Annotated in this window: 52 protein-coding genes (2 of these 52 cut by a window edge); 22 read left to right on the top strand and 30 right to left on the bottom strand. The window is 44.4% G+C overall.

What is annotated here, in order from left to right; genetic code table 11:
• On the top strand, window positions 1-145 hold the final stretch of the coding sequence (locus tag VKA52_RS17770; RefSeq protein ID WP_326316661.1) for a ParM/StbA family protein. The gene continues 1,046 nt to the left of window position 1, outside the view; only the last 145 of its 1,191 coding nucleotides appear in the window; its start codon lies beyond the left edge, outside the window; its stop codon occupies window positions 143-145.
• Window positions 146-156: 11 nt separating this feature from the next.
• Window positions 157-525, top strand: coding sequence for a hypothetical protein (locus VKA52_RS17765; protein ID WP_326316660.1), 369 nt, complete (start codon window positions 157-159; stop codon window positions 523-525).
• Window positions 526-618: 93 nt separating this feature from the next.
• Here the strand turns inward: VKA52_RS17765 and VKA52_RS17760 are convergent, their stop codons facing one another.
• Window positions 619-1,176, bottom strand: a complete 558-nt coding sequence (locus VKA52_RS17760) for a CotY/CotZ family spore coat protein (RefSeq protein ID WP_160915880.1) — start codon at window positions 1,174-1,176, stop codon at window positions 619-621.
• Window positions 1,177-1,420: 244 nt separating this feature from the next.
• On the opposite strand from VKA52_RS17760, the gene VKA52_RS17755 reads away from it, so the two are divergent.
• Both VKA52_RS17755 and VKA52_RS17750 read left to right on the top strand, forming a co-directional pair.
• Window positions 1,421-1,846 carry a hypothetical protein gene (locus VKA52_RS17755; protein WP_160915881.1) on the top strand — a complete coding sequence of 142 codons (426 nt, stop codon included), beginning with the start codon at window positions 1,421-1,423 and terminating at the stop codon, window positions 1,844-1,846.
• A gap of 118 nt (window positions 1,847-1,964) precedes the next feature.
• Window positions 1,965-2,465 (top strand): hypothetical protein, encoded by a 501-nt coding sequence (locus VKA52_RS17750; protein WP_160915883.1) that lies wholly within the window; start codon window positions 1,965-1,967, stop codon window positions 2,463-2,465.
• Window positions 2,466-2,625: 160 nt separating this feature from the next.
• Here the strand turns inward: VKA52_RS17750 and VKA52_RS17745 are convergent, their stop codons facing one another.
• The 4 genes from VKA52_RS17745 to VKA52_RS17730 form a co-directional block, all read right to left on the bottom strand.
• Window positions 2,626-3,174, bottom strand: a complete 549-nt coding sequence (locus VKA52_RS17745; RefSeq protein ID WP_326316659.1) for a CBO0543 family protein — start codon at window positions 3,172-3,174, stop codon at window positions 2,626-2,628.
• Between the two features lie 179 nt (window positions 3,175-3,353).
• The gene (locus tag VKA52_RS17740) at window positions 3,354-4,535 is read right to left on the bottom strand and encodes an NAD(P)/FAD-dependent oxidoreductase (RefSeq protein WP_160915887.1); all 1,182 of its coding nucleotides are present in this window, start codon (window positions 4,533-4,535) and stop codon (window positions 3,354-3,356) included.
• A gap of 17 nt (window positions 4,536-4,552) precedes the next feature.
• Window positions 4,553-4,984 carry a DUF1641 domain-containing protein gene (locus VKA52_RS17735; RefSeq protein ID WP_160915889.1) on the bottom strand — a complete coding sequence of 144 codons (432 nt, stop codon included), beginning with the start codon at window positions 4,982-4,984 and terminating at the stop codon, window positions 4,553-4,555.
• A 362-nt stretch (window positions 4,985-5,346) separates the two neighbouring features.
• Window positions 5,347-6,264: an aldo/keto reductase gene (locus VKA52_RS17730; RefSeq protein ID WP_326316658.1), complete on the bottom strand. Its 918-nt coding sequence runs from the start codon at window positions 6,262-6,264 to the stop codon at window positions 5,347-5,349.
• 196 nt (window positions 6,265-6,460) lie between these two features.
• On the opposite strand from VKA52_RS17730, the gene VKA52_RS17725 reads away from it, so the two are divergent.
• Window positions 6,461-7,657, top strand: a complete 1,197-nt coding sequence (locus VKA52_RS17725) for a cytochrome P450 family protein (protein ID WP_326316657.1) — start codon at window positions 6,461-6,463, stop codon at window positions 7,655-7,657.
• 23 nt (window positions 7,658-7,680) lie between these two features.
• Here the strand turns inward: VKA52_RS17725 and VKA52_RS17720 are convergent, their stop codons facing one another.
• Complete coding sequence (locus VKA52_RS17720) at window positions 7,681-8,412, bottom strand: TspO/MBR family protein (protein ID WP_326316656.1); 732 nt, start codon at window positions 8,410-8,412, stop codon at window positions 7,681-7,683.
• 175 nt (window positions 8,413-8,587) lie between these two features.
• On the opposite strand from VKA52_RS17720, the gene VKA52_RS17715 reads away from it, so the two are divergent.
• Entirely contained in the window at window positions 8,588-9,478 is an 891-nt protein-coding gene (locus VKA52_RS17715; protein WP_326316655.1) for a fructose bisphosphate aldolase, read from the top strand.
• Window positions 9,479-9,519: 41 nt separating this feature from the next.
• Here VKA52_RS17715 and VKA52_RS17710 read toward each other — a convergent pair whose 3' ends face one another.
• The 4 genes from VKA52_RS17710 to VKA52_RS17695 form a co-directional block, all read right to left on the bottom strand.
• The gene (locus VKA52_RS17710) at window positions 9,520-12,102 is read right to left on the bottom strand and encodes a heavy metal translocating P-type ATPase (RefSeq protein WP_326316654.1); all 2,583 of its coding nucleotides are present in this window, start codon (window positions 12,100-12,102) and stop codon (window positions 9,520-9,522) included.
• A gap of 20 nt (window positions 12,103-12,122) precedes the next feature.
• Window positions 12,123-12,494, bottom strand: a complete 372-nt coding sequence (locus tag VKA52_RS17705; RefSeq protein ID WP_160915900.1) for an ArsR/SmtB family transcription factor — start codon at window positions 12,492-12,494, stop codon at window positions 12,123-12,125.
• 680 nt (window positions 12,495-13,174) lie between these two features.
• Entirely contained in the window at window positions 13,175-14,983 is a 1,809-nt protein-coding gene (locus VKA52_RS17700; protein ID WP_326316653.1) for a YhgE/Pip domain-containing protein, read from the bottom strand.
• 2 nt (window positions 14,984-14,985) lie between these two features.
• On the bottom strand, window positions 14,986-16,986 hold the full coding sequence (locus tag VKA52_RS17695; protein WP_326316652.1) for an efflux RND transporter permease subunit: 2,001 nt from the start codon (window positions 16,984-16,986) through the stop codon (window positions 14,986-14,988).
• A 214-nt stretch (window positions 16,987-17,200) separates the two neighbouring features.
• Here VKA52_RS17695 and VKA52_RS17690 point away from each other — a divergent pair, with 214 nt between their 5' ends.
• The 6 genes from VKA52_RS17690 (at window position 17,201) to VKA52_RS17665 (ending at window position 22,011) form a co-directional block, all read left to right on the top strand.
• Entirely contained in the window at window positions 17,201-17,767 is a 567-nt protein-coding gene (locus VKA52_RS17690; protein WP_326316651.1) for a TetR/AcrR family transcriptional regulator, read from the top strand.
• Between the two features lie 382 nt (window positions 17,768-18,149).
• Window positions 18,150-18,890, top strand: coding sequence for a metal ABC transporter ATP-binding protein (locus VKA52_RS17685; RefSeq protein ID WP_326316650.1), 741 nt, complete (start codon window positions 18,150-18,152; stop codon window positions 18,888-18,890).
• A 3-nt stretch (window positions 18,891-18,893) separates the two neighbouring features.
• Window positions 18,894-19,751, top strand: a complete 858-nt coding sequence (locus VKA52_RS17680) for a metal ABC transporter permease (RefSeq protein ID WP_326316649.1) — start codon at window positions 18,894-18,896, stop codon at window positions 19,749-19,751.
• Between the two features lie 42 nt (window positions 19,752-19,793).
• Complete coding sequence (locus tag VKA52_RS17675; protein WP_442788860.1) at window positions 19,794-20,735, top strand: metal ABC transporter solute-binding protein, Zn/Mn family; 942 nt, start codon at window positions 19,794-19,796, stop codon at window positions 20,733-20,735.
• A 180-nt stretch (window positions 20,736-20,915) separates the two neighbouring features.
• On the top strand, window positions 20,916-21,266 hold the full coding sequence (locus VKA52_RS17670) for a PadR family transcriptional regulator (protein WP_326316647.1): 351 nt from the start codon (window positions 20,916-20,918) through the stop codon (window positions 21,264-21,266).
• Window positions 21,244-22,011, top strand: coding sequence for a DUF1129 family protein (locus VKA52_RS17665; RefSeq protein WP_326316646.1), 768 nt, complete (start codon window positions 21,244-21,246; stop codon window positions 22,009-22,011). Before VKA52_RS17670 ends, VKA52_RS17665 begins: the two co-directional genes overlap by 23 nt.
• A gap of 61 nt (window positions 22,012-22,072) precedes the next feature.
• Here VKA52_RS17665 and VKA52_RS17660 read toward each other — a convergent pair whose 3' ends face one another.
• The 3 genes from VKA52_RS17660 to VKA52_RS17650 form a co-directional block, all read right to left on the bottom strand.
• Window positions 22,073-23,059, bottom strand: coding sequence for a class F sortase (locus VKA52_RS17660; protein WP_326316645.1), 987 nt, complete (start codon window positions 23,057-23,059; stop codon window positions 22,073-22,075).
• A gap of 59 nt (window positions 23,060-23,118) precedes the next feature.
• Entirely contained in the window at window positions 23,119-24,450 is a 1,332-nt protein-coding gene (locus tag VKA52_RS17655; RefSeq protein WP_326316644.1) for a copper amine oxidase, read from the bottom strand.
• A gap of 159 nt (window positions 24,451-24,609) precedes the next feature.
• The gene (locus tag VKA52_RS17650; RefSeq protein ID WP_326316643.1) at window positions 24,610-24,954 is read right to left on the bottom strand and encodes a hypothetical protein; all 345 of its coding nucleotides are present in this window, start codon (window positions 24,952-24,954) and stop codon (window positions 24,610-24,612) included.
• Between the two features lie 136 nt (window positions 24,955-25,090).
• On the opposite strand from VKA52_RS17650, the gene VKA52_RS17645 reads away from it, so the two are divergent.
• Entirely contained in the window at window positions 25,091-25,591 is a 501-nt protein-coding gene (locus VKA52_RS17645) for a GNAT family N-acetyltransferase (RefSeq protein ID WP_326316642.1), read from the top strand.
• Between the two features lie 15 nt (window positions 25,592-25,606).
• Here VKA52_RS17645 and VKA52_RS17640 read toward each other — a convergent pair whose 3' ends face one another.
• The 4 genes from VKA52_RS17640 to VKA52_RS17625 form a co-directional block, all read right to left on the bottom strand.
• A complete protein-coding gene (locus VKA52_RS17640) occupies window positions 25,607-26,002 on the bottom strand; it encodes a VOC family protein (RefSeq protein ID WP_326316641.1) in 396 nt (131 codons plus the stop codon).
• Between the two features lie 624 nt (window positions 26,003-26,626).
• Complete coding sequence (locus VKA52_RS17635) at window positions 26,627-28,540, bottom strand: LTA synthase family protein (protein ID WP_326316640.1); 1,914 nt, start codon at window positions 28,538-28,540, stop codon at window positions 26,627-26,629.
• Window positions 28,541-28,827: 287 nt separating this feature from the next.
• Window positions 28,828-30,447, bottom strand: coding sequence for an FAD-dependent monooxygenase (locus VKA52_RS17630; RefSeq protein ID WP_326316639.1), 1,620 nt, complete (start codon window positions 30,445-30,447; stop codon window positions 28,828-28,830).
• 244 nt (window positions 30,448-30,691) lie between these two features.
• Window positions 30,692-31,342, bottom strand: coding sequence for an SDR family oxidoreductase (locus tag VKA52_RS17625; protein WP_326316665.1), 651 nt, complete (start codon window positions 31,340-31,342; stop codon window positions 30,692-30,694).
• Window positions 31,343-31,571: 229 nt separating this feature from the next.
• On the opposite strand from VKA52_RS17625, the gene VKA52_RS17620 reads away from it, so the two are divergent.
• Together VKA52_RS17620 and VKA52_RS17615 are read left to right on the top strand one after the other, a co-directional pair.
• Window positions 31,572-32,372: a low temperature-induced protein gene (locus tag VKA52_RS17620; RefSeq protein WP_326316638.1), complete on the top strand. Its 801-nt coding sequence runs from the start codon at window positions 31,572-31,574 to the stop codon at window positions 32,370-32,372.
• A gap of 84 nt (window positions 32,373-32,456) precedes the next feature.
• On the top strand, window positions 32,457-33,218 hold the full coding sequence (locus tag VKA52_RS17615) for a sporulation protein (protein WP_206946891.1): 762 nt from the start codon (window positions 32,457-32,459) through the stop codon (window positions 33,216-33,218).
• Window positions 33,219-33,292: 74 nt separating this feature from the next.
• On the opposite strand, the gene VKA52_RS17610 is transcribed toward VKA52_RS17615, so the two are convergent.
• Window positions 33,293-33,682 carry a YbaN family protein gene (locus VKA52_RS17610; protein ID WP_206946889.1) on the bottom strand — a complete coding sequence of 130 codons (390 nt, stop codon included), beginning with the start codon at window positions 33,680-33,682 and terminating at the stop codon, window positions 33,293-33,295.
• 233 nt (window positions 33,683-33,915) lie between these two features.
• On the opposite strand from VKA52_RS17610, the gene VKA52_RS17605 reads away from it, so the two are divergent.
• Complete coding sequence (locus tag VKA52_RS17605; protein ID WP_160915936.1) at window positions 33,916-34,113, top strand: hypothetical protein; 198 nt, start codon at window positions 33,916-33,918, stop codon at window positions 34,111-34,113.
• A 54-nt stretch (window positions 34,114-34,167) separates the two neighbouring features.
• Here the strand turns inward: VKA52_RS17605 and VKA52_RS17600 are convergent, their stop codons facing one another.
• From VKA52_RS17600 to VKA52_RS17590, 3 genes are all read right to left on the bottom strand, one after another.
• Window positions 34,168-34,686: a DUF1456 family protein gene (locus VKA52_RS17600; RefSeq protein ID WP_326316637.1), complete on the bottom strand. Its 519-nt coding sequence runs from the start codon at window positions 34,684-34,686 to the stop codon at window positions 34,168-34,170.
• Between the two features lie 266 nt (window positions 34,687-34,952).
• Window positions 34,953-36,134, bottom strand: a complete 1,182-nt coding sequence (locus VKA52_RS17595; RefSeq protein WP_326316636.1) for an alanyl-tRNA editing protein — start codon at window positions 36,132-36,134, stop codon at window positions 34,953-34,955.
• Between the two features lie 123 nt (window positions 36,135-36,257).
• A complete protein-coding gene (locus VKA52_RS17590) occupies window positions 36,258-37,220 on the bottom strand; it encodes an ATP-dependent 6-phosphofructokinase (RefSeq protein WP_326316664.1) in 963 nt (320 codons plus the stop codon).
• A gap of 193 nt (window positions 37,221-37,413) precedes the next feature.
• Here VKA52_RS17590 and VKA52_RS17585 point away from each other — a divergent pair, with 193 nt between their 5' ends.
• Complete coding sequence (locus VKA52_RS17585; protein WP_160915927.1) at window positions 37,414-37,536, top strand: YfhE family protein; 123 nt, start codon at window positions 37,414-37,416, stop codon at window positions 37,534-37,536.
• A gap of 102 nt (window positions 37,537-37,638) precedes the next feature.
• Here the strand turns inward: VKA52_RS17585 and VKA52_RS17580 are convergent, their stop codons facing one another.
• The 5 genes from VKA52_RS17580 to VKA52_RS17560 all read right to left on the bottom strand — a co-directional run bounded on the left by VKA52_RS17580 (window position 37,639) and on the right by VKA52_RS17560 (window position 44,099).
• Window positions 37,639-38,220, bottom strand: coding sequence for a 2OG-Fe(II) oxygenase (locus VKA52_RS17580; protein WP_326316663.1), 582 nt, complete (start codon window positions 38,218-38,220; stop codon window positions 37,639-37,641).
• A gap of 332 nt (window positions 38,221-38,552) precedes the next feature.
• Window positions 38,553-39,335, bottom strand: coding sequence for a cupin domain-containing protein (locus tag VKA52_RS17575; protein ID WP_326316635.1), 783 nt, complete (start codon window positions 39,333-39,335; stop codon window positions 38,553-38,555).
• Window positions 39,336-39,547: 212 nt separating this feature from the next.
• Window positions 39,548-41,695 carry a type IA DNA topoisomerase gene (locus VKA52_RS17570; protein WP_326316634.1) on the bottom strand — a complete coding sequence of 716 codons (2,148 nt, stop codon included), beginning with the start codon at window positions 41,693-41,695 and terminating at the stop codon, window positions 39,548-39,550.
• A gap of 190 nt (window positions 41,696-41,885) precedes the next feature.
• On the bottom strand, window positions 41,886-42,833 hold the full coding sequence (locus tag VKA52_RS17565; protein WP_326316633.1) for a nuclease-related domain-containing protein: 948 nt from the start codon (window positions 42,831-42,833) through the stop codon (window positions 41,886-41,888).
• Window positions 42,834-42,932: 99 nt separating this feature from the next.
• A complete protein-coding gene (locus tag VKA52_RS17560) occupies window positions 42,933-44,099 on the bottom strand; it encodes an iron-containing alcohol dehydrogenase (RefSeq protein ID WP_326316632.1) in 1,167 nt (388 codons plus the stop codon).
• A 272-nt stretch (window positions 44,100-44,371) separates the two neighbouring features.
• Between VKA52_RS17560 and VKA52_RS17555 the strand changes: the two genes are divergently transcribed.
• The 3 genes from VKA52_RS17555 (at window position 44,372) to VKA52_RS17545 (ending at window position 47,278) form a co-directional block, all read left to right on the top strand.
• Window positions 44,372-45,787: a hypothetical protein gene (locus tag VKA52_RS17555; protein WP_326316631.1), complete on the top strand. Its 1,416-nt coding sequence runs from the start codon at window positions 44,372-44,374 to the stop codon at window positions 45,785-45,787.
• A 162-nt stretch (window positions 45,788-45,949) separates the two neighbouring features.
• Complete coding sequence (locus VKA52_RS17550; protein WP_326316630.1) at window positions 45,950-46,774, top strand: alpha/beta fold hydrolase; 825 nt, start codon at window positions 45,950-45,952, stop codon at window positions 46,772-46,774.
• Window positions 46,775-46,831: 57 nt separating this feature from the next.
• Complete coding sequence (locus VKA52_RS17545; RefSeq protein WP_326316629.1) at window positions 46,832-47,278, top strand: staygreen family protein; 447 nt, start codon at window positions 46,832-46,834, stop codon at window positions 47,276-47,278.
• Between the two features lie 114 nt (window positions 47,279-47,392).
• On the opposite strand, the gene rlmD is transcribed toward VKA52_RS17545, so the two are convergent.
• Both rlmD and VKA52_RS17535 read right to left on the bottom strand, forming a co-directional pair.
• Entirely contained in the window at window positions 47,393-48,853 is a 1,461-nt protein-coding gene (gene rlmD, locus VKA52_RS17540) for a 23S rRNA (uracil(1939)-C(5))-methyltransferase RlmD (protein ID WP_326316628.1), read from the bottom strand.
• A 111-nt stretch (window positions 48,854-48,964) separates the two neighbouring features.
• Window positions 48,965-50,149: an MFS transporter gene (locus tag VKA52_RS17535; RefSeq protein ID WP_326316627.1), complete on the bottom strand. Its 1,185-nt coding sequence runs from the start codon at window positions 50,147-50,149 to the stop codon at window positions 48,965-48,967.
• Between the two features lie 550 nt (window positions 50,150-50,699).
• On the opposite strand from VKA52_RS17535, the gene VKA52_RS17530 reads away from it, so the two are divergent.
• Together VKA52_RS17530 and ppdK are read left to right on the top strand one after the other, a co-directional pair.
• Window positions 50,700-51,518, top strand: a complete 819-nt coding sequence (locus VKA52_RS17530; RefSeq protein WP_160915960.1) for a pyruvate, water dikinase regulatory protein — start codon at window positions 50,700-50,702, stop codon at window positions 51,516-51,518.
• Window positions 51,518-54,193 (top strand): pyruvate, phosphate dikinase, encoded by a 2,676-nt coding sequence (gene ppdK, locus VKA52_RS17525; RefSeq protein WP_326316626.1) that lies wholly within the window; start codon window positions 51,518-51,520, stop codon window positions 54,191-54,193. The genes VKA52_RS17530 and ppdK overlap by 1 nt, the downstream gene beginning before the upstream one ends.
• Window positions 54,194-54,401: 208 nt before the next feature.
• On the opposite strand, the gene betA is transcribed toward ppdK, so the two are convergent.
• Window positions 54,402-56,105, bottom strand: coding sequence for a choline dehydrogenase (betA, locus tag VKA52_RS17520; RefSeq protein ID WP_326316662.1), 1,704 nt, complete (start codon window positions 56,103-56,105; stop codon window positions 54,402-54,404).
• 108 nt (window positions 56,106-56,213) lie between these two features.
• Window positions 56,214-57,671, bottom strand: partial view of a betaine-aldehyde dehydrogenase gene (betB, locus tag VKA52_RS17515; RefSeq protein ID WP_326316625.1) — the 3' portion only. It continues 21 nt past the right edge of the window; the window shows 1,458 of its 1,479 coding nt (coding positions 22-1,479); its start codon lies beyond the right edge, outside the window — the gene reads right to left on this strand; the stop codon is at window positions 56,214-56,216.

Genomic DNA, 57,671 nt, shown 5'->3' with positions numbered 1-57,671 from the left:
GAGTGAGCGCGGCCGTCCAATTGAATTACTGTTCCCTGAAAACATGTCAAAATTAAATGTCCAAGGATTGATGATTCTGGCCAAGATGCAATGGATAAGTAAAAACAAAGAATATGCAGATGGTTACGCTTATACCAAAAGTTAGAGGGTGAAGGCATGTCAAACGTATATCACGATTACTTCAAACAAACCGTGCTGACAATCCCTGATACCTTTATTGATATAAAAACCGGGGATCAGCACACGGTCCTCCCTGAATTAAAAGAGGAAATCGCTTATCACTCAGAAAATAACACACTGAACCATTTACTGTTTTCGGCCCTGCATCACTACTTCCTTAAAGCTCAAACTTCTCAACAAGAGGTAACCAACATTCTGTTGACTGAATTGCAGGAAATAAAGAGAATGCTTGCGGCAGGGTCTTTTCAGGAGAGACGTGTCACAACATCCATCGAGAAACCACCTGTTTCACAGGAGATGGACATTTTGGAAATCGAGGATTTGTTAGAAGCTTTCGGTGGGTAAACCGTATGTACCAGAAGGTAGACATTTTTCAGTCTGCCTTCTTTTCTTTTACATGTTTCCGTATAGAAGGGTGAATTCAGATTGGAGGTTCTTTTATAAGTGAACGGCTGGCAGGCAGGTAATGGCACAAAAACAAGATAAATCCACCGTGATACAGATGCCAGTACCTACGAGGTCATCCAGACTCTTATGATCCAGCTGGTGACAGGCGGATCCGTGTTTGCTGGGACAATGCTTTGGATGACGATCTTTCAAGTCTGTCTTAAAGTCAAGAAGCTCAAGTACCGCGCAGCCTTTATTCAGCTCTTTAATTTTGAAAACGTGAGTGTGGATACACTTAATCTTCTCTTTCTTCGAGTGACAGGCATAAGTGGTTACCCCTGTCCCTTTGAAAGGTTCGCATCCGCAATATAAAAGAAAGGGTATCGTGTTTTTCTTCACACGTTTCTTTCCCAGCAGCTCATGAATGGATTGCTGACAGGATGTATGACATTCATCTTTATTCACTTTATTTTGCGCATACAAAATCGCCTCTAATACATCTTCTACACAATTTTTATAATGCTTCATTTTATCGTGTTTATCTTTTTTCCCACAACAACCATCCTTATGATGGCGATCGTAGTCATAATCATATGCTCGAAAACTCATTATTACACTCCTTAATATTTCAGTTACCGTATTATACGTGCGGAGATGATTTTCGATTGATTTGTGTGCCTACAGCAGAGGAATTTTCTCTCAACTATAGAAAATGAGAGAACCCCTCTATACTTCCGACCCCTACCATATTCCCAGTCCAGGACTTTTTCATTATGAGCGTATCGTACCTTGGTCCACCTCCTTCCTTCACTTATACTGAGAATAATAGAAAGGAAAGGTCAGTGATTCCCCAATGCTTTACATACGGCAGGTTGAAGAAATTATAAAGGATACGCTGCTTGAACATCAGCTGGAAATCAATTATGAAATCAACAATAAACTCCCAGCTCCTATGAGTTATAACGTATCCACAAATACAGTGAATTTTAACTATCTACAAATCAATGGATATATGAGTAAAATAAAAGTAAATGAGCCTGAAGAAAACGTCGTGAAAATCATCCTCTATCATGAAATCGGCTACTATCTCACTTTCAAGAAACATAAACACGATCTGCGGACACTCATGTATGGAGGAGATGAAGAAATTGAAGAACTGAAATCCGTCATAGAAGCCAATGCCTGGAATTATGGACGGGCATTAGTCCCCGAACATTTAGTTGAAACTTACGACCTCGTTCGGGAAAAAGACGAGAATCTTCTGCAAGGATTGAAATAAAAATCCCTACATTCTACAAATTATCCTTAAAATTGGAAGGTCATTGTATGGAACTTGTAGAAATAGTTATACACAGTCACTCCATGATTAGGCTTAATAAAAAAGGAAGGTGAATGGCATGTTCAAGAATCGTTTATTCAAGAATGTTCTATTCCGATGGATGCCACATAAAGAGCAAAGCATTTGTGAAAAAAGATTGATCAAAGTCGTCAAACGCCTGAAGGTTGAGAATTTCAATTTTAATTGGGACCGTAACAGTTGTTTTGTGGAATTTACATATCAAGGGGAGAGCTATCGCCTGGAGCATTCCGTTGATAAAGCCAAGGAAAAAGGCATTATTTTAAGGAATGGTTTGGATTGCTTGAATGAATTGACACAGTCACTTGAAGATTTGGGCTTGATTATCGACCGTGGCATGTATGACTTTGACACTTGGATTGCCGGCATGAGACAGTCACCTTCCGTTGAGGAAACGCCTGAAGTGCAGGACGAATTACAGTTCAAGTATAAAACTCTGGGAAAACAAGCGGGAGAAGAAACCATTGCGCTTAAACCAGAAACTTCGTTTAAGAAGTTCGACGAAAACCATACATCATCGAAACGGACGCAAATAAAATAAAAAAATGACCTGCCTCTTTATTCAAAAGAGCAGGTCATTTTTTATGAATTTTTTTCTTTCCGATGTAGACCCACATAACTACGTAAGTGGTAAAAAGCAATAGCAAAAACATAGGGGCAGATAGCACATCACGTATAATCACCGTCGCATCACATCCTTTCTATTTTAAACTGTCCAAGGGAAATGGAAAGAATGCATAGAAAAGGACAATGATCGGAACAGATACGAGAAGAGCCCGGACTGGGTTTCTATAATGAAGATAAAGGACGCCGAATAGTACGGCATTTAAAGGAATATTGAGCCAGTTGTTCCACCCATGATCGTAGACATACATCCCTTTCAGTGAAAACAGCCATTCCAAAACCGTATAAAACGCAACCCAGACCGTAATATAAATAAACTGGCTGCTCCTCGTTTGGGGAAAACGCTGCAAATAGATAATTAAGCCGACAGGGCAGATGAAAAAAGTGAACGCCATATTGATGATGGAATGATTCAGCCACTCCATCGTTATCCCTCGGAATGCCCACAGCGTGTGGTTGTAATAAAGGAAATTATAGGTCATGTTGACAGCAATGAAGAATAGAATCGTCGGATATTGCTTCCCTACCTGCTTCCAGTCAACAAATCGATAAGCAAAAAGGACCCACACCACAATAACTAATAATAAATACATCTCCCACCACTCCAAAGAATCAATTATTCCCATTCTTCACCCACCCCATCCCCTTTATACATGCGCTTTTAATTACCAAAAATACCCACACCAGGTCATCCAAAGGTGTGGGAAATAATGTAATAAGCGCAAAAAAAAAACGCCTGCTTCGTTTCGCTTGGGAGCGATGGAAGCAGGCGTTTTTTAAGGTGGTTTACCTTAGAGTATATGGTTTAATAGGCAAGTGCGAATAGTCCCTTGATATGGGAAAGGTAGCGCACGTTACTCGCTTCTTTCATGACAGAAGCCGGAAGACCTTTCAATGGTGTCTGGTTGGCACCGATGAAAGCAACCGCATCTTTACGGCCAAGGCTTGCAAGTGTACCTGAATTGACAGGTTCAAACTCTTCAAAGCTCTTGTCTTCAAGGAAGGCATATAGGTTATAACCGACGGTGTCACCCATCTGCCAAGCGATTTGTGCTGTCGGTGGCTGTGGACGTTCCTCACCTGGTTTGAAGTAAACCGCACTGTCACCAACAACAAATACGTCTTTGTGAGATACGGACTGAAGGTAATTGTTCACAGACGCACGCCCGCGATTCACTTCAATACCGGATTCACCGACAAGTGGATTTCCTGCAACTCCGCCTGTCCAAACAAACGTGTTCGCTGTCAGCTTACGGCCGTCTTTCAACTCGATGACGTTTCCTTCTACATTCGTGACAGGAAGTTCTGTCAGGAATTCTACGCCGCGCTTTTCAAGACTCTTCGTTGCTCTTTCAATCAAGTGATCAGGAAGCATTGGCAAAATTTTCGGCATCGCTTCTACAAGGGTAAGCTTGATTTCATCAGGGTTAACGCCATATTTTTTAGCCATTGCTGGTGTTTCATCAGCCAACTCACCGACAAGCTCGACACCAGTCAAGCCACCGCCTCCAATGACGATGTGTGCATCAGCTTCGTTATTGGACGCTGCATAATCACGGATACGAGCTTCCACATGTTCACGGATTTTGTTTGCATCTTCCGCAGATTTAAGAACCATGCTGTGTTCCTGTAATCCTGGGATGCCGAAGTAGTTGGTTACACTACCCAGTGCCACGACCAAAGCATCATAGAACAATTCAGAACCATCTTCCAGTGAAATCTTTTTGTCGTTGACAGAAAAGGACTCGACCGTTGCAACCTTAAGGTTGATGTCTTTTCCTTTCAACAACTTTTCAAGAGGAAGTGCTGCCGCCTGCTCAGAAATGTTTCCTGCTGCTAAACGGTGCAATTCTGTAATGATTTGGTGTGTCGGAGTTTTGTTAATGATTGTGACGTTCGCTTCGGAAGCGTCCATGTATTGGCGCACAGACAACGCAGCAAGAAGCCCGCCGTAACCGCCGCCTAAAATGACGATTTCTTTTGACATGTTGATTCCTCCATTTCCTACTCTTTGTGATTGCGTTCAGCAGATACTTTTAAGTATGCGTTGACGAAACGGAACATTTTCTGAGCCTGAGGGTCTTTCAACATCTTCATCAAGCCGAATAGTCCGATGACTTCTGAGCTGCTTTCCGCATGATCTTTCGCTTCGATTGCGTTCTGCGCTACTTCTTTCACGGTATGTTTGAGAGGCTCAGCCACTTCTGACATGAACTCAACCGTGTCTTTTTTCAGAACTTCATCCGTCGCAATCGATTGAACGGTGTCGTAGGAGCTTGAAAGAATCTTCACCAATTCGGTAAGCTTCGGAAGCTCTTTCACAAGAACAGTCAAAGATTCCTGTACTTCAGGTTCCAGTAGTTGGTCGAGCAGTTCACGCTCGTCACGAGCAACGTTTGTCTGCCCGTCTTTTTCTGTTGTGAATGAATCTGCCATATCCACTTCTCCTTTTTTGAGCCCGGGGCTCATTTTTTTATAAGTAAATAACTAGTACAAGCAACGAAAGCTCTACCTGTTATAAAACAGTAAGAGTGCCATTTTATAGCTAACGTTACTAGAGTAAAATATAATCTTGTGAAGCACAACACATTCTGACAAAATAAACGGTTACATCTATAATTTTTTTCAAAATCGCTGTTTTTTTACAGCATTTTCAATCAAAAAGACGGATTTATCACTCTTATTATCATTCGCTAAAGATATTTTCTCATACTGTCATATACCTTTTTTAAATGAGGAAAGGTTCTCCATACAAGAAAGAGGCTAACCATGGACCCGATTAGCCTCCTCCAACAATGTTACGGTAGATCGTTACCGGCAGCGCGGTAAAGCTCGTACCATTCTTCTCTGGACAATACAATATGAGAAGCTTTGGCAATGTCCTGCATTCGCTGGGTGTTCATGGACCCCACGACAGGTTGAATGTTAGCAGGGTGACGCAGAATCCAGGCAATGGCGATGGCAGAATCCGTCACGTCATACTTCCCAGCAAGTTCCTGCAGCTTGGCATTCACTTCCGGAAAAGCGTCATTCCCTACAAAAGGACCTTCAATCATTCCGTGCTGGAATGGCGACCAGGCTTGAACCGTTATATCATTCAGGCGGCAGTATTCCAAAACATTGCTGTCCCTGACGATGGCCGGGTCGTTCTGCATGTTCACATTGAATCCAGCATCAATCATCGGTGTATGGACGATGCTGAGTTGCAGCTGGTTGACGATCAAGCTGTCGCCCACATATTTCTTCAGCAGTTCCATCTGCATCGGGTTTTGGTTACTGACGCCAAAGTAACGTACCTTCCCACTTTCTTTCAGTGTGGCAAACGCTTCAGCTACTTCTTCCGGCTCCATCAAAGCGTCCGGACGGTGGAGTAGAAAACTATCCAGGTAATCTGTATTCAACCGCTTCAGACTCCCGTCTACAGACTCCAGAATGTGTTCTTTAGAAAAATCGAAGAAACCATTGCGAATGCCACACTTCGATTGAAGCATGATGTCCTCACGTGACACATCCGTCGTTTTGAGGGCGTCAGCAAATACGAATTCCGATTCGCCTTTTCCATAGATGTCCGCGTGATCAAATAAGTCGACCCCATTTTCGACCGCATTTGTAATCACTTCCGACGCATCCTTCGTGCTCAGTTCACTCATTCTCATACAGCCGAGCGCAATCTCCCCGACTTGTAAATCACTTTTTCCTAATTGAATTTTCTTCACAATGCTTCCACCTTTCATTCCAAACCTATCTTTATCTTATCACTTTCCCTCAAAACCTTAAGAAATAACGCTTACCAGTAAAAGGAGTACCAGGTCATCCAGATTCTGGATGACCTGGTACTCCTTTTATTTCCAATAATCCTCATTCCCTTATATACTTTAAATAAGATCGATCATTTCAGAGGAGGAACTTTGTATGGGGAACATGGAAACACTGAACCAATCGAACTTCAAAAAAGGCGCCTATTCGTTTTACGAAGAGCTTCGAGAGAGTCAACCGATTTTTCCAATGAACAATGATGGCACGAATCACTCCTGGATGATTACAAAGTACGATCACGTGAAAGAGCTGTTGAAATCACCTAGTTTCATTAAAGACCAAAGCAAGTTATTCTCATCTTCCACCCAAGACACGGGCGAAAATGACTTCAACATCTTCCAAAACATGATGCTCGACGTGGATCCGCCCGACCATACACGCCTTCGTAAACTTGTCCAACCTTACTTCAACCCTAAGACCATTAAACAATTGGAACCAAGGATCCGTGAAATTGCAGATGATCTGTTGAACCAGATGAAACAAAAAGATACCACGGTGGATTTAATTGATGATTATGCTTTTCCTCTGCCCATTATCGTCATCAGTGAGATGCTCGGTGTTCCCGCAGAGGACAGGGATAAATTCAGACAGTGGTCCAACACGATTGTCTCTGCCTCCAACGAAATGGACCCTGACTTCATGGTGGATGTAGAAGCGTTCACTACATACCTGACCGAGCTTTTTGAACAACGTAAAGCAGAGCCTCAGGATGATCTCGTTTCCCACCTCATCCAAACGGAAGAAGACGGGGAGCAGCTGACAAGAAATGAACTCTACTCTATGATTGTCCTTTTAATCATCGCCGGTCATGAAACAACCGTCAATTTGATCGGGAACACGATGTTTGCCCTATTTGAGCATTCTGACCAGCTTGAAAAAGTAAAAGCTGACCCATCTCTCATACCTGGGGCCATTGAAGAAGGGCTTCGTTATTACAGCCCTGTCGATTTCTCAACGGCCAGATGGGCAGATGATGACATTGATTTCCACGGACAGCCTATCAGACGTGGGGATTTCGTTATCGCATCGATCAGTTCGGCTAACCGTGATGAAGAAAAATTTGAACATGCTTCTCACTTTGATGTGACGAGAGAAAGAAATGCGCATGTGGCATTCGGATTCGGCATCCACTTTTGTCTCGGTGCCCCTCTCGCCCGACTCGAAGGGAAAATTGCGCTGGAAAAATTACTAACCACTTTCCCTGATATTGATCTGAAACGCAATGGAACTCAGCCTGAATGGCGGTCTGTTTTCCTATTAAGAGGACTAGACTCCCTCCCCGTTTCTATATAAAAAAAAGCCACTTGATGAACGCATCAAGTGGTTTTTCTTCTAAATGCATAGATAAGGGTGATCACAAAGAGAAGGCCTGCAAGAATAAAAGCAGAGTTCACAACAAGAGGAACGTCATTCCCCTGATTTTTAACCCCGATGCCGATAAACGCCCAGACAAAAACGAGCGGGTACACCCAGTCATCCTGGCTTTTCATAAAGAAAACCGCAAGCAGTGTGCCTACAATCATCAGCAGGACCGTCCATACAGAAGCCGAAATGCCGAATCCATCCCAGCCGACATAGGTTAAGTAATAGCTGATATTCGCGATGGTCGCGACACTGATCCAGCCAAGGTAAACGGAGAACGGAAGCCGGTCGAAAAAAGAAGCATCATTTTTCTGTAAGGTTTGATACAAGCGGATCAATGTTAACAGCAAGGCAATCATGACCACTACCGAGATTCCGAAAAACTCATAATGCCACATAAAGATCCAGAGAGCATTCAGCAAGCTGCTTAAGACGAAAAGGCCGCTTGTCTCTTGATAGATAGGCAGGTCGCGTCTACTCTTCGGAAACTGTCGAATCACCCAGATTCCTAGTAAAATGTAAATAAGTCCCCATATACTGAAAACATAACCAGCAGGAGTGAATAACACGTTCAGACGATTGGATATTTCACCTGTCGTCTGGCCGTTCAGAGGTAAAGCATTGGCAAGCACGTTCACAGTGACTACAAGAATGAATGCCAGTACGTTCATGATCCATTTCCCCATAAAAACTCCTCCTCTATACTCCGATTGATACATAGTATTCCTTTTCATGCCCTATTAAAACACGATCATCCACATCGATGAAAAAAACTCTTCTCCCATTTCGGGTTATGCATGTCCCAATTAAGGGAACAGTATAAAGGGAATTTTTTCACACTACGAAAAAGGAGTGGAAAACATGAATAACAAGCAATTTGAAAAAATGAAAAACGGTAATGGATTCATCGCGGCACTGGACCAGAGCGGTGGTAGTACACCAAAAGCACTGGCCGCTTATGGCGTCCCTGAAGATTCCTATTCCGGTGAAGATGAGATGTTCGACCTTGTCCACCAGATGCGGACAAGAATCATCACCTCTCCTTCTTTTGATGCCGACCACATTCTTGGTGCCATTCTCTTTGAGCAAACGATGGATCGTGAAATTGAAGGACAGTTCACGGCGGATTACTTGGCGAGCAAAGGCGTTGTTCCTTTCCTTAAAGTTGACAAAGGACTGGCAGAAAAAGAAAACGGTGTCCAACTCATGAAACCGATCGATGACCTGGACGAAACACTCCGTCGTGCTAATGAACGCAACATTTTCGGCACAAAGATGCGTTCTGTCATCCATGAGCCGAACCCTAGCGGAATCAAAGAAGTGGTTCAGCAGCAGTTCGACATCGGAAAAAGAATCATCGCTTCCGATCTTGTACCCATCATCGAACCAGAAGTCGATATTCACAGCAGTGACAAGGAAAAATGCGAAGAACTCCTCCGAGATGAGATCTTGAAACACTTGAATGAGTTATCTGAAGAGGAGAACGTAATGCTGAAGCTGACGATCCCTACGCAGCCGAACGCATATAAAGAACTCGTCGATCATCCTCGAGTCGTCCGTGTCGTTGCTCTTTCCGGTGGTTATTCCCGTGAAGAAGCGAACGAGAAGCTCAAGGAAAACGATGGCGTCATTGCAAGTTTCTCCCGCGCACTTGCCGCAGACTTGAATGCCAATCAGTCTGAGGACGAATTCGATGCAGAGCTTAAGAAAGCCGTAGATTCCATCTATGATGCTTCAGTCAATAAAAAATAACCAGCGCAAAAAGGTGCGATCCTAGGATCGCACCTTTTTTATTATTCATTTCTTAATAGTCTCATACTGTTGAGAATGACAAGTAAAGCTGCTCCCGTATCACTTAATACAGCCATCCATAAGGTAAGAACACCAGGGAAAATGAGTAGCAGCGCCGCAAGCTTCGTAACTAAGGAAAACCACACATTCTGTTTAATAATTTTCAAAGCTTTTCTGCTCAAACGAATGGTGTGAGGAAGCTTCTCGAGATTATCAGCCATCAAAACAATATCTGCGGTTTCCATAGCGGTATCCGTTCCCGCTCCCCCCATAGCAATCCCAAGATCAGAGGTAGCTAAAGCCGGGGCATCATTAATTCCATCTCCCACCATGGCTACACTCTTGCCTTCCGCTTGGAGCTTCTTCACAGCTGAAACCTTATCTTCTGGTAAAAGCTCAGCAAAATAACGAGTCACACCAGTTTCCCTGGCTATCTTATCAGCGGTTCCTTTATTATCCCCTGTGAGCATCACCATTTCCTGCATCCCTACCTGTTTCAGCTTTTGAATCGACTGAACGGTGATGTCACGGATGGTATCAGCCACAGCGATGACGCCTAGAACCGTGGCTGAAGTCCCTACAACCACGATGGTGTGACCCTCTTTTTGGTACTCAGCAATTTGATCTTTCCTATCAGTAAGAGGTACATTCATATCTTCAAACAACTTTGGACTTCCAGCATAATATTCTGTGCCATCCAACTCCGCCTTAGCCCCTTTTCCGGCGATGGTTTGATAGTTTTCCCCATCCAGGGCCGCGATGTTTCGTTCGTTAGCATACGTCGTAATCGCCTGAGCTATCGGGTGGGTAGAATATTCCTCAATAGTACGCGTTATACGGATCAACTCATCTTCGCTTACGCCAATGGCCTGCACTTCAGAAACCTTTGGACGACCTTCTGTGAGCGTCCCTGTCTTATCGAAAGCGATGGCTTTAATCATTCCGGCCTTCTCCAGAAAAGTACCGCCCTTGATGAGGACACCATTCTTAGCGGCATTCCCGATAGCTGAAACAATCGCAACTGGTGTGGAAATGACAAGCGCACAAGGACAGGCGACCACGAGTAAAGCGAGTCCTTTATACAGCCATTCTCCCCACGTACCAAAACCGAAGAGAGGCGGAAGGACCATGACCAACAGAGCGAGGGTGAAGACAATCGGCGTATAGACTCGCGCAAAACGGTCGACGAAAGCCTGGGTGGGCGCTCTTTTTTCTTGAGCCTCTTCCACGAGGTGGATGATTTTTGCGATCGTTGTATCTTCCACGAGCTTTGTGACTTCGATTTCCAACGATCCACTTTCATTCACTGTCCCTGCATAAACGATATCTCCCGTTTGTTTGTCTACAGGCAAGGATTCTCCCGTGATTGGAGCCTGATTGACACTGGATGTACCTGTCACCACTTCACCATCCAAAGGAATTTTCTCTCCTGGTTTAACGATGATCACTTCCCCAACCCCAACCTCTTCTACTGCTTTACGGATGAGTTCGCTGCCTGACTTGACTGTAGCCTCTTTAGGGGTGAGATTGATTAAACTTCTGATCGATTCTCGTGTCCGTTCAATCGACCGGTTTTGAAGTGTATTGCCTAATGCGAACAACCAGACGACCATGGCCCCCTCAAACCATTCCCCGATTAGAGAAGCACCGATCGCTGCCGATGCCATGAGGACGTTCATATCCAAAGAACCGCTCTTGATGGCATAAAAAGCACTTCTTGCAGGCTTGAACCCGCCAATCAAAATGGCCGCCGCATAAAAAGCCGTTATGAATTCTGCGGGGATGCTTGTAAACGAACCTATAAATCCAAGACCAAGGAACACTCCGGAGAAAGTCGTTGTTGAGAGGCTTTTAGATTTGTCAGCTTTCTGATTATAGTTGTCTTCTTTTCCTTCCAAGAAAGCTTGAAAACCGGCCCTGCCTACTTCTTTCATAATTTCTTTCGGAGAGGTTGTATGCTGAATCTGCATCTTCCCTGTTGAAAATTGGACTTGCACATCCTGGACCGCAGGATTTTTGCTCAAATGCTTTTCAATCGTCATGGCACAAGAACCACAATCCATCCCCTCAATTTTATAGGTTTGTTGATTCTTTTGACCATCCACCCGTTCCACTTCAAAACCTAACCGGCGAATATGCTTCGGTATTTGTTCATATAGGGATTCATTTTCAGCACCTACTGTCATCTTCCCTGTCCCGTATTGAACGTTAACCGATTGAATTCCGTTGATTTTCTGAAGACCTTTTTCAATCGTGGCGGCACAAGAAGGACAATCCATGCCTTTGACATCGAATTTCACTACGTTTGAACCTTCTTCTGTTTTTTCAACATCTGCGTCTGTGGTACAGCATGAAACCTCTGTCTGCTCATTTCCACAGCAAGAGTTCTGATGCGCTTCTTCGCTCTTTGTGTCACTAGAACAACATGCGAAATTCGCCTCTGGTTCCTCCGTAGCACTCGAACAACAAGTCGTTTGCGTCTCCACTTCTTCCATTGCGGTGGACCTGGAACAACAAGACACCGCTTCATCTATTAAAACCTCTTCTGAACTTGAACAGCAGCTTGCTTTTTTCTCATTACTCATTCTCTCACCTCTGTTTCTCTCTAAAATTCTTTAGAGTGTTGAATCGCAATAGAAACCAACTGATGCACATGATCGTCAGCCAAAGAATAGAAAACGAGCTTCCCTTCTTTACGGTATTTAGCTAATTTCATATTTCGCAGTAATCGGAGGTGATGCGAAGCGGTCGCTGTCGTTGAACCAATAATATTCGCAACATCACACACGCAAAGCTCATTTTCAAGTGTCAGGGCATAGGCGATTTTCAAGCGTGTCGCATCAGATAAAGCTTTGAAAATCAGCTCTACCCCAAGGACTTCATCCACCTTAGGCTGGACTCTTTGAACAAGCTCTTCATCATAACAAAAAGTATCGCACGTATCTTTTGGAGTTTTCTTTACAACTTTTTCACTCAATCTATTCACCTACATTCAAATAATTGTTTTAATGTTTAATTACAGTGTATGCCCTTTCTTTCAACCTCGTCAATGGTAATAATCAAATATTCATTTGAATATATAAATGATCTGAAGAACATGAAACCTAATAGACATCAGGCCGTTTGACCAAAATCTCCCCTATAAGCAGAGGCACGATCGCTTGGCGATTCGCTACCCCTTTGGCGCGACCCGCTAACCCTTTGGCGCGACTCGCATCACCTTTGGCGCGATTCGCTACCCCTTTGGAGCGACCCGCTAACCCTTTGGCGCGATTCGCTACCCCTTTGGCGCGACCCGCTAACCCTTTGGCGCGACTCGCATCACCTTTGGCGCGACCCGCTACCCCTTTGGCGCGATTCGCTACCCCTTTGGCGCGACTCGCTACCCCTTTGGCGCGACTCGCTACCCCTTTGGCGCGACTCGCTACCCCTTTGGCGCGACTCGCATCACCTTTGGCGCGACCCGCTAACTCTTTGGCGCGATTCGCTACCCCTTTGGCGCGACTCGCATCACCTTTGGCGCGACTCGCTACCCCTTTGGCGCGACCCGCTACCCCTTTGGCGCGACCAGCTAACTCTTTGGCGCGATCCGCTACCTCTTTGGCGCGGCCAACAAAAAAAGCCTTCCCTCAATCGAAATTGAGAGAAGACTCCTTCTTACCTGAACAAATCCAACAAGCGATCCCAGAAGCTCTTTTCTTCTTCTTTCTCTGGTGCCTCTTCTTGTTCTTCGTCCTTTTTAATGCTTTCCGTCTTAATGACAAACTGCACCGATCCAACCTTTTCATTCTTCGCGGAAACGAAGGAAGCTGGTTCGAAATCGGATTTATCGTATTCTTCGACCATTTGTTCAATCTCTGAATCCATCTGACCAGGTAAATCACTGGTGCTGGACGCTAATTCAGATGTACCTTCCTGAAGTTCTGCAGCTCCATTTTCAAGTTCAGAAGTTCCGTTCGTCAAGCTTCCAATGCCGCTGTGGATGTCTCCATAAGAACCTGCCAACTGGTCAACACCACCTGTGTACTCCTTTAGTCCAGCGTGAAATTCACCATACTTCGAGGAAAGTGACTGTAAACCTTCCTGCAGTTGTTTCACAGACTCCCCGATATTCATATTTTCCATACTGGTACCAATTTGGTCGGCCATCGTGTTCAGGTTTGTACTCATTTCATTCAATGAACCGGCACTCTGTTCCAAGGCTGGAACTACGGCCTGATACGCTTCTTTTACATTACCGTACGTTCCTTTTGCGGTTTGAGCGGCCTGGTATGTTTCCACAAGCTTATTGACGACTTCCGGATCAGCCCCGCTTTCACGTAGAGCCTGGATTTCCTGTTCTGAAATCTGATACCCGGGAATGGCTTCGATCGACTGACTCAACGCCTGATGGGCTTGGCTGTACTGATCCTTCAAGTTCGTCAATCCTTTTTCAACCTCATTCAAACCTGAAGAAAGCTGACCCAAGCCCTCTTCCATTTTGGCAAAATCACTCACGTTCACTTCTCCAGATCCAGAAGCGACAGCATCGTTCATCTGCTGCAGTGCGTTTTTGATGGAAGCGGAACCTTCCACAAGCTCTGATGAACCATTGCTTACCCCTTGAATGCCGTTGTTAAATTGTTCTGACCCGTCATACAGGCTTGCTGCGCCATCATTCAGTTCAGAGATTCCATTTTTGAGTTCACCGACACCTTTGTTGATTTCAGCGGTGGCATTCGACAATGAGCCCATGTCGTTCTTCATTCCGCCAATATCAGGTGCGTCAATGGACATGGAGGATGGAATCGCTGCAAATTCAATGCTTTCCATCTCCAAATCAGTGACGTCCGCCATCAGAGTGAAACTTCCTTCTTTTTCTGGCATGACAGTGAATGTCACTTGCCGGTCTTTCCCGGCGTTTGCGACCGTTCCTTCAGGAGCCTGAATGTTTTCATAAATCATCGAATCCAACTTCATCGTGATTTGCATCAAGTAGTTGTTGAAAAAGCTCTCATCCGCCTTTTCATTTTTCGTTGTATCAATACTCACTTTGAGCTTCCCGTCTTTTCCGACCAGCTCTTCAGGATTCATGGCTTCTCCATCTAATTGATAGGAAACATCGATATTCCATGGCAGAGGTTTGCCTTCCAAATTGCCTTGATAGTAATACTCTTCTTCTTCAGCGTTCAATTCGACTTTTTCATTCTGCTGCTCAATTTCTGTAACATCCGTCAGATTTTGGACACTTGTGTAAGGGCCGTAATCGACGATTTTTCCAGGCTCTTCAATTGTAAAATTGTTGACGACGTACATTTCTTCTTGATCTCCGGTAGCATCGAGCGTGGTGTACACGACTTCATGCTTTTCCGAGTAGGAGCCTTTCGCTTCAGGCTCTGTTTTTCCGTTGTCTTCTGCCGATACAGGAACAGTCGGCAGGACGAGAAGAAATGCTGTGAACAGCGCTGTCGCACGTTTGAATCTCATCCTCACTTCTCCTCCTTATAAAAATTAGCTTTCCAAGTCGTTCTTTTAATCACACGGTCAAAGATCACTAGCAGGGCCGGAAGCACGAACACAACCATAAGGAAGGCAAGCAGAGCTCCCCGTCCTAACAACAATCCGATGGAAGATACAATCGGATTAGTGGATGTGATCCATAAAATGAATCCGACACTCGACAGGATGGACGCTGATACGAAAATCGCAAAAATTTTATCATCGATCGTCTTCTTAATTGCCTCAAGAGCTGGCATTTCTTTTCTCAAATGATTATAGTTTTCCGTAAACAAGATCGCATAGTCCACCGTCGCCGCAAGCTGGATGGTACTGATTAAGAGATATCCGACATAAACAAGCGACGTATCCATAAAGTACGGGAACGATAAGTTGATCCATACGGAAGCCTGAATCGTCACAAGCAGAACGACAGGGATCGAAATTGACCGGAACGTGAGCAGAAGTACCAGCGCTACTGTCACGACCGTCAAAATATTGACGAGCCGGTTATCGTCTTGGACGATGTTTTTCATATCATACAAAGTGACACTCTCACCGAGCATATGCGTTTCATCATAATATTCCCCGGTCGTTTCCTTGATTTTCTCTATGAGAGAAAAGGCTTTTTCCCCTTCGGCATCCGTTTCGGTGTATAGCGTAATCCGTGCATAGTTCTCCGAATAAAACGACTCCGTGACCGACTCCTCCAAATAAGCGGGCGGGATGGCAGGGCTGACCATGTTGACGTAGGAGATGACACTGGAAACAAGCGGAAGGTTCTCCAACTCCCGTACAAGCTCTTCCTCTTTGGCACGATCGCCTTCAGGGACGAGCAGAACCATCGGCATGTTCTTCCCGAACTCCTCCTGAATCGCTCTCGCATCCTGGCCTGCCCTTGTGTTTTCAGGATGTTCGCCTGTTCCATAAATGAATGAAGTTTCGCTTTGGGCCAAGAAGGCAGGAACGATGATCAGAATGACAAAGATCAAACTCGGAATACGGAATTTCATGACTCGTCTGCCGATTCCTTTGAAATTCGGAACGAACGGGCGATGCTGGGTACGGTCAATCCAGTGATAGAACATCAACGTAAGCGCTGGAAGGAAGATCATGACGCTGAGGAAACTCAACAGGATACCTTTCAGCAAGTTGAGACCTAAGTCTGCCCCGATGCCGAAGTCCATAAATGTAAGAGCCGTAAATCCGAAGAAGGTCGTCGACGCACTGGCGATGATCGCCGGGAAGGACCGTTTCATCGCAAGGTGCATCGCTTCTTTCGGATCGGACACTTCTTTTCGATAATCCGAAAAGCTATGCAGCAGGAAGATCGCATAGTCAAGCGACACCGCGAGCTGTAAAATCGGTGCGACAGACTGCGTAACAAACGACACTTCTCCAATGAAAATATTCGTCCCCAGGTTGATCAGGACAGAAACGCCAATCGCCGTTAAAAAGAAGACCGGTTCCATCCAAGATGTCGTAGACAAAATCAGAATGAGGATAATGATCGGAACAAGTAGTGCAGCCGCATACATCGACTCACTGCCCGCCATCTTCTGGGAGACCGCCGTGTTGACCGCTTCCCCTGCCACAGCATTTTCTTCGCCAATCAAATCGTAAATGGCATCGGTCGCTTCCACTTCGAACCCTTCTTCAATGGTCACAGAAAAAAGGGCCGAATCACCTTGGTAATACGTTTCCACGGTATCCGGGTCTGCCATTTCGAGCGGTACTTTCATATCGATGACATCATCGAGCCACATCACATTGGTGACTCCTTCAATCAAGTCGAGTTCTTCTTTATAACTTAGTGCCTCGGTAACGGAGATGTCCCGGACCAGGACCCGGGTATTCTCTACCGGCTCATCAAACTCTTCCTCCATCAACTCCATCGCTTCCATAGATGGAGAATTCTTCGGCAGATAATCGACCATGTTGTAATTGACCGATACCCCGAACTGCGCCACTGTACTGAGGATGGTTAAAATCATAAAAATAATGACAATGCTTTTCTTATGTTTAATTATTCTTGATGCCCAGCCAATAAGGCCTCACCTCTCTTGCAAATGACATTCATACATTCTATCATTTTATTAACACCGTGTTGGATATTCAACAAACAGTTTTTTAACTATCGTCAGTTTCCCAACATAACCTTATTTTGTGTTGGATTGTCACAGAAATGTAACAAAAGGGGCCATAACCATGAACGAAAAACTCGACCGCAGAAAAAAATATACACGAAGAGTACTAAAGGAAAGTTTAATCAGTCTGCTTGCCACAAAGCCGATTTCGGATATCACGGTAAAAGAATTATGCGCGCTTGCTGATATCAACCGATCGACCTTCTACACCCATTACTCAGACCATTACGACCTGCTCAGCAAAATCGAAGAGGAAATCACAGAAGACATGAACCGCTACCTGCACAGCTATAACTACGAACATGAAGAAGAATCTATTCAGATGACTGAAAAGATATTGGAATACATCATTGAAAACAAGCTGATGTTCCGTACCTTGCTCAATAAAGAAGCAGCTCCGACTTTTGAAAAACGGATGATGGATCTGACGCGGGGATTCATGAGGAACAATTGGATGGACGAGCATGTGACGAAGAAACATGAATCGGAGTACTTAAGCTCCTTTGTCATCAGTGGAGCCATTCATGTCATCAAAGATTGGATTGAAAAAGATATGGATCAATCACCGCGCGAGATGGCAGTCATGATCAATCATTTTATTAATTATGGTTTTTCTTACCTTGAATAATTATCCTTATTCGAAATGAGCAGATCATTCCGTATCATAACTCAAACCTTTCCATTATGGGGTGGAAGGTGATCCAATAGATTCCTTCCCCTCCCTCTCATCCCCCTCTCAACAATATAAATTCAAATTCGATTTTTAATAACGGTTGACTTTTATTGGCTAGACCTATATATTTTGCACTAAGGAAACTTTTTGAGCGATCTTCAATTTTTGTCAACTTTCTGTGCTGCCACCCATATAGTAAAAGGACTATTTTTTTACCCAAAAAGTTGCAATAAGGAAAATTAAATGAACACAACAAATTTTTGTGATAATACGACAAATCCATGAGTATATCTAAATCTTATAATCATGGGGATATTCAGATAAAGGAGGGAAAAAGATGGCGAATCCTGCGCTATCCATCAAAAATCTTCACGTTTCGTACTATGGGAATGAAGCGGTGAAAGAGGTCAGCTTAACTGTGAACCAAGGAAATCTCGTCGGCATTATTGGTCCAAATGGTGCTGGGAAATCCACTTTTTTAAAAGCCATGCTGAATTTAATTCCAAGAGATAAAGGGGAAATTAGAATTCTTGGAAAAACAGTGAAAGAAGTGAGGAAGAAAATCGCTTATATGCCTCAGCGGAATGATATCGACTGGGATTTCCCGATCACCGTCCTTGATGCGGTCCTGATCGGCACTTATCCCAATCTAAAATTATTCAAGCGTCCAAAAAAGAAAGATAAAGAATGGGCGATGGAATGTCTCGGCAGGGTCGGTATGGAAGACTTCAGCAAAAGGCAGATCGGAGAATTATCCGGCGGTCAACAGCAACGTGTCTTTTTAGCCAGGGCACTCGCACAGAAAGCTGAGTTGTTCTTCCTTGATGAGCCGTTTGTCGGTGTGGATGCATCGAGTGAAGAGACAATTGTACGCATTTTGAAAGAATTGTGTTCGCAGGGAAAGACGGTCATCGTCGTGCATCACGACTTGAGCAAAGCCAACGACTATTTCAATCAACTCATTCTTTTAAACAAAGAATTGATTGGATTCGGCTCCGTGCAGGAAGTCTTCAAAACAGAAATCATTGAAAAAGCCTACCAGGGGCAGTTTGCTTTCATGAAAGAGATAGGAGTGTAAGTCATGGCTTTTATTGAAGCAATTATGCAATATGGATTTTTACAAAAGGCGTTATTAACGTCAGTTATGGTCGGAATCATTTGTGGAGTGATTGGTTGTTTCATCATTCTTAGAGGAATGGCCCTCATGGGAGACGCCATCTCTCATGCCGTTCTGCCTGGAGTTGCAATTTCCTATATGTTCGGAATCAATTTCTTCTTTGGCGCTGTTTTCAGTGGTGTCCTTACGGCGGTTGCCATCGGATTCGTCACTCAGAACAGCCGGATCAAACACGACACATCGATCGGCATCATGTTCACCGCGGCCTTCGCAGCAGGGATTATCATCATTACCATGCTTAAAAGCAGCACAGATCTCTATCATATACTTTTCGGAAATGTCCTTGCAGTCAGAGCCTCTGATATGTGGATTACGCTCGGAATCGGTGTCGTCATTTTAGCCGCTGTGTACCTTTTTTATAAAGAACTCCTGGTCACCTCGTTCGATGAAACGATGGGAGCGGCTTACGGGTTACCTGTACGACTGATTCACTATTTCCTGATGACTCTACTAACGATGGGAACCGTCGCCTCGTTACAAACGGTAGGAATCGTTCTCGTTGTTGCGATGCTGATCACACCTGCAGCGGCTGCCTACCTTTTGACGGACCGTTTATGGGTGATGATTTTCCTTGCTTCTGGAATCGGAGTCCTTTCGTCTGTCATCGGGCTTTACTTCAGTTTCACCTATAACCTGGCTTCAGGAGCGACCATCGTCATAGCAGCAACGGCCATTTTTGTGCTGGTCTTCCTGTTCTCCCCCAAACACGGGTGGTTATGGAGAATGTTGAAAGTAAGAAAGAAGAAAGCATCTCTTGTTTAATATAGAAATTTTCATAGATAAAAAAGAGGAGGAATTTTCATGATGAAGAAAAAGTTATTGTTATTAGCAGCCACTCTTTTCACCCTGCTTCTTTTGGCAGCATGCGGTGGAGAGGAAGCGAACGGAAACACGGAACAGGAGGACGGGAAAGTCCAAGTCGTAACTACGTACTCCATTGTCTATGACATTGTAAAAAATATCGGCGGAGATCAGGTCGATATTCACAGTTTAGCGCCTATTGGTTCCAATCCCCATGAGTATGATCCGTTACCAGAAGACGTAAAGAAAGCCACGGATGCGGATGCTGTATTCTACAATGGCCTCAACCTTGAAGCAGGAAATGCCTGGTTCAACAAACTGATGGAAACCGCTGGTAAAGACGGTGAAGATGCGCCCGTATTCCTTATGAGTGATGGAGTGGAAGCCATGTACTTAACCTCAGAAGGAAATGAAGGGGAAGAGGACCCTCACGCTTGGCTGGATATCCGGAATGGAATCAAGTATGCCGAAAATGCAAGAGATGGACTCATCAAAGTCGACCCTGAAAACAAAGATATCTATGAAAAGAATGCCGAAGAATACATTGCTGAACTTCAAGCGTTACACGACAAAGCCGTCGAGCAGTTCAATGACATTCCAAAAGAAGAGCGCGTACTTGTGACAAGTGAAGGAGCGTTCAAATACTTCAGTGATGCTTATGGGTTCCAGGCGGAATACATTTGGGAAATCAACCAGGAAAATCAAGGGACCCCGGATCAAATTACAAGAATCGTAGATATCATCAATGACAAACAAATCACAGGGCTGTTTTTAGAAACAAGTATCGACCCGCGCAGTATGGAAGCTGTCTCGAATGAAACCGATGTTCCGATCATGGGCGATGTATTCACCGACTCTTTAGCTGAACCAGGTGAAGAAGGCGATACGTATATATCCATGATGGAGTCCAACATAAATACAATTAAAAAAGGATTGAGCAAGTAACTCGAAAGCTGCCAACACCTGGTTTATGTTGGCAGCTTTTTCATGTTTTTTACAGATTATTTTAAAAAATATATGGAATCTATTGGAATATGGTGGTATAGTTTAACTATCTTGTATTGCAAGCTATTTTTTAAACTACACTATCTTGTTATGCAATATAGTTATGAAAGTGGTGAAACTTTGTCTTCCAGTCAAATATTAAAAGGCATTCTAGAAGGTTGTCTCCTCTCCATCATCGCTAAAGGAGAAACTTATGGATACGAAATGATTGAAAAACTCGATCAGTATGGATTTACCATGGTCAAAGAAGGCAGTATCTATCCCCTCCTCTTGCGAATGAAAAAACAAGGGCTTGTCGAGACAAGTCAAAAACAGCTCCCTTCCGGTGGTCCGAAGCGGAAGTATTACACGATTACAGAAAACGGCAGGAGAGAACTGGAAACATTTAAAGGTAACTGGGACGCTATTTCCACCAGTGTTACAAAATTGATGAAGGAGGAATCCCAAAGTGAATTTGTCAAAGAAGAGTGAAACGTTCTTAGAAAGTTTACATCTCTACCTGATTTCCAGTGGAAAAAAGGAAACAGAAACCCGTGAAATTGTCGAGGAACTACGTGACCATTTAACAGAGGCTGAAAAGGAAGGAAAGAATGTAGACGACATCATTGGTCTCTCCCCAAAAGAATATATGGAACAAGTATCCAGAGAGATGCCTTTTGATTTCCGTATGCTGTTCAGTGCCTTTACCATCTTTGTTTTCGGCACCCTCTCCTACCTTTTATTAGGGGATATCATCAGCGGGGGTGCACAACTATCGATGATCCAAATGATCGGCTACCCGATCCTGATGGTTGTGTACCTTCTCTCTCTTGCCACTCTCCTGCGTTATACCTCTTTACATCAATTTGATAAAAAGAAAGAGTATATGCTGATCGGTGTTTTTGGGTTTCTAAAAATTTCTCTTTTCATCGCCGTCCTCTCGCTTGATCAAGCCATCGATTCTCCGGTTATTGTCCTTTCACCGCTTAGCAACGTTATCGCTGCCTTGTTAACAATCGGTTTCTTTATCGGAGCTTCCTTTTGGGCAAAGACATGGATCATGATTATCACTGTTCTTATCATGATCATCCCAGAGATTCTTGTCCAAAGTCTTTCGTTGAGCGAAGAAGCGAGCCTCATAACGAAGAGTGTTTTAATATTCGGGGGACTATTTCTTTACTTTTGGCTACTTAATCGTAAAGAAAAGTCAAAAGACACGTACGCCACTTCCTTTTGACTTTATACTACTAGAAAAATATAGAAGCTCCACACCTATATAGGTGTGGAGCTATTTAAATCTATTTACTTTTCCCGACAATCTTTGAAGGAGAAGATTCCTGCCCATCTTGATTAACAGTCGTCACATAATACTGATGCTCAGAAGCCTCTGCATCCACAAAGGTTTTTCGTTCATGTTTGGATATGCTCGCAACCTTTTGAAAATCTTCTCCGCCTTTACTCTTATACACCCTGTATCCTGCTACGTAATCCTCCCGAACCGCATGCCAGGTTACGAAGGTACCTTGTACCTGGACTTTCGCAGGAGGTGTAATATCCTTTTGATCCATTTCCGGTTCTTTCAATTTAGAATAGACGACCAGCCGATCCTGGTGCCCTCCGCGATCACGAACGAATTCCCCCGTACATGTAATGAGATTCAACCGTTTCTCATTCGTACTTCCAAAGATCTTTTCTATCGGTGAATCTTCCATTGGATAACTTTCCAGCTTTTCCACGATGTAGACTTTTTCGTCTCCTTCTTCGTCCTGAATTTTGATTTCATCACCTTTTTGAAGTTTCTTCAAATCATAAAAAACAGCAGGTCCTGTGCGACTATCGACATGCCCTGCGATGACAGCGTTCCCCCTGCTTCCTGGCTGTGTACCCGGTTCAAACCAGCCGGATGCCTGAGGATCTTCTGGTACCCCCATTTGGCCATTATCAAGGATTCCCACATCCTCGACAGGTGCATCCACTCCAATGGAAGGAATATGAATATGAGAAGGTATAATGCCAGCGTCTGATTGTTCCTTATCTTTCACTACCTTTTCATCATTGAGGTCCTTATTTTTGTTCAATACCGTGAATTCGCCATCTAATATTTCTTTTTTATCATCTGAAGAAGCTTCTTGCACATTTAGACTTTGAGAGACATTCTCCACTCTCACAAGATCAGGGTTCGCCTCTGTTTCAGATCCAAATGTCCACACATTCATCTCATATGAAATCATCCCCATAGCAACCAAACCCACAACTGTAAAATACAGCCTCCATCCAATTTTCATAGTAAGCTCACCTCTATATGATTAAAGGAAGGGAAGAGGTGTCTTCCCCTCCCCGCCTATTATTGTTGATTCACTTTTCTCACATAAATGAAGCTTGCTGAAGCAGCAGCCAAGAGACCGAATGCTACCCATACCCAAGTAGAAAGGCCTTGATCACTCGTACCACCAAATCCAGTATCAGGCATCTCCTCCGGCATCATTTCCTGGTTAAACTGATCCGGCATCTGTTTAACGATGGCATCCCCAAGCGTCTCACCAATTCCGAACATGAATCCATATCCCTCACGGAAAGAAGTGTAAGCTGCCTCATAATCTCCCTCTACGTAGGCGTCAAAGGTTTTCAGGACTTGCTCTTCATGCATCCATACCGCTTCAGTAGCCGCTTCTGTAGGTAGATTACCTTCAGTCGCAGAACCTAAGAAAGCACCAAAGTCTTCAGCGAACATTTGCAAGCTTTCTTCTGCCATTTTTCTAGCTTCTTCATCTTCTTCAAGTGCAGCGGTAACAAGATCAGATTGTGCATTGATGTGGTCTTGCTGCCATACTTGTTCAAACTGCTCGGCACCTTCTTGTCCGTAAATAGACTCAATCGCTGCTTTGAAATCTTGTGTATGCTGATTTTCTGCCCATGTCACAAAATCATAATCCGCCGATTGATTATAACCCTTCTGCATTTCCAATACAGCTAAAGCAAAATGTTCTGAAGCTAGAGCATTCAAATTGGAACGAAGATCAGCTGCAGGTGCATCTGCTTTTGTATTTTCAAATTGATCAGGCATTTGTGTGACAATCGCTGAGGAAAGGGCCTTACTGATGTCAAACATACGTTGGAACCCTTCGCGATAAGTGGCATAGGCTTGCTCATACTCTTCATTCACATAGTGATCGAAGACTTTCACTACATCTTGTTCGTGAGCGGCAAGCACTTCTTTAGCTGCTTCTTCTGAAAGGTTACCTTCCGTTGCCGTTGCTAGAAAGCTGCCGAATTCATTCACGAACTCATCCACTTCCGCCTCTGCCATCTCACGCGCTTCTTGATCATCGTTTTTGGCAGCTTCTACAAAGCCGTCCGAATAATCGTTATGTCCACGGAAAATCTCTTCAAATTTTGCCGCTGCTTCTTCTCCATATACGGAAGCAATCGCAGGGGTCATGTCTTTCGCATTCTGATCGAGCTTTTCCCAAACCTGGTCTGCGTCTTCTGCATCCTCATAAGATTTCATCATGTATGTCGTTGCTAATACAAAGTGCTCGGATAGTAATTGATCCAGACTTGCCCTTAATTCAGAGGCTGGCGTTTTTACCGTTACGCTGTTGTTTGCCATACTAACGGAAGGAACAATAAGAACAAGAGCCATCATCAGTACCAGTACTTTTTTCAAGTGTTTCATTTTTTCCTCTCCTTTTTAACTTTTTATTTGTTTTCAACAAGCTAACGAGAGGAAAATGAAATTGGATCACTATTTTCTACATTTTTTTATATTTATTTGAATGAAGATTGGTAAAAGGGAAAAAAGGCTCGCCCATAACTGAGCGAGCCTTTTTTCCTTTTACTTTCTGGCTTCCCGTTCTTCCGACACTTGGACCACCGGCTCATCCCATGGATGATAAGGGTAAATCCCTTTCTCAATCACCTTTCTTAGTAAGGCTTCATCCCTTGGAATAGAAAATTCAATACGAAGTGAAGTGAGAGTGGTTTCTTCTCCGGCCTCTCCCTTTGTAGGAACTGCCTCTTCACCAGGTACAAACTGCTCCATCCCGTCCTTCGACTGCCACATCACGTTTTTGTAGTTTCCTACCCTCAACTCATCAATGCCGAGAATTCCCTGCACCACTGCGTCCACATATTCAGGAACCACAAAAGTTTTAACACGATATATATCCACTAATTTCATTCCATACAACCTCCTTCATCCTTCTCTAAGAGTAGTATCTTCCACCAAGAAGAACTTACCCTCCTGCGTTAATGAATGGAACTTTTCCTTATTCATAGCCGTATTGAAAAGTATAACTTATAAAGGAGAAAATGAAATGACGACTTTACGCAGAATGTCCGAAGAAGAATTTTTGAATTACAATGATTTTTCCATCGTTGCCTATGCAAAGGAAAAGGTGGCTGCGGGTAATTGGACGGAGGATGAAGCGCTTGAAAAAGCCAGAACCACTCATGCAGAACTGCTTCCTGATGGAAGGGATACGGAAAATCAATTTCTTTATACGATCCTAAGTGAAAAGGGAGAAAATGCAGGTTCCCTTTGGATTTGTAAGCAGTCCTCTGATAAAGCATTCATTTATGATATTCGGATTTCAGATGAACATCAAGGACAGGGACACGGAAAAAATGCTATGAGGCTGGCAGAAGAAGAAGCCAGAAAAATCGGGGTTCAGAAAATCGGCCTGCACGTATTCGGTCATAACACAGTAGCAAGGAAGTTGTACGAGAGCCTCTCTTACAAAACGACCAACGTTAAGATGGAGAAAGACATCCATCCTGGAAACGATGAAGAAAAACCTAAAAGAACCCTTGATTAAAGGGTTCTTTTAGGTTTATTTTGCATTTTCATCGGGTTGATGGAGACCAAAGATATTGCCTTCCGTATCCAAATAATATCCCTGCCACGCCATTCCAGGAAGGGCATATTTAGGCAGAGCGACCTTGCCTCCGTGTTCCATGATTTTAGCTTCACTCGCATCGTAGTCTTCCACTCCGATTGTACAGGCAAAGCCATTCACTGCCTGATTCAATTCTGGAGGTGCACTTTGGCGCTGCATTAAAGCTCCGTTGATCCCAAGCTGATTTTCCGCCCCCGTCACCACTCCGAAGTAAGGCATCCCCGCGTATTCACTCCAGTCTTCGAACTTCCATTCAAAGACCTCTCCATAAAATTTCTTCGCTCGTTCCATGTCATCGACATGAACTTCAAAATGCACAACTCTTCCCATCATCTCCACCCACTTTTCAAAGATTTTGATTAAGCGTAAAAGGCTTCTCGCTTACATATTCGCCTAACAATCATCTACTCCTGCTTATTTAAATGATTAAACGATATGGCAGGATTGCGGAAGACTCAATTTCGAGATGTTTCGAGGGCCGTTATCGTGTTGAGTGCAAGGGGTGGCTGGGAAGCTACTCACTTTCCTGTGGGGGAGTGCCGAGCTCCTTTCTCCCACGGGAGTCTCGCAGCTTCCCAACCACCCCATACATTTGAGGCGAGAAACGAACCCCTTTGTCCAGTATCAGTGTCTTTCATAATTCCTGAATCTCTAATGCTAAAGCGCTCTTTAACAGGATTTATCATTCAGGATAGCGGTTAGAGTATCCATGTTGCTTCACTTTCCATAGGAGTAAGAGCTTCCCATTCCTAGAAGGTTTCGAGATACTTATATGGCAAAGGGGCGGAGGCTCACCGCGCTCCCGCGGAAAGCGAGCTATTCCCCGCAGCTCCATTAACTCAACAAAAGTCTCGAAACAGAGTCTTCCACAATCGGGCGCATATATGTAAGAAGAAAAAGTGATTGATAATAAAAAGCTTGCGGGGAAACGAGGGTTCCCTGCAAGCTCATGGTTTATTTCTTATCTTTTGAAGTATCTTTTTCTTCAATCATTTCAATTTCATCAAGGTAACGAAGTAAATCTCCGTAAACCACAGAATCAGATAAGGCCAGTTCTTCTTCTGCCTGCTTGAAGCCAGGTGCGCAAGCCTCTCCTTCTTCGACGGGTTCACCTGTTTCTCTGTCATAACAGTTTCCATTCACACCAACATACTTTTCATTGGCGAAGTTCCCATCCCGGGTGATCATCATTTCTCGGCGATTTTCACTGAAAAGATCCTGCCCGAATTGAACAGGGTTTTCGTCTTTAACCCCGAGAAGGTTCATAAGTGTCGGACGCAGGTCAATCTGTCCACCAACGGTGTCATTTTCCTGCGGTTCAATGCCTTCTCCTAAAATAAGAAGAGGCACCCGCTGCAATTGGAACTGTTCGTAATCATTGATGTCTTTATCAAGGTACTCTCCCATTGCCTGCTTATGGTTTTCGGAAATACCGAAGTGGTCCCCATAAATGACAAGAACGGTATCATCATAAAGATCGGATTTCTTAAATTCCTCGACGAATTGTTTCAGCGCTTCGTCCTGATAACGGATCGTCTGGAAATAACGGTTTAAAGTTTCACTGGACGTATTACCTTCTTCTACAAACTTCTTCTCTTCAGGCAACGTGAACGGATGGTGGTTGGTCAGCGAAATCATTTTGTTGTAAAACGGCTGTTCCAACTGTTCCATCTTATCTAAAGAGTCACTGAAGAAATACTCATCCAGGTAACCCCATCCATAAGACTTCTCTTCGGTTACGTTGAAATCTTTTTTGGAGAAGTATTCGTCATATCCAAGAGAATCGTACATGACGTTACGGTTCCAGAATGTTTCATCATTGGCGTGCATGGTTGAGGTGAAGTATCCTTTTTCACCCAATACTTCAGGAGTCGCTTGGTATTCGTTTCCTGAGTGAGTGAAGAAAGCTGCTCCCCGGTTCAGTCCATACAATGAATTATCAAGTAAGAATTCAGAGTCAGACGTACGGCCTTGTTTAACCTGGTGATAGAAGTTGCTGAAGTAAGCCCCTTCCTCCTTCAGATCGTTGAAATACGGCGTCAATTCTTTTCCGTTAACCGTATTGTCGACAACAAAGGTCTGCGTACTTTCAAGGGACAACGCAATGACGTTTTTCCCTTCCGCTACTCCTGTCATCTCACTGTTTGGTTTTGTTTTATGTTCATTGATATAGTTCAACACCGGCGATAGTTCGTTACTGTCGGCAAATGTCTTCTTCGCCTCCGTTTGTCCCTGTAGGACAATATCATAAGCGTGGAAGTTGAGAACACCGATATACTTCACGAGCATGTTGCGGTCAAAAGCACGTTCTAATAGTTGCGTACGTTCTGTCGTCGCCCAGCCTAAGTTCACAAGGAACAGAGGAATCGCGATAACCGCCAAAATCAGACCTTCTTTTCGTTTCGGCATGAAACTTTGGAAGCGTTCCGGTTTCAGATAAAAAAGAAGGAACGCGGCAATCAATACATCGACAAACAAGAATACGTCTGTCGCAGATAGAATTTTAGTGATACTTCCTCCCATGCCAGCAAGGTTCGCCGCTTGTCCTAACATCGGAATCGTCAGGAAGTCACTGTATTCTCTGTAGAACAGAACATTTACATATAATAGAAGGGATCCAAAGATATATGTGGCAAGCAGCCCTTTACGACCTGCAAGCATAATCCCTACCCCGAATAAAAGAAAAATACTGCTCAATGGATTAAAAGCCAGAATTGCCGCTTCATTGGCGTTTTCAATATCAAGCGTGAAAATTCCGCCTTGAATGAAGTACATCTTTGCCCAGAAGATCGCCATGACGGCAGCATAAATCATTATTTTCTTTTTAAACGCGGGCTCTTTCATTTTCATTTTGAATTTTGAAAGCATGATCAAACCTCCGTTGATTTAACCTTTATCAAATTTTTCATCCGTTTTTTCATCATTCATTAAGTCTCGTATACTATCATTTTTTCAAATTGTTGTAAATGATGACGAAATCCATCATAACACATGTCTGATAGAAATATACCATTATCATAAAACTGTTAAACTCATTTAAAGAGATGACATAACCGTTACATAGTAGTTAAAATACAGACAAAAAATCCCATCCATAGTTAAGAACTCAGATGGGATTTCCTAATAATTTTTTATAAATGGGTACTACCTCCCCACTAACTAAAAAACTCTCTAACTTTCCCCAGTGTTTTTACATGTTCTGAAAATGATTCGTGAAAAGCCACATGCCCATCAGGACGAATGAGAAGGGTATGCCCTTTCTCCATACCAAGCTTATTACCTAAATGCCTGTGCACGTCATAAATAATCGGAAGCTCATCACCATCCGTCCTCACTGTTCCTCCTTTAGCAACAAGGAAAACCTTGATAAGTTCTCCATACGTTTCTTGTACCTTTTTGGAAAAGCTGTACGATTCATTGATGAAGGATTCATCTTGTGCGTCTATATAAATGAAGCAAATGTATCCATACCTCCGGATTAAAGGATACACACTTTTATCATGGGAACCATCAAAGAATAAATGGTGATCCGGCACCCGTTCTCCCGCACGTATGGCTCCCTTAGACAGAGAAGAGTCTTGCAGAGACTTGTTTTTAGAGGTTTCTTCATATTCGTTGTAAATATTGGAAAGGTGATTGGCAATCTTCTTTTGCACCCAGTCCTGCGTCAATGCCGCTTTGCCCGCCCAATTCCGCATTTTCCCCTGAGCCCCTTGAAGGTCAATGATTTTAAGCATGCGCGAAGTCTCTTTCAGTACATCCAACCCAATGGGAGCGCGTTCGTGATGGTAGCTGTCGAGAAAAGCATCATCCGCATGGCCGTTAAGCACGGCATCCAGCTTCCAGACGATATTTGCTGCATCCTGCAGACCCAGATTCATCCCCTGGCCGCCAATCGGATTATGGATATGTGCCGCATCCCCTACGAAGAAAACGTTCCCCTCCCTGTAGTTCGGCACCTGACGATGGGCGGTCCCGAAGTATGAGAGCCATTTGGGGTTCTCTACTTGGTAAGGTTCTGTTAAAACTGTATCCAAATGCTCCTGCAAATCTTGCAAAGACAAATCATCCTGGTGAGGGAGTCCTTGTTCGGCTCGATTCATTCCAACTACCCGGTAGCTGCCATCTTTATATGGAAAGAAAGCAACCGCACCACGATCATTCAAATGCATGTTAATATAAATTTCATTCAGAGCAGGTACATCAACATCCCCAAGGAAAAAGGTGTATCCTTCATCTTCCCCTTCAAAAGGAACATTCAAGTCCTGACGAACCTTACTATGTGCACCATCGCAAGCGAGAAGGTATTTGGCGACATACCTCTTCAACTCCCCGTTATGTTTCGCAGTGACATACACTCCTTCGTCCGATTCCATGACTTCCACGACTTCATGTTCCCTGTCGGCACTCCCCCCTAATGAGGAAAGGTGGTCTTCTAATATACTCTCGGTCTCACTTTGAGGAATAATAAGCAGGTACGGATATTGACTATCGATATGATAGAGTTCCACCACAGATGGGTTTTCTCCTCCAAGATGCAGCTTGGAACCAGGTCCCGGGTAGCCCTTTTCCAAAAATTCCTGATGAACGCCCAGAAGTTCAAACATTTCAAGCGTCCTCGCCTGAATGCCAAGAGCTTTCGAGAGATCCGATGGACGGGATCGCTTCTCTAAGCAGATATAATCCATGTTCCGTTTTTGCAGCTCATTGGCAGCCATCAGCCCAGCCGGTCCTGCTCCAATAATCAGTACGTCTGTTTCAATCACAGATGTCACCTTTTACACCCCTTTCAATCTTGCTATATAAAAAAAAGGTTTCAGTAGAAAAATAGATCCTCATTTACCTTACCCTTCTCCTTCTTACTCAACCATGTTAAGACACATTCCCAAGCTTATTTGTGCACGAAGCTATTGTTCTTCGGGGCACTTTTTTCAGGGCACGAAATTTTATATTTTCCCACCACCATAAAAAGGCAGCCTGATGGAGATCAGACTGCCTTTAAACACATTTCTATTTATTTTAAAGGGAGCGTATGGCTTCTTTTACCGGTTTCGTCCCACCAACGACTTGAAACTCTTTGCCAATCGTTGACTTATTTTCCAAAGTAGACAAAATTACACGAGCCACATCTTCACGGGGGATTTCGCCTCGTTCTACGGTTTCAGCAGCCTCTACTTGGCCACTTCCCTCATCATTAGTAAGCATACCAGGATGGATGATCGTGTAATCCAAATTCGTTCTTCTCAGCCAATCATCTGCATAGTGTTTCGCAGCGACATAAGGAGCGAATGACGAAGGAGCACCTTGTATGGCTCCACGGGTGGTATCAAACGAACTGATCATGACGTAGCGGTCCACGCCTTTTTGTTTCGCAGCTTCTATCGTTTTTACTGCAGCATCCAGATCGATCAGAACGGTCTTATCAGCTCCCGTATTCGGACCTGAACCAGCTGTGAACACGACGGCATCTACACCATTATAAGCTTCAGCTATTGTGTTTGTATCCTCTTCAAGATCCACTAAGACTGTTTCCGCCCCAAGCTCCTTGAAATAAGAAGCTTGTTCTTCTTTACGGATCATGGCTTTCGCTTCCATTCCATCCGTTTCTTGAATAAATTGGACGAGATGTTTCCCTACTTGACCATTTGCACCTACCACAAGTACTTTCATTTTCTTCATCCTTTCTATGCCTCTTGATGGAGTAATTCTTAGTCCTACCTTAAATGTTACCCAAATGGACAGAAAGAAAACCGACAATGCTTACACAATCATGCGTGAATGACGTCTCCCTCTATCTTTTCAGAACCACAACTAAGAGACTATTTTAGTTCAAGAAAGGTTACAGGTGGCTGGAACGGGTATGGACCTACTAACGGAAAATTAAAGGAGGATCATCATTATGAATCGAAGAATCATAGGCGGTGTTTTTTCAAAAGTAGGACAAGCAGAAAAAGCGATTACGGATTTACAGCATCATGGATATGGCTCAAACGACATCTCTGTTTTTGCAAGAGACAAAAGCAAAGTCAATGTGCTGGAAGAAGAAATGGATACATCGGTCACATCTAATCACAGCGGCCGGGGTAAAAAAGCTGGAAAAGGCGCAGGTCTAGGGGCATTATCTGGCGGTGCCTTAGGTGGTATTGGTGGACTCATTGCAGGATTAGGTCTCCTTGCCATCCCTGGAATCGGACAAATTGCTGCCGCAGGACCCATTGCTGCCGCTCTTACAGGAGCAGGTGTAGGCGCTGGCGGTGGTGGAATCGTAGGTGCTCTTGTCGGAGCAGGTATGTCTGAGAAAGATGCGCATCAGTACGAAAACCATTTGAAAGATGGAAAAATCATCGTCATCGTTGAAGCGACGGAAAAATTGCAGGATAAAGTTTACCGGACGTTCCTCTCCAACAAAACAGAAAACTCGTCCATGTACCCGAACGACTACCAGAACCATGACCACTCCACTCGGCATGATTCTGTTACAGGAGACTATGATCACTCTAAACGCCAGGATTCCATTTCGGGTGAGGATGAACACTCTACCACTCATGATTCGGTCTCAAGAGAACATGACCATCGAAGTAAAACAGATGTCGTGAAAGAAAAATCATATGCCAGTCATTCAGCTGACCATTCTACCCCTTCTTCAAACGAAACACGTTCCCGAACGGAGGAAAGACACCGCTCCACCAAACACAAATAATCCGCAATTGAGTTTTTTGGCATTAAAATTTTTGAACCTTTTCCTCCTATATGTCCGTATAATCAAGGGAAGGAGGAGATCCGCATGTTCAAGAAATTATTAGCAAGTGTTGGCGTAGGTGCTGCCAAGGTGGATACACAATTAGAAAAAGACCAATTCATTCCAGGGGAAACGGTCCATGGGAAAGTGGTCATCCAGGGAGGAGACGTCGAGCAATCCATCGACTCCATCCATATCTTCCTCATGACCGAGGCCATCCGTGAAGTGGATGATAAGAAAGTGAAAGAAAAAGTGGCTTTACAGAAGTACCCAATCGCCGGTCAGGAGACCATTAAAGAAGGGGAAACGAAAGAAATCCCATTCTCTCTTCAGCTGCCTTACCATGTCCCTGCTTCACACGGAAGACTTCCGATCTGGTTCGAAACAGGGCTCGACATCCCGATGGCACTTGATCCGGAGGACCGGGATCCTATTAAAATTGCCCCGCATCCATACATTAACCAAGTACTGCAGGCGTTAGAAAACCATTTAGGTTTTCATTTAAGAAAAGTGGAAATGGAATACTCCAAACGTTTTGGATACGTCCAGGAATTTGAATTCGCCCCTGGTGGAGAATACCGTTCTTATTTGGATGAACTGGAAGCCATCTTCTTCCTGCATGAGAACCGCATCGATGTCATGCTTGAAGTTGACCGACGTGCACGTGGTCTCGGTGGGTTGTTTGCAGAAGCTCTGGAAATGGACGAAAGCCGCGCGAAAGTAACGTTCACCGACCAGGAACTGAATGGTTCACTGGAAAGCGTTGCCCGTAAGTTGCAGCAGACCATTGATCAATATAAAAAATAAGAACAGCGGATCCTCACCAACCTTCAGCGAGGATCCGCTTTTTCTCGTTCAATCTATTATGGTGGAACACCAGATTATGATTGTTCACTTTCAGGATGGTATGTTTTTGTCCGGAGAATGAGGACAGTAAAGAAGAGACCACCAAAGATAAAACCTGCTCTCAACAACGGATGAGAGGTGATATAGAAAGCTGAAAATAAGAAGGAAAACCAAATCATGATGAGCAGTGATACCTTTGCACGAACAGGAATCCCACGGCCGGCTTTATAGTTTTTGATATAAGACCCGAACCATTTATTCGACATCAGCCAGTTGTACAGACGGTCTGAACTCCGCACATAACAAGCTCCCGTCAACAGTAAAAAGGGGGTCGTTGGAACAAGGGGAAGCACAATCCCCAACACGCCCAGTACAAGGGATATACTTCCAATCACGATTAATAGAACTCTTACCATTTGTTTCATAGACGATCTCCTCAATGCATCATTACGCCTTTGCTCTTCCACAGATCCAGACAGCAAAAGCTTTCTCTCCTCCTCAGCTTACTCCAGATTCTCCTCATCGTTCAACCGATGACATTCCATTTATCCTAACTGGGATGTTTTATGAAAAATTCCCAAGGGTAAACACCTTCTGTTTGTCCGCATTTCACATAAATGAACTCTATCAAATGATCCTAACAGAAGGAGGACTTACAATGGTCGTATCTGGAAAAGTCCATTATAAACATCATCAGATTGATTTTGAAGTCAGGATGAACCATGAAGACATAAAAGAAGGCGAAATTGCCTCTGAGGAAGCAAAGCATGCATTGATCCATGCCATCAACCGGAAATTCCGAGTGAAATATCCTCTCTCCAGCACGATCGATCCCGTCCATGTCCGTCAACTTTAACATTCCCCTTCCTAAAAAAAGAGGCCGAACCACAGAATGGTTGGACCTCTTTTTTTAACCTCTATATTTGATTGTTAATCCTTTTAAGAAATTCCTGGCATACTGATCACCGAACTGTCGATAATTCTTATGCCCTTCTTTCCTTAATAAACCGCTGAGTTCCCCTTTGGTGATTCTCACATCCGCTGCCTCCAGGATCTCAATAACATCCTCATTCGTCAGCTTCAGGGCAATTTTCACTTTTTTCAGCATGACATTATTCACACTGGAATAATTCTTAATTGAACGATCCGGTTTATTCGGCTGACCAGGCTTAGACGGCTGCGGCCCCCGCTCGAATGTAATGAATCCGTTTAAAAAGGACTCCAGCATGCTGTTGGTGCACTTGATGTGATCTTCATCTTCATAAACTTCATCATCTTCGGCATCATAACTATCTTCTGACTTGGTGAGAACCTTTTGAACTTCTTCTTTCGTAAGATCCACGCCACCAAGCCTGAATATTTCAATCATGTCTTGATCTTTGATATCAAGGGCGTATCGTAAGCGGATCAGTATATCATTATTATCCATTGAAAAGAGCCTCCTATCCTATTTCCTCTGTACACTGAATTCAGTTCAGTGATGCGATTAAGGTCTAATCATAACATGTTCAAGTACTTGATAGTTTAACCGAACAGGAAAAGTTTAAGCAAGGATAGAAAGGACCTGGCGGGTTCGTGCTTCATCAATTAACCTCACTTAGCCCATCCATCCAGGATTAAATATTATAGGAGGGAATGACTTTCTCATAAATAAAGACGGCTTCGCACGGTTCCTCTTGTTTCCTAACAGGAAAATCATAATAACTCTTGGATTTGACTAGCAAAATGCTCCCCATCTACTAATCTCTTTCCGCCCCCTTGAACGAAATTCGGTTTACCTCCGCCTTTTCCTTCAATGAGTGTCATCGCCTGTTTAGCGACCTCGTTCATATTCCGATCGATGTCTGCTCCGCGCGCAAGAACAAACTGCAGCTGGTCTTCCTGCTCACTGATGAGAATCAAATAAGCGGAGGGAGCTTCTTCTACAATCATTTTACCCAGAGACTGAAGCATCTTGATCGGACGATTACTGAATACGCGCCGGATCACTGACTGTTCTTTGGACGCTGATAGGATTTCCTGTGCTTCATAGTAAAGGAGTTGTTCCTCCAACTCAGCAATTTTCTTATCCTTTTCCTTGCTTGCCTTGATCAGCTCACCTACTTCATCGACAAGCTTTTGTTCCGGCTTCGGAACGATTCGCTTCATTTCCGACAGCACGTGATGCTTCTGACCAAGCTTTTGCAAAACCCGATGACCACACACGAATTCCAAGCGGACCTGGTTTTTATTTTTGGTCCAGCCTAAAAACTTGGCAGCCATGACCTCGCCGGTTGAATGAGGATGCGTACCGCCACAGCCGTTGTAATCCACCTCCGGGATGATGACAAGACGCACATCTCCTTGAACAGCAAGCTTTTTGCGAAGTGGATATTCTACAGCTTCCTCAACAGACAACCATTTCGTTTCAATCGGATCGTTTGAACGAATGATTTGATTTACCTGACCCTCTGCATTTTCCAACATTTCATCAGTCAGTTTCTCCGTATCTAAATCAATCGTCACCGTATCTTTGCCTAAATGAAAGCTTGTGGTCGGGATATTGAACTGATCGTCGAAGACAGCTGAAATGATATGCTGGCCACTATGCTGCTGCATGTGGTCGAGTCGGCGCTCACGATTGATCTTCCCATGTACCCCTTCTTTGTTAGCAATCTCTTCTTTTATGTAATGACGCACTTCGCCATCCACTTCTTCGACATTGAATACCGCCACACCATTCAATGTCCCTTCGTCGTTTGGCTGGCCGCCGCCTGTCGGATAAAACGCGGTTTCTTCGAGAACAACGTACAAACCACGTTCATCTTCATCTGTTCTGGTCACCTTTGAGTCAAAATTCATCATATAGACATCTTCATAGTACAGCTTTCGCGTCATTAGGCGTTCCTCCTCTTCATACTTAAGGGTATCGTAACACGCATAGGAGATCGATTCCTCTATTCCATCCCCTATATAGAAAAAGAAAAGGCCAGCGCCTGAAACGCTTGCCCACTTTCTCTTTTATATTGACAACCTTCCTGACAACTCATACATGCCTTCATCAATCTGAGCGGTTTTAGAAAAGATGTCATCAAATGCATAGCTCACAGGCGTATGGTTTTCCAGACCGACGACTCTGCCTGATTTCTCTGCAAGAAGCAGTTCCACCGCATGAGCGCCTAATCGACTCGCCAACACCCGGTCTCTTGCGGTAGGAGCACCACCCCGCTGGGTGTGGCCTAATACCGTAACACGTGATTCAATCCCTGCTTCTTCTTTTAACTTTTTATTGAGATCGATTCCACTCACACCACTACCCTCGGCTACAATAATGATGCTGTATCTTTTATCTCGTGAAGGTCCCTCTTTAATTTGATTCACAATGGTCTCTAAGTCTTCTTTTTTTTCAGGTACTAAAATGTTCTCAGCACCTCCGGCAAGGCCTGACCATAAAGCGAGATTTCCTGTGTCTTTTCCCATCACTTCAATAATCGATGATTTTTCATGGGAAGACGCCGTATCGCGAATGCGATCAATATAATCAATGATTGTATTTAGTCCTGTATCAAAACCGACAGCCTCAGTCACGCCCGGGATGTCGTTATCAATGGTGGCAGGTACTCCCATACATGGAAAGTTCTTTTTTTGTAAAGCAGCAGCAACCGCTAAGGCTTCCTTACCGCCAATTACAACTAAGGAATCGATTCCTTGTTTTTGTAAGTTCTTAATGGCTTTCTCCTGACCTGCATCCGTGTGAATTTCATCACATGTGTAGGCTTGCAGGATCGTGCCTCCACGTTGAATAATAGAGCCCACGGAGGATGCATCCATTATCTCGAGGTTGTCATTAAACAGACCTTTAAAACCATACTTGATTCCAACCATTTCAACGCCTTCATAGATTCCTGACCTTACGACTGATCGTATGGCTGCATTCATTCCCGGAGCATCTGCCCCGCTCGTCAACACACCGATTCTATCCATCTTCATCACTCACTTTCCTACGAATCAACACTATATATTCTATACCCTTCCAATGTCTGCCACAAGTAGACCTCCTTCACCAGGAAGAGATGCCCCCACGTTTTCAGGAGAGTACCAACACGTCCAGCCATAGAATAACCTTATCCCAAACCGTTCATAATGAAACTAATGACAGGTAAAGGAGGGATTAGGAATGAAATCGAAGGCCCAAGTTTCCAAAGAAAAAAGAAGTACCTTAACAAAAACACAAGAAGTTAGATTCCAGAAAGAATTCAAACGAGCAAATAAAATAGTAGAAAACACAAGAATGAAGTAATGGTGCTTCAGATCCCCTTTCTGTCATAAGAAAAACACCGGGTATGGTCAAATGTGCGCCATGCCCGGTGTTTCATTATGTTTAGAGAGTAACTCTCCATTTTTATCTATATTGTTTTCTCCTCACCCACATCGTTGCTGCCCATTTTTCTCCACTGGTGACTGGTGATCCGCCATGGAGCGTGCGCTCATTGATTTCAGGGTCGGAATAAAAATATTCGAAGTAGATGCCCATGCCTTTTTGAGGAGAAACAGCTAAATTCATATGTGGGAAGTACGTTTCCCCACCCTCTTCGACATCGTTCAAATAAAGAACAAGCGTACTGATCCTCGGATTGTTCTTCGCCTGGACCTTCGATTTGAAATAATCATAATGGGCTTTATATTCCTGGCCTTGTTTATAATTCAAGATGTGAAGTCCTTCTCCATGTTCAACGGGTACATTCATGATGTGCGCCAACCGCTTCTCAATTCGGGTAGTGATATCATCCTCCGGCAGAAATGTGCTGCTGCTTGTACGGATGTCACTCACTTCATGACGCGAGCCGATTTTTGAGCGGTTCATCCGATTTTGAGAAAGACGGATAAGCTCATCACATTCAGCATCACTGATGACGTTTCCTAAAATAGCAATCTTAGGGTCTTCCATTTTGGCAATAATCGCAATCTCACGGTCTTCCGTCATAATCCTGTTTCCCTTGTGGTCAAAAATGGAAGCTTCTTTCACTGTTAATGTCAACTTTTCATCAACCTCTTCTTATTTTTATAAGACGTTTTCAAAGAAACGTATATCCAGGAAGAAGATTGGATATTAGAAATATATTACCACCTTTTTATGATTTATTCTTTAAGTTTTTATGAAAATTACAAAATTGTTCACAAATGATAAAAGTTTACTATTTTTGTTTGTCTGACCCCCATATGATGGCTGATTCTATAAAAAAACACTACCTCTTTCACATTGGAAAGAAGTAGTGTTTCCCGCTCCCCTATATGAATAAGGAGATGGGTAAGGCACTACTGCATCTTTTTACTTTGTTGAAGAAGTTTGGATTCTCCTGTCCTTTCCCATTCCTCTACTGTTTCATAGGCTTTTTCAGGAGTATATCCCTTCCCTACAAGCAATCCCATCAAAATAAATTCTTGAAGGATATGGGTAGCATTGATTCCTCTTTTCACATCTTCCAACCCTTCATTCACCAAAAATTCCGTGTACCTCACCCATTCGTCCGGGGTCTTTCCATAGACAACGGTACTCCCATTCCCTTCACTGTTTTCTCCCTCCGCTGCCATGGCATCTGCCTTGGTCGCATGAACCGTCCCGAATGGATGATTGGGTGGAGCGTATATCGAATAAAGTTTCAGTGGCGTATTCCCTGTATTGGTTACATTATGCCATGTTCCAGCAGGGACGATGATGGCGTCATCATCATAGACGTTTCTTTCAAAACTTAGATTGTTTTTACGGTCGCCCATTTGCGCCATTCCCTGCCCCTGTTCAATACGCAGGAACTGATCGACATTTGGATGCACTTCCAACCCAATATCTCCGCCCGGGGGAATACTCATTAAAGTTACCTGTAAGTTTGATCCCGACCATAAAGCCGTCCGGTAGTTTTGGTTTTGCTTCGTTGCTTCATTGATATTGATGACGAATGGATTAGAGCCATAATCTGTTAGCATCACCCGGTCATAATAGCCATATGGTTGGTTAGGTGCAGACCAATATCCTGCAGAATTCCTGTAACCATAACCTGGCTGGTTTAAGTAATATGGATGCGTATAGGGTCCAACATACATTTTCTCAAATCCCTTCCCATATGTTGTTTTATCCTATGTATGGAATACGTGGAGTGTCCTTGAAGCACGTTTTTGGCATAAAACAACATTTTTCTGATCCACACGGACACCCCTCCAGAGAAATAAGACAATCTGATTGTTTTCATAAAAAAAAGCCTGCCTCTTTGTGTGATTGCGTACACACCTGGAGAGGCAAGCAGGACTACATATGTCTACCTTTTTTCTGCGGCTTTCTTATTAAAGTCGAACTTAATCTTATAGTCTTCATCCAATGTCAAAGCGGTACTGAACGGTTTCTTTCCTTTAAATCCTTTTAAGACCTTCGTCCGTTTTTTCTCGCACAGGGTTTTGATCATATTGGCTGTCAGCGTTTTTCCGGCTAATCTTTTCGGAAAACTCACCTTGCAGCCTTTTTTATATTCAGAACATGCGTAAAATTTGTACCGGTCCATAATCGAACCTGTCTGACATGCCGGGCATTTGGCGATTGGTGTATTCCATTTTTTCTTTTCCCCCGTATTCCGGATCTGAACCTGTTGAATGGAATCAGGAGTCTCCTGGATCAGCTTTTCAATAAACTGACTCGTCTGTTTGATGAACGTTTGCTTCGATCCTTCTCCGCTGCCGATTTTCTTCAAATACGATTCCCACTTCGCAGTCATGGACGGGCTCGATAACAGCGTCCCTTCGATAACTTCACACAGTGTGATGCCTTTAGCCGTGACGTAGACGTTGTTCTTCTTCACTTCAATGTATTTTTGTGCTTTGATCGTTTCAATGATGCTTGAGCGGGTCGCTTCGGTTCCGAGACCTTCGACTTCCTTCAGGATTTCCACGTCTTCCTCGTCATCCATGAGCTTTCCACACGTTTTCATCATGTTGATCAGCTGACCTTCGGTGTAAGGTTTCGGAGGCTGTGTCATGCTTTCTTTTATATGAAGGCGCGCACCCACCTCTTCTCCTTTTTGAACATTCGGAAGCAGCGCATCTTTTTCCTGTTTGGCTTTGGATGGCTTAGGAAAAAGCTCTTTCCAACCCTGGTGCACTTCTCTCCGCCCTGTTGATTTAAAAGGAAGCTCATGAACGTGTGTGAAAATCGTCGTCTCTTCATAGACGTGATCATTATGGAACATCGCAAGTGTCGTCGCGAGCACCTCTGTATAGATGTTGCGTTCCTCACGGCTCAGCCCATTCAGTTTCTTTTCCGTCGGAATGGACTTTGTCGGGATGATGGCATAGTGCTCCTGAACCTTCTTGCTGTCCACATACCGCTTCCTCGGTTTTAAAGAGATCGGGGTGAAAGAAGCGTTCATCGTATCCTGATAGGCCTTCAGGTTGTTTACTAAATAGGAGAACTCGCTTTCGGTAATGTAATTACAGTCGGTCCTCGGATAGGAGACAAGCTTTTTCTCATAGAGCTTTTGCATCGTCTTCAACACTTGCGAGGGTGTGTACTTCCAGCGTCTGTTCGCAACACTCTGCAACGTGGATAGCGAATGCAGTTTCGGTGATTTTTGATGTTTTGTCTTTTTGTCTACACGCTGGATTAACCCCTGGTGGTCGGTCTTTTCCTTCAAGCCATGCTTGTCCATAAGCTCCTGGACCTTGGCTTTATCCTTTTCCTTGATCTCAGCGAGACCCTTATAGGAACCTGCGTCTGATTGAAAAAGTCCCTCGATTTGGTAGAAAGGCTCAGATACAAAGTTCTCTATCTCCTTGTGCCTCTGGTAAATCAAGTAGACGGTTGGCGATTGCACTCGACCGATCGTTAAGTAGCTTCCGAACCCTTTCTTCTGCAAATGCAGAGTGAATAGACGGCTCGCGTTGATCCCTACCATCCAATCACTGATCTGACGTGCTTTCGCTTCATCAAACATACGTAAATCTTTTTCATTGTTTCGTAGATTGCTAAATCCTTTACGCACTTCGTCCTTCTCAAGAGAGTTGATCCAGAGGCGTCGAACCGGCTTCCCTTTCACCCCTGTTAAACGAAGGATACTATAGAAAATATTCGACCCTTCCCGGTCGACATCGGCCGCATTTACAAGGACGTCGGCCTGCTGGAACAGACGCTTGACCTCTTTAAACTGCTCCCACTTCCCTTTGGATACTTTTTCAAGAAATCGGTCAGGAACAATCGGCAGCTGATCAAGCTTCCATCGCTTCCACTCCGGCTTATAGTCGTGCGGTTCTTTCAATTCCACCAGATGACCAACGCCCCACGTGATCGTCGCCCCGTTCGGGAAAATATCATCCGGTTTGAGTACAATATACGTTTTCGTTTTTTCCTGTATTGTAAAAGCCTCTGCATATGCTTTTGCCTGAGAGGGTTTTTCGGCTAAGATGACCACTCGCGTCATGGTCTCCCACTCCCTTCATTGAACCCCAAGAGTACTATGGGATGAACTGTAAATCAAGGATTGGTGTCGTTCTTTTATACTTGGTAGTAGGGTGCGGGACCTTTGGGGCGGGGTGCTCTCCGTTTGGCGCGGCTCGCTCTCCTTTGGCGCGACTCGCTATTCCTTTGGCGCGACTCCCCCTCTTATTGGATTAGCACTCTAATAGGAACCTTGCTTTTTTAGTAGAACCACTTTTCCCCTTACAATAAGCGCTCAATAATCGATACACCACATGTCTTGAACCTACCTTTAAAAAATCTCTAGCTTCTTTATTGCTAATTGTTTTGGCAACAAGCACAGCATATTCTTTCAAGGCTTGTTCATGAGCAAGAAAAGAGTGATGAGAACAACCTGAACATACCCATTTCATTTTTGTTCTTTTCATTGAATACTTTCCACATGTCGGGCACCTGACTCCTTTGATCAAATCCGAATAACTCAAGTTGAAACGTTTCATGTAATCCGGCACATGATCCTGGTGGGATTCTGTCAGCGCTTGGCCAATTCGTAACAGCTCTTCCTTCTTGAATCTCTTCCCCTGATGCATATCCTTTTTCTTTTCCAACGCATCCACGAGAGAGGAAGCGCGTATGACTTTTTCATAGATCCGAGAGTCTGAGGAGTCAAATTCGAGTGTACATCGACGATTCGTGAATACCACCAGGAAGTCGATGGGGATACGAATCCTTAGCTGCCGCCATAACCATTCATCTAATAAACGCTTCTGCCGTTCCGCCTGCTCTACAGGATCCTGAAACCCTTCCGTGTCGCGACGCATTTCCTTTTTTTCACGATGGATAGAGATCTGACCGATCATATTTTTTGCTTCAAGAATCAGAAGGAAGGAAGGGAACAAGATAACCGTGTCGATTTGAAAAAAGTGGTGCCTGTCATGCAGCCGCAGGTTGTGAAGGATGTGATGAGGGCCTTTCAAATAATCGAGGTGAAAATCAAGGGACTGTTCGCCATTCCAGCCGGCTTTCATTGCCGAGAGGGTCTCTTCTACTTGGGGGACAGCGGGGTGATGAGGCTTGAGACGGTGCTTTAGTATTTCCAAATGGACAATATCAGGAGGGATGATGCGGGGTTTTATGATCATAAGTGTACTCCTTTCCCCTCTATTAAAGTCGAACGCCCCTTTTTTGTCCAGAAAAAAGAGACCAGCCCAGTGGTGGACTGATCTCTATAAGTCTTCTATTTAAAAATCAACATCCTGCCCATAATAAGCGGCGACAAAGAGTTTCTTCATTTCTTCTACGGATGTTTCACGCGGGTTCGTTCCTGTACACGGATCTTCTACGGCGTTTTCAGCCATTGTATCGACATGTTCTTTGAATAATTCTTCGGAGACACCAAATTCCTGCAGTGTATTCGGTACATCCATTTCACGATTCAACTCGCGGACCCATTCAATGAGAGCATCGACGAGTTCCTGATCATTCTGCCCTTCCAAACCGATTCTTTTTGCTAGGGCAGCAAAACGATCTTCGACAACACTTCTGTTGAACTGGATGACATAAGGGAGATAGATCGCATTGGCACAGCCGTGCGGTACTCCAAAGGTCGGGCCACTCTTATGCGCCAGGCTGTGTACATTGCCTAATACCGCATTGGAGAAGGCCATACCAGCCATCGCCTGAGCATAATGGACTTTTTCACGACTTTCTTTATCTCCTTTATAGGAGGAAAGAAGGTGTTCTTTCAATATTTCAGCCGCTTCTTTTGCAAGCGCATCTGTAAATGTCGTGCGTGGTTTCGCTACATACGCTTCAATGCTGTGGGTGACCGCATCCATACCACTGTATGCTGTCACACGTTTCGGCATGGATTCAACCATGACAGGGTCGATGATGGCGAAATCGGGTGTCAGTTCAAAGCTGGCTAACGGATATTTCACGCCTGTTTCTGAATCGGTGATGACAGACAGGTTGGAGATCTCGGATGCTGTCCCACTTGTCGTAGGAATACCGATGAATCTCGCCTTGGAACGAAGTTCAGGCAGCTCAAACGGTTTGGTCGCATCTTCAAAACTGAGGTTCGGATGTTCATAGAACAACCAGAAGGCTTTAGCTGCATCCATCGGGGAGCCGCCGCCGATTCCAATGATCCAATCAGGTTCAAAACTCATCACCGTATCCAGATGTTCTTGCACAAGATTTGTGGAAGGCTCTTCTTTTATTCCTTCAATAAGCTTGGTTTCTATATTCGCTTCTGCTAGATTTTTTTCAATCGTTTCCAGGTTCCCGTTTTCTTTGACGGAACCTCCACCAATCACAAGTAAGGCTTTCTTTCCTTCTACAGATTTCAATATATCAAGAGCATTTTCACTAAAATAAATATCGCGTGGAATTGTAAAACGGTTCATGAAATCTCCTCCTACTTTTTGGTTACATTCGGGAATATTGCCGCTTTCCTTTTTCATCAAACCATTCAGTAGTTTTCAACATTGAATTCAGTCCATTTGTAACCCCTTATTTAGTGAGAAAGCACTAGTAAACTATATGTTTATACTCCAGGGCCCATTTGCGGAACTCCTATCCGATCCAGGGATCCTGCCGGGCAGGATTTAAGCCAATGTATTTGGCTTATGATAAGATATGTAAGGTTAACACTTTGATCTAAGAATGGAGCATCCTTATGGTACAAATCGCAAAACGAGGATACACCTTATTTATCAGCTTGTATGTCCTCATGCATTTTGTCGTTTATTTTATAGGTGGAGACATGCTTTCCACCACTCTTTCCTTATTCGGTTTAGCGGCCTTTGTACTGGGTTACTTCTTCCTGCCGGTGAAACAGGCAGCGATTTCCCTTTTGCTGCTCATCATTGCCTTAATTGTTCATATTTCTGCCGGGACCTCACTTATTGAAGGGACCGTATCCGGATTTACCGTGATGAGCGGACTGATCGCGCTCTTACTGATCGTCCCTACCATCAGCTGGGTACTGGAGGAAAAGCCTTATATCGAATCGGTCATCAATTTCGCTCAAAACCTCCTGAATACAAGTCGGAAGTTCTATTTCGGAATGATGGTGATCACTCAGATCATTTCCTACTTTTTATTATTCGGTTCCATCCCGATGGTCTACAGCATGATCAACGACTTTTTGAGCAATCAAAAAGGAGAGGTCTGGGAGAATTATAAGGGAACGGCCCTGTTACGTGCGTTTTCCTTAACGACGATGTGGGTTGTCAGCATTCCAAGCTTTATTTTTGCCGTCGATGCCCTTGGAGCATCCTTAGGCTTATCCATCTTACAGGGTTTCTTCATCTCATTTGCTGGAATCTTGTTGTCTGTCTTATTCTCTTATTATCAAGAACGCCACTATGGCGTGGATCTAACAGCAGGCATCCAGGAACAGCTTAAGAAGATTGCCGACCAAAAGAAACAAGATACGAAAGGAAACCGTGATGCTCTGGAATTCGGCTTTCTTTTCGTGACGTTATTCGGGTCGATCTTTCTGCTTAATGCGCTTTGGGAGGTACAGCTTCTGCTCATTATCCCTATCGTAATCGTGGCCTGGGTCATTCTCTACTTCCTCATTCGTAAGAGAAGCAGCGCGATTACCGAGAACGGAAAAATCTATGTAGCTAAAAGCATTCCCAACAAAGCTCAGCAGTTTTCAATTTTATTAGCCGCCGGGTTTCTGATCAACGCGGTGAATCAGTCGGGATATGGCGAGTACATCATCGATGGTCTCTTTTACGTAACGGACGCCGTACCGTTCCTGAACTTCTTATGGGTTCTTCCTTTTGTTGTGATTATCCTTGGATTCATTGGGCTTGGTCCGTTGACGGTCATCGTCCTCGTCTCAGGAATTCTGCAGGGCGTCGATCTTCCCTATCCACCGGAAATCGTGGTACTTGGAATTACATCAGGCAGCGTTATTTCCATTATGTTATCACCGTTGATTTTACCATCGATCATTTTGAGTTCTGTGAACAACTTGAGCATCATTAAGAACGGATTGATGTTCAACTATAAATACGCCCTGGCCTTTTATGTCATGGTGCAGATCTACCTTCAGCTTTTTGTGCTGTTTTTCTTATAAAAAAATAAACGGAAACTTATGACGGGCCTTTTCCACGGCCCGTCTTTTTTCATGATCTCTTTGTTTAGATATGTTTATTCTAGAAAGAGAAATGACAGACCGCATTGGTGAATAGGATTTAAGAGAATATGCTTAGCATTTTGTAGAAACAGGAGGGACACCATGAATACGAATGAAAGCTATATTGAAGTGGAACCGGGGATTGAACTATTCGTTCAGGAAGCCGGTACAGGAGACCCCCTTGTATTCATTCCGGGTTTTACGTTCACGACGGAAGTCTTCTCCGAGCAGGTGAAACATTTTTCAAAAACGCACCGAACCATTGTGATTGATCCCAGAAGCCATGGCCGATCCACGATGACCGTCCATGGAAATGATTACGTCACACACGGGACGGATCTACAAAAAGTGCTGAAGGAATTGAAGGTTGAGAATCCAACGCTTATCGGCTGGTCCTTCGGCTGTTTGACCGTATGGGAGTACTTTCGCCAGTTTGGAACCGATGGGATCAAGTCTGTCATGATGATCGATATGCCGCCGAAATCTTTATCATTGAAAGAAGACGAAGACTGGGTGGAGGGTCCACTTGATGACCTGGCTGCCGCCTATACGAACTTCCTCCGACACCCCAGAGGACAGCGCGAATTCATTTCGGCTTATGCCACCGGTGTAATGGTCCAACGAGAACTGACCAAAGAAGAATTGAATTGGATGGTAGAGCAGTCTTTGAAAACCCCCTACTATATCGCGGCCAACTTATTCTCTTCCGGTCTCTTTTCGGATTATCGCAAAGAAGCGGAAGAAAGCAGTGCATCCATTCCGACGCTTTTCGTTGTTGCCGAACATTGGGGAGAGACAGCGACCGTTTACCTTAACAAGTTGACGCCTTCCGCTTCGGTGAAGACTCTGGGAGGACACCTCATGTTTTGGGAGCACCATGGGAAGTTCAACCAGATGGTCGAAGAATTTTTGAGTGAGTCTCATTAATTTTTTAAGGCTTTCTACCTGGGGTTCCCAACACCACTCTTTATGAGGAGGGCCCTTTTGAAAAGGCTTGATCCAGACAAACTTTTCGTTGAGTATAGACCTGGGGTAACAAAAAACGCTCCCCTGTTAGGACGTAAGTACACACTGACCCACTCCGACATAACGGCAGAGCTATTTCTTACGCTGGGATTGACGTATGCCTATGACAAGATCACTCAGATGAGAGATGAAGTGCTTGCGGAATGGAGGATAGAAAATGGTCGTCCCTATCTCTATGTCTACGTTTATGTGGATGGACAATATGGATCTGACCAATCCGCTGTTCGAAATGCCATCTTCAGACGTGAACTACCCTTAGCCCTTGAAGCTATCAGGTATGGGGACCGGTATTTTTTTGAAGCCTATCCCGAATTGGATCATGCTCCCATTTTCATTCGTTTTGATTCCACAGATCCCCGATACAATCGCTATGAGTACTGGGGTTCCCCGAAGGATTATAAGTAGACTCTACAGGATGTCACCTGCCCAAGTCACAGATATACAGAAAAAGGTTCATCCACTGCTTTGGATGAACCTTTTTCTTGTGAAGACAGCCAGTATCGTGTATTCAGATCCTGGTTATTTTTTCAGCACTAACTTTGCCACGGATTCCACATGATATGTCTGTGGAAACATATCCACGGGCTGAATGCCTTCCACTTCATAGCCATTCTTTACTAAATATTTCATATCCCGCGCCTGTGTTTCCGGGTTACAGGACACATAAACCACTCGCTTCGGCTTAAGCTTCACAACGCTTGATAAGAAGGCTTCGTCACTACCACTTCTCGGCGGGTCCATAATTACGACGTCTGCTTTCTCCCCGCGCGCAGCCATATCGACCATGAATTCACCAGCATCCCCTTGGTAGAAGCGTGCATTGGTCACGCCATTGCGCTTCGAATTACGGATGGCATCCCGGACCGCATCCTTGTTCACCTCTACTCCAATGACTTTGCCAGCTTTGCGGCTTGCCACAAGACCGATCGTACCAATTCCGCAGTACGCATCAATCACGGTTTCGTTTCCAGTCAGATCGGCCATTTCAATCGCTTTTCCATAAAGCTTCTCCGTCTGAACAGGATTGATTTGGTAAAAGGACTTTGCTGAAATTTCAAATTCCAGCCCGCACAACGTATCTGTAATCGTTCCCTTGCCGAACAGCACTTTCTCCTGTTCGCCCAAAACAACACTTGTATCCCGTTTGTTCACATTCAACAGCATGGTCGTTATATCAGGGTGAGCTTTTCTTAAAGCTTTAACGAAGTTGTTTTTCCCCTTGAACTCAGAGGAGGCAGCAACGAGTACCACCATAACCTCTCCGCTGACTTTACCTACTTTGATCAACACATGCCGTAAGAAGCCACGTCCAGTGTCTTCGTTGTACGGCTGCATTTTCGAATTCCTCATGTAATCCTTGATGGTATCTATGATTTCGTCCGCTTTCGGATCATGAATGAGACATCGATCCATTGGAATGATTTCATGCGTGTGCTGCGCATACAGACCGCCAATGACCTGACGCTTGTGATTCAAACCGAATGTATTATGATTCTTGTTGCGGTAATCATAGGGGTGGTCCATCGTGTAAATAGGATCCGGTTTTCCAAACGGTTTCATCAATTGATCGATGGTTTCCTGCTTGAAACGGGCCTGGGCATCGTTACTCATATGCTGAAGCTGGCATCCTCCGCATTCGTAATAATATGGACAAGGTGGGTCGACTCGTTCTTCTGCAGAAGTGATGACATTCTTCACCTCTGCGTCCAAAAACTTCCCTTTTTGAACGATGTTCACCTCAGCCTTTTCACCTGGTAACAGCAAAGGGACTTCCAACTGTTTTCCCTTCCACTCGGCAAGCCCCTTCCCTTCATCAGTGAGACCTGTGCACGTGACCTGTGCGGTTATAGGTTTCTGCCCCCGTGCAGGTTTACCCTTAGAAGGTCTATTCGGTGAAGAGATCTGTTTCCCGGTCGGCCTGCCCACCTTTTTCGGTTTCTTATTCAGCTTTTTATTTCCTTGATGCTTTCGTTTACTCATAGGCACTTCCTGTCTTTGCTTATTTGCCCCTCATTATAAACTACCGGGAGCCGGCGGTAAAACAGAGAGAAGAAAAATGAGCCTCCCCCTTAGATTGGGAAGGCTCCTGGATTAACTCTTTTTGAATTTTTGAACCATAAGGAATCCGGCTGTTATCGTAAAAAAGATCAGCAGCAGACCCGTAAAACCGTTGGTGAAACCCGTACGCTCAATAGCAAATCCGAACATTGGAAAGCTGATCATAATGATAAAGCTCTCCATTAAACCGATCAATGAAAAGAAGGTGGATCTGACATTGCTTTTTAATAAGTCCTGCACAAATGAGCTGAAAATGGGTTCGAATAGACTCAACAGCTGCGCCAGGAATAGGAAGGATAGGAGAATGGCCCAGTCCATGGCAAAGATAAACAGGATGAAAAACAAAAGGAAAAGTCCTAAACCGTAATATAAGATATTGAAGAACTCAAATCGTTTTTCGACCTTGTAAGCGATTTTAGCCATGACAACACCCAATAGTCCCTCGATTGTAAATACAGCACCTACAACTACAGAAGAGTAACCTAACTGGATAAAGTATTCCTGGCCATAAAAAACGAGGATCACCATAACCGCACTCGCCAGAATAAATAACACCACAGGCTGGTGTAGGACCGAATTCTGCTTCCATACATCGATACCTAATTTAAATTGATGGACCCACTGGTTATACCATCGTCCGCCGATGTCCTCTGTCTTTTCTCGTTCCGGTTCTTTCAGTAAAAACAGAGGAATCAAGGCAAGGATGTGGGTGAAGATGGTGGAGCCATAGACCCACTCCCAGCTGATCTCTGCCATGAATCCTCCCAGGAACTTAGCAAGGCTCAAGGATAATAGAGCAAGAGCCGTCATGCTTCCAATCACCTTCGTATAATCTTTCTGCCTATTTTCATTTTTCAACGTATCATATGCAAAAGCCTGTTCCGCGCCTGAGTGGAAAGTAACCATGATTCCCATCGATAAAAAGGCGAGTGTGAACATCGAAAAAGTACCGCTGATCAACATGAACAGGCCATAAAAAAGACTGAACACATTCCCGATGACTAAGCTCACTTTCCTCCCGTACAAATCAGCAATCATTCCTGTCGGTACCTCAAACAGGACAATCGCTAAGTGAAGAAAAGCTTCCAGCAAACCAACCTGCCCGAACGTCATCCCTCTGTCTCCGAGGTAGATGACCCACAAGGCCCGGTCAAAAAACAACTGAGCAAAAAAGATATAGAAATACAGCATATAGATAGTGTGTTTTGTTTTAAACATGGTCATTCGTCCTCTCTTCTACATAAAAAAGCCACACGTGATCATTCCCGTGTGGCAGCCTCCGCTATTTAAAGGAAATCATATATACGTTCACTTTATGGAATTCAGCTAAAAAAGGACACACCTGTCCCTCTAATCGCTGATTTTCCAATAATAGACATCATGAAAAGCAGGTGCTTATCCTCACTTTTGATGTCTAAGGTGAATGCATGCATGAATTTCCCTCCTTTATGTACAAGATTGATCCCCATTATATAACGGTTCAGAACTTAAGACAACTTCATCTGGTCCAATAGCAACCCTCTGCCTTTTTTCTCTATTTCATCCGAAAGCGAATCGATCTTTTCAAAAACAGTCCATACAATAAACGACCTTTTTGTTGTATCTCTATGAAAACAATGATACTATACTATTCAGTAATAGTATGACACATTAAAACGAATTAGAACAATTAGTGTGACATAATAAAAGGGGCATAAATGCAGGAAGCTGTACATAACATCATCGCTTTCCCGCCCCTCCTCATCACTAAAAGTAAGGGAGATGGATTGTGACTACTAAAGAAATGGTGTATATCGTGTCAGATTCAGTCGGTGAAACAGCTGAATTAATGGTAAAAGCTGTGGCGAGTCAGTTTTTTGGTCAGGATGTTGAAATCCAGCACTTCTCCTATGTAGAAGATGAGCAGGATATTAATAATGTCATCACAGTGGCGAAGTATCGTCCATCCATCATCGCTTACACCATCGTCCTTCCTGATTTGAAGGAATACCTTGACCACAGGGCTGAAGAAGAACAAATCATTGCGGTGGATTTAATGTATCCGTTGATGAATGCGTTCGCTGAAAAATTCAATATGCAGCCTAATCGTCAACCGGGACAGATGAGAAAGTTGGATGAGAACTACTTTAAACGAGTGGAAGCGATTGAGTTTGCTGTGAAGTATGATGACGGACAGGAAGTCAGAGGATTGAAACAAGCCGATATTGTTCTTGTCGGAGTGTCACGAACCTCAAAGACTCCTCTTTCTATGTATCTAGCGAATAAGCAATTCAAGGTGGCCAACGTCCCACTCATCCCGGAGGTCCCGCCTCCAGAAGAACTTTTTAACATCCCTAGAAAAAAGTGCGTGGGATTGATCATCTCACCGGAAAAGTTAAATGACATTCGCAGAGAGCGATTAAAAAGACTCGGGTTAACAAACTCAGCCAGTTATGCCTCGTTGAATAGAATTTTTGAAGAATTAACATGTGCGGAAGACATCATGAAAAAGATCGGATGTCCAGTCATCGATGTCTCCAATAAAGCCATCGAAGAGACGGCCGATATCATTCTGGCCATGTTTAATAAAAGGGGGAGCTTTGCCTAATGGAAAACAATGTTGTATTCATGTTTGATCACACAGAAAGCGGCAAGAAGGAACTTCTAGGTGGAAAAGGCGCAAACTTAGCGGAAATGACCCGTATCGGTTTACCTGTCCCATATGGTTTTACGATTACGACCGCTGCCTGTAACGCGTACTATGATTCAGGTGAAGTCATTTCGCCGGAAGTCGAAGCCCAGGTATTACAATCCCTTCAAACGCTTGAATCCAAAACAGATAAACGCTTAGGTGATCCAACCAATCCGCTGCTTGTTTCGGTGCGCTCAGGTGCTGTACATTCCATGCCCGGGATGATGGATACTGTTTTGAACCTTGGCATGAATGATGAAACGGTCAAAGGAATGGCAGAACTTACGAATAACCCTCGCTTTGCCTATGACTCCTACCGCCGGTTCATTCAGATGTTCGGGAATGTTGTTCTGGATATAGAAAACTATCTTTTTGAACAACAGTTGGAAGAGATCCGTGAAGAAAAAGGGTACCACTCCGATACAGAATTGACAGCTGAAGATTGGAAGCTGGTCATCGAAGCATTCAAATCCATTGTGATCAAAAATACAAAACGAAGCTTTCCTCAGGATCCCAAAGAACAACTTTTCCTTACGATACAGGCTGTGTTTGACTCATGGAATAACCAGAGGGCTATTCTGTACCGCCGCCTGCATCAAATTCCCGGACACCTTGGGACAGCCGTCAATATTCAAAGCATGGTTTTCGGAAATATGGGGGAAGATTCCGGGACAGGCGTCGCCTTTACACGCAATCCTTCTACTGGTGAGTCCAAACTTTATGGGGAATACTTGATCAACGCACAGGGAGAAGACGTTGTGGCAGGAATTCGTACACCTCAGCCGATTGCGACGCTCAAAGATGAGATGCCGGATGTGTTTCAGCAATTGGTGGAGACCTGTCAGCTGTTAGAAGACCATTACAAAGATATGCAGGACATTGAATTCACCGTAGAACGCGGGAAGCTGTTCATCCTTCAAACACGAACAGGTAAACGAACCGCCCAGGCTGCCATTCGTATCGCAGTTGAAATGGTGAAAGAAAAAATCATGGATCAGCGTGAAGCTCTTTTACGTGTGGACCCAGATCAGCTCAACCAGCTGCTCCACCACCGCATTGATCCTGACTACAAGAGAGAAAAATTAGCGGCTGGCTTACCCGCTTCCCCTGGAGCAGCCACCGGCCAAGTCGTCTTTGATGCAGATGAAGCCGATCAGCTGTCCAAGGATGGAAAAAAGGTGGTTCTCGTCCGACCAGAAACGACGCCTGATGATATCCATGGCATCATCGCTTCTCAAGCTACCGTTACGAGCCGGGGCGGGATGACCAGTCATGCCGCCGTGGTCGCAAGAGGTATGGGGAAAGCCTGTATCTGCGGATGTGACGCGTTGAAAATTCATTTGGATTCCAAACAGTTCATTGTAGGGGATACCACTGTGAACCACGGAGATATCATTACGATCGATGGTTCAACCGGAGAAATATTCCTCGGTGAAATTCCAATGATCGAACCGGAACTTTCAGAGGAATTCCAGTTACTTCTACGCTGGGCAGATGAAGAAAGAAAAATGGGTGTACGGGCGAATGCCGACAATCCGACAGATGCTGCGAAAGCTCTGGAGTTTGGAGCCGGTGGCATTGGACTCTGCCGTACAGAGCATATGTTTATGGACAGCTCCCGCATCCCTACCGTTCAAAGCATGATTCTATCTGAATCCATTACGGAACGGAAGGAGCATCTCGATCAGCTCCTCCCGATGCAGCAGCAGGATTTTGAACAGATTTTCGAAACGATGCAGGGCCACCCGATTACCGTACGCTTGCTGGATCCACCACTTCATGAATTTATGCCAGACAAAGAAGAACTGCTTGTTGATGTGACAAGACTGCAAATCACAAGTCCTGACTCCAACGAGCTGCAGGCAAAGCAAAACCTTTTACGCAAAGTACGATTATTAGAAGAGGCGAATCCAATGTTGGGCCTCCGTGGCTGCCGCTTAGGTATGATCCATCCTGAAATTTACGAAATGCAGATCCTGGCTATTTTCCAAGCGATGTCTACCGTCATGAAAAAAGGAATCGACGTGAAACCGGAAATCATGATCCCTCTTGTCAGCCACGTAAATGAACTGAAAGAAATGCGTCAATTGGTCATTCGGATCAGCCAGCATGTTCAATCGGAAACAGGACAGGAGTTCAAGTATCTTATTGGAACCATGATTGAAACGCCACGCGCAGCACTTACGGCCGATCAAATTGCTGGAGAAGCCGACTTTTTCTCCTTTGGAACCAATGATCTAACTCAAACGACGTTTGGATTCAGTCGAGACGATGCAGAAGGTAAATTCCTCCAATATTATGTAGATAGCGATGTGCTCCAGAGAAATCCATTCGTTTCCTTAGACCAGGACGGCGTCGGAAAACTGGTGGAAACTGGTGTGAACCTCGGCAAAGAAACAAATCCTGCACTGAAAACAGGGATTTGTGGAGAGCACGGTGGAGAAAAAGAGTCCATTCAATTCTGCTATGATTTAGGGCTGGAGTATGTAAGCTGTTCTCCTTTCCGAGTTCCATCGGCAAGACTCTCAGCCGCTCAGTCCACCATCCGCAGTGAACGGAACAAGTCCCGGAAAGAACCGCAGTATAATTAATGGAAAGATGAACACCGAATTTCCTTCTATCTTAATAAAAATCACGCTCCATCCTCTTTGGATGGAGCGTGATTTTTTTCTGTATATTCTATTTCACGATCCTGGATCATCAAGCCCCTACCATAAAAAAGAGAAGGCTCCCCATCATTCATGTACGCTTCTCAAGCCATACATTGTGATAGAGGCCTTCTCTCTTCTCTAAAGACTTTTATTTGGTTACAGCTTTTTTAGATTTAGGAACTGTCCCTGCTTCCGCTGGGTGGACGCCATGCTGGTAGTAATCAGCGTCGATTGGATCCAGTGGCTGACGGCCAAGGATCAAGTCTGCTGCTTTCTCTGCCAACATCAAGACAGGGGCGTGGATGTTTCCGTTTGTCACGTAAGGCATAGCCGATGCATCGACCACGCGTACGTTATCAAGTCCATGAACCTTCATGGATTCCGGGTCTACGACAGACATAGGATCTGATTCAGGTCCCATTTTTGCTGTACAGGATGGGTGAAGAGCTGTCTCCGCATCTTCTCTTACCCATTCAAGGATTTCTTCCTCTGTTTGAACCGTAGGACCAGGTGAAATTTCACCGGCATTGTATTGTTTCATAGATGGCTGGGACATAATTTCACGAGTGATATTAATAGCTTCAATCCACTCACGTTTGTCCTGTTCTGTAGAAAGATAGTTATACACCATGCTTGGGTGCTCTTTCGGATCTTTGGATTTAATCTTCAATGATCCGCGGGCATCAGAGTACATTGGTCCGATGTGTACCTGGAATCCGTGATCTGTCGGTGCTTTTTGTCCATCGTAACGAACCGCTACCGGAAGGAAGTGGAACATCAAGTTCGGGTAGTCCACCTCATCGTTGGAACGGACGAAACCTCCGCCTTCGAAGTGGTTCGTCGCAGCTGGGCCTGTGCGTCCAAGCATCCACTGTAGACCGATCCAAGGCATACGGCGCTTCTGAAGATTCGGCTGTTCGGAAACAGGAACCGGGCAAGCGTGCTGGACATATACTTCAAGGTGATCCTGAAGGTTTTCTCCGACACCTGGAAGATCAACGACTGGATCAATGCCAAGGGAACGAAGGTGTTTCGCATCGCCTACACCAGATAGTTGAAGCAGCTGTGGCGTGTTGATCGCTCCACCAGCAAGGATGACTTCTCCCGCTTCTACTTGATGCATTTTTCCGTTTCGCTTATACGTTAACCCTTTGGCTTTTGTGCCATCAAAGTCAATGCTCGTAACGAAAGCACGAGTTTTGACTGTCAGGTTTTCACGGTCCATGACCGGGTGCAGGTAAGCACGGGATGCGGACAAGCGCTGCCCTTTGTATACATGCTTATCAAACGGTCCGAAACCTTCCTGGCGAAATCCGTTAACGTCAGGGGTACGGTTATAACCAGCTTCTACAGCTGAATCAAAGAAGGCTTGGAAGAGAGGGTTCTTCGCTGGACCGCGCTCCAATTTAATTGGACCATCGTGACCGCGCATATCATCATCCGGTGATGCCAGCGCATTTTCCAGACGTTTGAAGTATGGAAGGCAGTGAGCCCAATCCCAGTTCGTCATGCCTTCGTCGGCACCCCAGCGTTCATAGTCTTTCGGGTTTCCACGTTGGTAGATCATCCCGTTAATAGAACTGGAACCTCCAAGTACCTTTCCTCGCGCATGAGGAATACGGCGTCCGTTCATATAAGGTTCAGGATCGGATTCGTACTGCCAGTCATAAAGGTTTTTGCCTGAAGGGAACGGCAGAGCAGCAGGCATTTGGATCAATAGATCCCAAGAATAGTCACTGCGTCCTGCTTCCAATACAAGTACACTTTTTTTTCCATCTTCACTCAGGCGGTTTCCCATTACAGAACCTGCACTACCGCCTCCAACGATTACGTAATCATATGATTCAATCATAGCCATACACTGTTCCTCCTTGATGTTAAATTCGGTCAGAAGGAGGTCAAAGTCCCCCTTCTCCCTTTATCTGAGTTTGATTATGAATGTTAATAATAAATGGTCCGCTTAGAACCAGTTGATTTGTTCTGGTTTAAGGTTTTGGAAAATATGCTTCGTTTCTGTATATTCTTCAATTCCTAATTTACCTAGTTCGCGTCCAATTCCGGACTGCTTATATCCACCCCACGGCGCGTGTGGGAAATACAGGTTGAATTCATTGATCCAAACCGTACCCATGCGCATCTTCGCCGCACAGCGCTCTGCTTTTGCGATATCGTTTGTGAAGACACCGCCGGCAAGTCCATAGATGGAATCATTCGCAAGTTTCACAGCTTCTTCTTCTTTCGTGAACTTCTCAACTGTGATGACTGGACCGAAACCTTCTTCCTGGACGACCGTCATGTCGGTTGTGCAATCGGTGAAAATCGTCGGCAGGAAGAAAAAGCCGTTCTGTAATTCAGGGTCTTCCGGTCGTTTACCGCCAACGGCTACCGTAGCCCCTTCTTCAATTCCTGCTTCTACATACTTTTCAACTTTCGCAAGGTGGTCAGCAGAAATCAGTGGTCCCATTTGGGTATCTTCGTCAAATCCGCTTCCCAGTTTGAATTTCTTCACTCGCTCGACAAGCGCATGGACGAACTCATCGTGAATGCTTTCTTCTACAATCAGTCTTGTCCCGGCAGAACAGATTTGACCGGCATGGAAGAATACGCCGTTCAATGCCTGATCGACAGCAAGATCAAAATCAGCATCTGCGAAAATGACATTCGGGTTTTTCCCGCCAAGTTCAAGAGCGAGCTTCTTCACATTCGCACTTGCTGCCTGCATGATTTTCTTCCCGGTCACAATACCGCCGGTGAAAGAAATGAGATCCACGTCTTCGTTGCTGGACAGTTCGGCACCTACCGTCGCGCCTGCACCAAGAACGAGGTTCGCAACACCAGCAGGTACACCCGCTTCTTCGATCAGTTCAAATACTTTGATATGCGTAAGCGGTGTGATTTCACTCGGCTTCATAACTAATGTGTTACCAGTTGCAAGCGCTGGAGCCAGTTTCCAGGACGCTTGTAGTAGAGGATAATTCCAAGGGGTAATCTGCCCACAAACACCAACCGGTTCGTGAACGACTTTACTGATGGAGTTCGGGACTGGAGAATCGATGATCTCGCCGCCGTTCTTATCCGCAATCTCTGCATAATAACGGAAAACTCCAGCGATATCGTCCATGTCTCCACGGCTCTCTTCTACTGTTTTACCAGTATCCAAGGATTCTAGATTCGCTAGCTCTTCTTTATCTCTCTCAATCAATTCAGCGATTCTACGTACGATTGCCCCACGCTCCGTTGCTGGGGTCGTCCGCCATTCGCCGTGATCGAAAGCTTCTCTTGCGGCAGCGATGGCTGCTCTTGTATCAGTTTCATCACCTTCTGGAACGATGGCGATTGTTTCCTGGTTGAATGGATTGATAATCGTACGCGTTTCCTCGGAATTCGCGTCTACCCATTTCCCATTGATGTATTGTTT

The organism is Halobacillus sp. HZG1 (assembly GCF_035818575.1).
GTDB lineage: Bacteria > Bacillota > Bacilli > Bacillales > Halobacillaceae > Halobacillus > Halobacillus litoralis.
Note: the sequence above shows the minus strand (reverse complement) of the source record. Positions and strands in the feature narration are given on the sequence as shown.

Coding starts and splice junctions, on each gene's coding strand:
- rlmD (WP_326316628.1), bottom strand. CDS start 48,853: ATGAGTAAACGAAAGCATCAAGGAAATAAAAAGCTGAATAAGAAACCG.
- VKA52_RS17570 (WP_326316634.1), bottom strand. CDS start 41,695: ATGACGCGAGTGGTCATCTTAGCCGAAAAACCCTCTCAGGCAAAAGCA.
- VKA52_RS17580 (WP_326316663.1), bottom strand. CDS start 38,220: ATGACGGAAGACCGTGAGATTGCGATTATTGCCAAAATGGAAGACCCT.
- VKA52_RS17620 (WP_326316638.1), top strand. CDS start 31,572: ATGAATCGAAGAATCATAGGCGGTGTTTTTTCAAAAGTAGGACAAGCA.
- VKA52_RS17615 (WP_206946891.1), top strand. CDS start 32,457: ATGTTCAAGAAATTATTAGCAAGTGTTGGCGTAGGTGCTGCCAAGGTG.
- VKA52_RS17655 (WP_326316644.1), bottom strand. CDS start 24,450: ATGAAACACTTGAAAAAAGTACTGGTACTGATGATGGCTCTTGTTCTT.
- VKA52_RS17550 (WP_326316630.1), top strand. CDS start 45,950: ATGAATACGAATGAAAGCTATATTGAAGTGGAACCGGGGATTGAACTA.
- VKA52_RS17675 (WP_442788860.1), top strand. CDS start 19,794: ATGAAGAAAAAGTTATTGTTATTAGCAGCCACTCTTTTCACCCTGCTT.
- VKA52_RS17610 (WP_206946889.1), bottom strand. CDS start 33,682: ATGAAACAAATGGTAAGAGTTCTATTAATCGTGATTGGAAGTATATCC.
- VKA52_RS17600 (WP_326316637.1), bottom strand. CDS start 34,686: ATGGATAATAATGATATACTGATCCGCTTACGATACGCCCTTGATATC.
- VKA52_RS17635 (WP_326316640.1), bottom strand. CDS start 28,540: ATGCTTTCAAAATTCAAAATGAAAATGAAAGAGCCCGCGTTTAAAAAG.
- VKA52_RS17750 (WP_160915883.1), top strand. CDS start 1,965: ATGTTCAAGAATCGTTTATTCAAGAATGTTCTATTCCGATGGATGCCA.
- VKA52_RS17755 (WP_160915881.1), top strand. CDS start 1,421: ATGCTTTACATACGGCAGGTTGAAGAAATTATAAAGGATACGCTGCTT.
- VKA52_RS17685 (WP_326316650.1), top strand. CDS start 18,150: ATGGCGAATCCTGCGCTATCCATCAAAAATCTTCACGTTTCGTACTAT.
- VKA52_RS17725 (WP_326316657.1), top strand. CDS start 6,461: ATGGGGAACATGGAAACACTGAACCAATCGAACTTCAAAAAAGGCGCC.
- VKA52_RS17565 (WP_326316633.1), bottom strand. CDS start 42,833: ATGATCATAAAACCCCGCATCATCCCTCCTGATATTGTCCATTTGGAA.
- VKA52_RS17605 (WP_160915936.1), top strand. CDS start 33,916: ATGGTCGTATCTGGAAAAGTCCATTATAAACATCATCAGATTGATTTT.
- VKA52_RS17765 (WP_326316660.1), top strand. CDS start 157: ATGTCAAACGTATATCACGATTACTTCAAACAAACCGTGCTGACAATC.
- VKA52_RS17690 (WP_326316651.1), top strand. CDS start 17,201: ATGAACGAAAAACTCGACCGCAGAAAAAAATATACACGAAGAGTACTA.
- VKA52_RS17625 (WP_326316665.1), bottom strand. CDS start 31,342: ATGAAAGTACTTGTGGTAGGTGCAAATGGTCAAGTAGGGAAACATCTC.
- VKA52_RS17645 (WP_326316642.1), top strand. CDS start 25,091: ATGACGACTTTACGCAGAATGTCCGAAGAAGAATTTTTGAATTACAAT.
- VKA52_RS17590 (WP_326316664.1), bottom strand. CDS start 37,220: ATGGATAGAATCGGTGTGTTGACGAGCGGGGCAGATGCTCCGGGAATG.
- VKA52_RS17710 (WP_326316654.1), bottom strand. CDS start 12,102: ATGAGTAATGAGAAAAAAGCAAGCTGCTGTTCAAGTTCAGAAGAGGTT.
- VKA52_RS17585 (WP_160915927.1), top strand. CDS start 37,414: ATGAAATCGAAGGCCCAAGTTTCCAAAGAAAAAAGAAGTACCTTAACA.
- VKA52_RS17595 (WP_326316636.1), bottom strand. CDS start 36,134: ATGACGCGAAAGCTGTACTATGAAGATGTCTATATGATGAATTTTGAC.
- VKA52_RS17745 (WP_326316659.1), bottom strand. CDS start 3,174: ATGGGAATAATTGATTCTTTGGAGTGGTGGGAGATGTATTTATTATTA.
- VKA52_RS17760 (WP_160915880.1), bottom strand. CDS start 1,176: ATGAGTTTTCGAGCATATGATTATGACTACGATCGCCATCATAAGGAT.
- VKA52_RS17640 (WP_326316641.1), bottom strand. CDS start 26,002: ATGGGAAGAGTTGTGCATTTTGAAGTTCATGTCGATGACATGGAACGA.
- VKA52_RS17555 (WP_326316631.1), top strand. CDS start 44,372: ATGGTACAAATCGCAAAACGAGGATACACCTTATTTATCAGCTTGTAT.
- VKA52_RS17735 (WP_160915889.1), bottom strand. CDS start 4,984: ATGGCAGATTCATTCACAACAGAAAAAGACGGGCAGACAAACGTTGCT.
- VKA52_RS17715 (WP_326316655.1), top strand. CDS start 8,588: ATGAATAACAAGCAATTTGAAAAAATGAAAAACGGTAATGGATTCATC.
- VKA52_RS17680 (WP_326316649.1), top strand. CDS start 18,894: ATGGCTTTTATTGAAGCAATTATGCAATATGGATTTTTACAAAAGGCG.
- VKA52_RS17660 (WP_326316645.1), bottom strand. CDS start 23,059: ATGAAAATTGGATGGAGGCTGTATTTTACAGTTGTGGGTTTGGTTGCT.
- VKA52_RS17700 (WP_326316653.1), bottom strand. CDS start 14,983: ATGAGATTCAAACGTGCGACAGCGCTGTTCACAGCATTTCTTCTCGTC.
- VKA52_RS17720 (WP_326316656.1), bottom strand. CDS start 8,412: ATGGGGAAATGGATCATGAACGTACTGGCATTCATTCTTGTAGTCACT.
- ppdK (WP_326316626.1), top strand. CDS start 51,518: ATGGAAAACAATGTTGTATTCATGTTTGATCACACAGAAAGCGGCAAG.
- VKA52_RS17575 (WP_326316635.1), bottom strand. CDS start 39,335: ATGTATGTTGGACCCTATACGCATCCATATTACTTAAACCAGCCAGGT.
- betA (WP_326316662.1), bottom strand. CDS start 56,105: ATGATTGAATCATATGATTACGTAATCGTTGGAGGCGGTAGTGCAGGT.
- VKA52_RS17650 (WP_326316643.1), bottom strand. CDS start 24,954: ATGAAATTAGTGGATATATATCGTGTTAAAACTTTTGTGGTTCCTGAA.
- VKA52_RS17740 (WP_160915887.1), bottom strand. CDS start 4,535: ATGTCAAAAGAAATCGTCATTTTAGGCGGCGGTTACGGCGGGCTTCTT.
- VKA52_RS17695 (WP_326316652.1), bottom strand. CDS start 16,986: ATGATTTTAACCATCCTCAGTACAGTGGCGCAGTTCGGGGTATCGGTC.
- VKA52_RS17560 (WP_326316632.1), bottom strand. CDS start 44,099: ATGAACCGTTTTACAATTCCACGCGATATTTATTTTAGTGAAAATGCT.
- VKA52_RS17535 (WP_326316627.1), bottom strand. CDS start 50,149: ATGTTTAAAACAAAACACACTATCTATATGCTGTATTTCTATATCTTT.